The 42,446-nt window shown below is 60.2% G+C and carries 32 protein-coding genes; 24 read left to right on the top strand and 8 right to left on the bottom strand.

The features are described from left to right. Positions 1 to 31 precede the first annotated feature (31 nt). Genes IE091_RS16735 through IE091_RS16725 form a run of 3 tightly spaced genes read left to right on the top strand, consistent with a single transcriptional unit; the run spans position 32 to position 6,373 of the window. Entirely contained in the window at positions 32 to 4,315 is a 4,284-nt protein-coding gene (locus tag IE091_RS16735) for an EAL domain-containing protein (RefSeq protein ID WP_189464168.1), read from the top strand. Next, positions 4,312 to 5,796: a GAF domain-containing protein gene (locus IE091_RS16730; protein WP_039182571.1), complete on the top strand. Its 1,485-nt coding sequence runs from the start codon at positions 4,312 to 4,314 to the stop codon at positions 5,794 to 5,796. The genes IE091_RS16735 and IE091_RS16730 overlap by 4 nt, the downstream gene beginning before the upstream one ends. Continuing rightward, positions 5,786 to 6,373 (top strand): biliverdin-producing heme oxygenase, encoded by a 588-nt coding sequence (locus IE091_RS16725; RefSeq protein ID WP_189464167.1) that lies wholly within the window; start codon positions 5,786 to 5,788, stop codon positions 6,371 to 6,373. Before IE091_RS16730 ends, IE091_RS16725 begins: the two co-directional genes overlap by 11 nt. Here IE091_RS16725 and IE091_RS16720 read toward each other — a convergent pair. After that, positions 6,333 to 8,435: a S9 family peptidase gene (locus IE091_RS16720; RefSeq protein WP_189464166.1), complete on the bottom strand. Its 2,103-nt coding sequence runs from the start codon at positions 8,433 to 8,435 to the stop codon at positions 6,333 to 6,335. The genes IE091_RS16725 and IE091_RS16720 overlap by 41 nt on opposite strands. A 62-nt stretch (positions 8,436 to 8,497) precedes the next feature. On the opposite strand from IE091_RS16720, the gene IE091_RS16715 reads away from it, so the two are divergent. The 8 genes from IE091_RS16715 to IE091_RS16680 all read left to right on the top strand — a co-directional run bounded on the left by IE091_RS16715 (position 8,498) and on the right by IE091_RS16680 (position 19,487). Further along, on the top strand, positions 8,498 to 8,923 hold the full coding sequence (locus IE091_RS16715; protein ID WP_039182577.1) for a hypothetical protein: 426 nt from the start codon (positions 8,498 to 8,500) through the stop codon (positions 8,921 to 8,923). A gap of 28 nt (positions 8,924 to 8,951) precedes the next feature. After that, the gene (locus IE091_RS16710) at positions 8,952 to 9,737 is read left to right on the top strand and encodes a class II glutamine amidotransferase (protein ID WP_189464165.1); all 786 of its coding nucleotides are present in this window, start codon (positions 8,952 to 8,954) and stop codon (positions 9,735 to 9,737) included. A gap of 195 nt (positions 9,738 to 9,932) precedes the next feature. Then, complete coding sequence (locus IE091_RS16705) at positions 9,933 to 11,603, top strand: AMP-binding protein (RefSeq protein ID WP_039182583.1); 1,671 nt, start codon at positions 9,933 to 9,935, stop codon at positions 11,601 to 11,603. Positions 11,604 to 11,697: 94 nt separating this feature from the next. Beyond that, positions 11,698 to 15,729 carry an ATP-dependent RNA helicase HrpA gene (hrpA, locus tag IE091_RS16700; RefSeq protein WP_189464170.1) on the top strand — a complete coding sequence of 1,344 codons (4,032 nt, stop codon included), beginning with the start codon at positions 11,698 to 11,700 and terminating at the stop codon, positions 15,727 to 15,729. A gap of 11 nt (positions 15,730 to 15,740) precedes the next feature. Continuing rightward, a complete protein-coding gene (locus tag IE091_RS16695) occupies positions 15,741 to 16,865 on the top strand; it encodes a beta-ketoacyl-ACP synthase III (RefSeq protein WP_039182588.1) in 1,125 nt (374 codons plus the stop codon). A gap of 84 nt (positions 16,866 to 16,949) precedes the next feature. After that, positions 16,950 to 17,780 (top strand): MlaA family lipoprotein, encoded by an 831-nt coding sequence (locus tag IE091_RS16690; RefSeq protein ID WP_039182591.1) that lies wholly within the window; start codon positions 16,950 to 16,952, stop codon positions 17,778 to 17,780. 8 nt (positions 17,781 to 17,788) lie between these two features. Then, on the top strand, positions 17,789 to 18,982 hold the full coding sequence (locus IE091_RS16685) for a PP2C family protein-serine/threonine phosphatase (protein ID WP_189464164.1): 1,194 nt from the start codon (positions 17,789 to 17,791) through the stop codon (positions 18,980 to 18,982). Then, on the top strand, positions 18,972 to 19,487 hold the full coding sequence (locus IE091_RS16680; protein WP_039182597.1) for an STAS domain-containing protein: 516 nt from the start codon (positions 18,972 to 18,974) through the stop codon (positions 19,485 to 19,487). Before IE091_RS16685 ends, IE091_RS16680 begins: the two co-directional genes overlap by 11 nt. A 72-nt stretch (positions 19,488 to 19,559) precedes the next feature. Here the strand turns inward: IE091_RS16680 and tal are convergent, their stop codons facing one another. Together tal and IE091_RS16670 are read right to left on the bottom strand one after the other, a co-directional pair. Further along, positions 19,560 to 20,498: a transaldolase gene (gene tal, locus IE091_RS16675; RefSeq protein ID WP_039182601.1), complete on the bottom strand. Its 939-nt coding sequence runs from the start codon at positions 20,496 to 20,498 to the stop codon at positions 19,560 to 19,562. A gap of 25 nt (positions 20,499 to 20,523) precedes the next feature. Then, positions 20,524 to 22,179, bottom strand: a complete 1,656-nt coding sequence (locus tag IE091_RS16670; protein WP_189464163.1) for a methyl-accepting chemotaxis protein — start codon at positions 22,177 to 22,179, stop codon at positions 20,524 to 20,526. A gap of 162 nt (positions 22,180 to 22,341) precedes the next feature. Here IE091_RS16670 and IE091_RS16665 point away from each other — a divergent pair, with 162 nt between their 5' ends. From IE091_RS16665 to IE091_RS16625, 9 genes are all read left to right on the top strand, one after another. After that, positions 22,342 to 23,517 (top strand): multidrug effflux MFS transporter, encoded by a 1,176-nt coding sequence (locus IE091_RS16665; RefSeq protein WP_189464162.1) that lies wholly within the window; start codon positions 22,342 to 22,344, stop codon positions 23,515 to 23,517. A 32-nt stretch (positions 23,518 to 23,549) separates the two neighbouring features. After that, positions 23,550 to 24,272 carry a sulfite exporter TauE/SafE family protein gene (locus tag IE091_RS16660; protein WP_189464169.1) on the top strand — a complete coding sequence of 241 codons (723 nt, stop codon included), beginning with the start codon at positions 23,550 to 23,552 and terminating at the stop codon, positions 24,270 to 24,272. Between the two features lie 168 nt (positions 24,273 to 24,440). Then, entirely contained in the window at positions 24,441 to 25,460 is a 1,020-nt protein-coding gene (locus IE091_RS16655) for a substrate-binding domain-containing protein (RefSeq protein WP_039182610.1), read from the top strand. Between the two features lie 87 nt (positions 25,461 to 25,547). Next, on the top strand, positions 25,548 to 26,942 hold the full coding sequence (pstC, locus tag IE091_RS16650; protein WP_308428151.1) for a phosphate ABC transporter permease subunit PstC: 1,395 nt from the start codon (positions 25,548 to 25,550) through the stop codon (positions 26,940 to 26,942). 6 nt (positions 26,943 to 26,948) lie between these two features. Beyond that, positions 26,949 to 28,307, top strand: coding sequence for a phosphate ABC transporter permease PstA (gene pstA, locus IE091_RS16645; protein WP_039182616.1), 1,359 nt, complete (start codon positions 26,949 to 26,951; stop codon positions 28,305 to 28,307). 90 nt (positions 28,308 to 28,397) lie between these two features. Beyond that, positions 28,398 to 29,144, top strand: a complete 747-nt coding sequence (gene pstB / locus IE091_RS16640; protein ID WP_050980293.1) for a phosphate ABC transporter ATP-binding protein PstB — start codon at positions 28,398 to 28,400, stop codon at positions 29,142 to 29,144. A 129-nt stretch (positions 29,145 to 29,273) separates the two neighbouring features. Beyond that, positions 29,274 to 30,305, top strand: a complete 1,032-nt coding sequence (locus IE091_RS16635) for an ArsJ-associated glyceraldehyde-3-phosphate dehydrogenase (protein ID WP_189464161.1) — start codon at positions 29,274 to 29,276, stop codon at positions 30,303 to 30,305. Continuing rightward, positions 30,298 to 31,521, top strand: coding sequence for an organoarsenical effux MFS transporter ArsJ (gene arsJ / locus IE091_RS16630; protein WP_016914322.1), 1,224 nt, complete (start codon positions 30,298 to 30,300; stop codon positions 31,519 to 31,521). The genes IE091_RS16635 and arsJ overlap by 8 nt, the downstream gene beginning before the upstream one ends. Beyond that, on the top strand, positions 31,518 to 32,669 hold the full coding sequence (locus IE091_RS16625; protein WP_189464160.1) for an MFS transporter: 1,152 nt from the start codon (positions 31,518 to 31,520) through the stop codon (positions 32,667 to 32,669). Before arsJ ends, IE091_RS16625 begins: the two co-directional genes overlap by 4 nt. Here the strand turns inward: IE091_RS16625 and IE091_RS16620 are convergent. The 5 genes from IE091_RS16620 to IE091_RS16600 form a co-directional block, all read right to left on the bottom strand. Beyond that, positions 32,634 to 32,948, bottom strand: a complete 315-nt coding sequence (locus tag IE091_RS16620; RefSeq protein WP_026001749.1) for a CC/Se motif family (seleno)protein — start codon at positions 32,946 to 32,948, stop codon at positions 32,634 to 32,636. The two genes, IE091_RS16625 and IE091_RS16620, sit on opposite strands and share 36 nt — an antisense overlap. A 28-nt stretch (positions 32,949 to 32,976) precedes the next feature. Further along, entirely contained in the window at positions 32,977 to 33,381 is a 405-nt protein-coding gene (gene arsC / locus IE091_RS16615) for an arsenate reductase (glutaredoxin) (protein WP_189464159.1), read from the bottom strand. A gap of 13 nt (positions 33,382 to 33,394) precedes the next feature. After that, positions 33,395 to 34,468, bottom strand: a complete 1,074-nt coding sequence (gene arsB, locus IE091_RS16610; RefSeq protein ID WP_144983864.1) for an ACR3 family arsenite efflux transporter — start codon at positions 34,466 to 34,468, stop codon at positions 33,395 to 33,397. Positions 34,469 to 34,481: 13 nt separating this feature from the next. Further along, the gene (arsH, locus tag IE091_RS16605; protein WP_096922703.1) at positions 34,482 to 35,201 is read right to left on the bottom strand and encodes an arsenical resistance protein ArsH; all 720 of its coding nucleotides are present in this window, start codon (positions 35,199 to 35,201) and stop codon (positions 34,482 to 34,484) included. A 146-nt stretch (positions 35,202 to 35,347) separates the two neighbouring features. After that, positions 35,348 to 36,535, bottom strand: coding sequence for an acetyl-CoA C-acyltransferase (locus tag IE091_RS16600; RefSeq protein WP_096922704.1), 1,188 nt, complete (start codon positions 36,533 to 36,535; stop codon positions 35,348 to 35,350). A gap of 127 nt (positions 36,536 to 36,662) precedes the next feature. On the opposite strand from IE091_RS16600, the gene IE091_RS16595 reads away from it, so the two are divergent. From IE091_RS16595 to IE091_RS16580, 4 genes are all read left to right on the top strand, one after another. Then, positions 36,663 to 37,226 (top strand): TetR/AcrR family transcriptional regulator, encoded by a 564-nt coding sequence (locus IE091_RS16595; protein ID WP_016914316.1) that lies wholly within the window; start codon positions 36,663 to 36,665, stop codon positions 37,224 to 37,226. A 249-nt stretch (positions 37,227 to 37,475) separates the two neighbouring features. Beyond that, the gene (locus IE091_RS16590; protein WP_189464158.1) at positions 37,476 to 39,152 is read left to right on the top strand and encodes an AMP-binding protein; all 1,677 of its coding nucleotides are present in this window, start codon (positions 37,476 to 37,478) and stop codon (positions 39,150 to 39,152) included. A 31-nt stretch (positions 39,153 to 39,183) separates the two neighbouring features. Continuing rightward, positions 39,184 to 39,951: an SDR family NAD(P)-dependent oxidoreductase gene (locus IE091_RS16585; RefSeq protein ID WP_189464157.1), complete on the top strand. Its 768-nt coding sequence runs from the start codon at positions 39,184 to 39,186 to the stop codon at positions 39,949 to 39,951. Between the two features lie 229 nt (positions 39,952 to 40,180). Beyond that, entirely contained in the window at positions 40,181 to 41,986 is a 1,806-nt protein-coding gene (locus IE091_RS16580; RefSeq protein WP_189464156.1) for an acyl-CoA dehydrogenase C-terminal domain-containing protein, read from the top strand. Positions 41,987 to 42,446 lie beyond the last annotated feature (460 nt).

The following is a 42,446-nucleotide window of genomic DNA, read 5'->3' as shown; positions in this document are numbered from 1 at the left end:
TGATGGTCATATCGCCGCATAGGTGTGCCGAATGATGCTGTGCACTATGCCAGAAAAATCAGGTGGTTGTCGACAGGCTATCCGCAACCACCTGAATAGTTACGATTTCTTTACCTCTTTAGCCAGCGATGCCCACGAATCTGCCGTGGGCATCGTGCTTTCTGGCACCGGCTCCGATGGGACGGCTGGGCTGCGTGCCATTCTGGCCGCAGGGGGCGTCACCATGGTGCAGACGCCGCACACAGCAAAATACGACGGCATGCCGCAGTCGGCCATCGATGCGGGTGTCATCGACTACATTCTGGATGTGGAGGAGATGGGAGGGCGTTTGGCAGAGCTTGCCCGCCTGGAGTGTGCCAGCCTGGAAGGAAATCAGGTCTCGGTGCCCCAGCGTCTGTTGACGCTGCTCAAGGAGCGTCGACAGCTTGATTTTTCGGGCTACAAGCAAGGAACCTTGAGTCGGCGCATTCGTCGTCGACTGGTGGCGAGCAACGTGTCCGACATGCAGCAGTACATCGAGCTGGTAGAGAGCAACCCGGCCGAGCTCGAACAGCTGGGTCGTGACATCCTGATCTCGGTGACGGCATTTTTTCGGGATACCAGCGCTTTCGAGGCCGTGGAAAAAGCCGTCAGAGGCATCGTCGAGTCAGCCAATAGCGGCCCCCTGCGTATCTGGGTGGCGGGGTGTGCCACAGGCGAGGAAGCCTACTCCATTGCTTTGCTGGTCGCAGAGGCCAAACGGCAGCTGGAAAGTCAGGCGGTCGTGCAGCTGTTTGCCACGGATATCGATGACGATGCGCTGGAAATTGCGCGCCGAGGTCGCTACATCGGTGCGGCGCTGGCCGCACTGCCCGACGAGTGGTGGTCACGCTACTTTACCGCCCACGACCATGTCTATGAGGTCAGCAAGACCTTGCGTGACATGATCGTGTTTGCCAAGCACAACTTGGTCGATGATCCTCCCTTCCTGCGTCTTGATCTGATTACTTGTCGTAATGTTCTGATCTATTTCGATAATGATTTGCAGACAAGAGTGCTGCAACGGTTTCATTTCGGTTTGCGAGAGCGAGGTGTGCTGTTTTTGGGGCGCTCGGAGAGCATTGCCCATTCCGAAGCGCTGTTCAAACCTCTCGATCGGCGGGAGCGCCTGTTCGTCAAGCAGGGCAACAGCGCGGAAGTGGTAGAGCACTCCTCGGCGATGCTGCGACATGTATCGCCTTTGAAGCGACGTGATCGAGACATGCAGCAACTGCTGGATGCCTTGGTGGCGCATGTCGGCGTCACGGTGGTGCTGTGCGATGCACAGGGCAACGTCCAGCATACGGCTGGTGACGTCAAACGCTTTTTGCGCTTCCCTTCTGGTCGTACTCAGGTCGGTATTCAGGATGTGGTCAGTGATCTGTTTCGCGGCGAGCTGATGTCGCTGTTGCATCAGTTTCACAAGACCCACGCGACGCAAATGGGTAGGCGTCGGCGTTTCGAAGGCGAGTGGTGGCAGTTGAGTGTTCGCGGTCTGACCGAACAGGCTGACGATCATCGTCTTCTCGTGGTACTGGCACCCTCGTTGGAGAGCGAGCGCACACCGGACGCGTCGCTGGACAAACTCATGCTGCCAGAGCTGCAGGGTATCGATAGCCTGGAAGACGAGCTTGAAGCCACGCGAGAGCACTTGCAGTCGTTGATCGAAGAGCTGGCCACGGCAAATGAGGAAATGCAGTCGCTGAACGAAGAGGCGCAAGCCTCCAATGAAGAACTGCAGGCCACCAACGAGGAACTGGAAGCTGCCAATGAGGAGTTGCAGGCCACCAACGAAGAGCTGATCAGCCTCAACGAAGAACTCAACGTGAAAACGGGCGAGCTGAGCAAGCTCAACGATGAGTATGCCTACCTCTATGACGCGCTCGATTTTCCGCTGTTGGTGTTCGATGGCGAGCTGTGTCTCAAACGCTACAATGCCCCGGCCTCGCGTTATTTCAGCCTGCGCCCCACGGCCTTGCAGCGCCATGTGGCCGGGCTGCGGCTGCCTGCCGTGCTTAACGATCTGGAGGATGTTCTTCTGGAGGTCGGTGAGCAGGCATCGCCGGTCGAAAGTATCCTGGAGCTCGAGGGCAGGCTGTTGCAGCGCCTGGTGACCCCTGGCATCAACCAGGAGGGGAGCGTCGAGCTGTTGGTGGTGACGCTGATGGACGTGACAGACCTTAGCCATGTCCAGGCCAAGCTGCGTCAGTCCCAGGCCCAGCTCCATGCGTTGATGGAAAACAGTACGGTCATGATTGCTCTCAAGGATTTGAATGGGCGCTATACCTTTGCCAACCCTCGCTTTCTGGAATCGTTCGGGCTGACCCAGGAGCAGCTGATCGGGCGTAATGTTTTCGAACTTTTTCCGGATACCTATGCGGGCTCGGTATGGGCGAAAGATCTCGAAGCACTGCGTTATCAGAACAAGGTGAGCGCCGAGCATGTGTTGCCCACGGAAGAGGGCCACCCTCGTGTGCTCACGTGCGTTCACCAGTTGCTCCGCGACGAGCATGGCCACCCCTATTTGATCCTCACCGAGTCGGAAGACATCACGGCTCGCAAGTACGCCGAGCGGGACATGCAGGTGGCGGCCAAGGTTTACGAACAGGCAGGGGAGGCCATTGTCGTCATCACTGCGCAGGGTGAGGTGCAGTCTGTCAATGCAGCCTTCAGCCGCATTACCGGTTACCGTTCAGACGAGGTCGTCGGTCACCCCGCACTGCCACTGCTCTATTGTGAGGACAACACACCGTCTGACCATTCCTGCTCGGGTGGCTGTCAGGTGGTGTGGGAAATCGTGCAGCAGACGGGCTATTGGCAGGGTGAGGTCTATAACAAACGCCATGACGGCGTGGTGTTTTCCCAATGGTTGACGCTTAACCGGATCGTGGCCGAGACGCCCGAAGAAACCCTTTATGTGGCGGTGTTTTCCGATATCAGCCACATCAAGGATACCCAGCGGCAGGCGGAGTACTTGGCCACCCATGATGCGCTCACCGGCTTGCCCAACCGGACGCTGTTTCAGGATCGGTTACAGATCGCCATTGCTGCAGCCAAGCGTAGTGACCAGCTCAGTGCCTTGATGTTCCTTGATCTGGACAATTTCAAGAGTATCAATGACACCCTGGGGCACGACGTGGGCGACGAGCTGCTGATCCAGGTAGCCAGTCGTCTGAAAGAGCTGGTACGCGATATGGACACCGTGGCGCGCCTGGGAGGGGACGAGTTCACCATCATCCTCATGGAAACCTCCATCGAAGGGGCGGAACAAGTGGCCAAACGCATCGTGGAGGCCATCGCCAAGCCCTTCGATGTGCGACGCCACACGCTGTTCGTGACGTCCAGCATCGGGTTGGCCTTCTGCCCTGACGATGGCGATGACGTGGCAGGGTTGACCAAAGCTGCCGACACCGCCATGTACCGTGCCAAGGAGAATGGCCGTGACCGCTTCGAACTGTTCAAGCCCGAGCTGCAGGCTCGCTTGATGCGCGATGTGGCGATTGGGCAGGCCCTGCGTGAAGGTATGGAGCACGGGCGCCTTCATCTGGTCTATCAGCCCAAATATACCTGCAAAGATGGCCACCAATTAGCGGGGGCCGAGGCGCTGCTGCGCTGGCAGGACCCTGTACTGGGCGCTGTCAGCCCCGTGGACTTCATTCCCGTGGCGGAAGCCACCGGGCTGATTCTGGACCTGGATCGCCATGTTGCTCTGATGCTGATCAGGCAGATCGCCCAATGGCGCGAGCAAGGGCTGCAGCCGCTGCCCGTGGCCATGAACGTCTCGGCACGCAGCTTTCAAGAAGAGCGCTTCATTACCCACCTGTTTGGTTGTCTGAAACAGTACCGCGTCCCTCACGCGCTCATTCAGGTAGAGATCACCGAAAGCACGCTGGTCGATCGCTCCAGCTCGGCGCTGGGCAATATCGAAAAGCTGCGCGAGGCAGGCATCAAGCTGGCGGTGGATGATTTTGGAACGGGCTATTCATCGCTGGCTTACCTGAAGCGTCTGCCACTGGCAGAGCTGAAAATCGACAAGAGCTTCGTCGATGGCCTGGGCGGCAGAGACGAGAGCGATCAAGCCATTGCGCTAGCCATCCTGGGCATGGCCAGCGCGCTGGGGATCCGTACCGTGGGAGAAGGCGTCGAGACGGCCGCGCAGTTGGCCTGGCTGGTAGAAAATGGCTGCGACTTCGTTCAGGGGTATTACCTTTCACGGCCTCTTGCCCTGGACGCCTATGCTGAGCTGATACGTTTGAATGGCAAGGCCGAACTTCTTTCATCGGATTTACCTCAATGACTGACGAGCGTGGTTTCATCCACCAGTGTGAACAAGAGGCGTTGCACCTGACGGGGGCGATACAGCCCCATGGAGTGCTGGTCATCGTCGATGTCGAAGGCCGCATCACACATCTGTCCGCCAACAGCGAGCGACTGGACGATGCCCAGGGCACGTGCCGCCTGGGACAGCGCTTGCCTGCCCATTTTCGGGACTACTTGCTGAGCTTGCCTGCCTTGGCGGAGGGTGAGCGGCACTACGGCCAGTGTCATAGCGAACGTCAGGAGTTCGATCTCGTGGCCACTGCGCACGGCGAGGGGGTGGCGCTTGAGTTCTATCCAGTGGATGCCCACGGAGACACCATGACGATGACCGGTGCCTCTGTCGCCGTGCCTGATAGCAGCGATGAGCTCAATGCCCAGTGTCAGCAACTGATGGACGAACTGTTGACCATGAGCGGCTTTGACCGTGTTCTTTACTACCGTTTCATCCCCGCAGGCGATGGCGAAGTGCTTTGCGAAGCGCGGCGCCCAGGCATCAAGGGCAGCTATCAAGGGCTTCGCTTCCCGGCCAGCGATATCCCTTATATCGCGCGGCAGCTCTATCTCAAGAACCCCTGGCGTACCATACCGGATGCCACTGCCTCCCCTGTGCCCGTGCATGCCCTGGCGGCCGGGGCGGTGCCTGATCTTGGCTACGTCGATCTTCGCAGCGCTTCGCCCGTGCATCTTGAATACATGGCCAACATGGGAGTGGAAGGCGCCATTTCGCTACCCATCATTCAGTCAGGCGAGCTGGAGGCGTTGATTTCCTGCCACTGTGCCACGCCGCGCCAACTCACCGTCAGTCAGCTTCGGCAGATGGCCGCCGTGAGCGAAGCGTTCAACTTGCGTTTGCGAGACTTCAAGGCGCGTCGGCGCCTGCAGATACTCGATGGCATGGAGCGGCACTTCGACAAGGCCAAGGCAGTCCTGATGCGCCATGGTGGTCTGGAGAGCGCCTGGGATGAACTCAGCGCCTGGCTGATGACGACGTTTGCCGTGGATGGTGTGCTGTTGCAGATGGATGACGAATACTACCTGAGCGGCGTTGGACTGACCCCCGCCGCCATTCAGGCGATTAGCCAACAGGTCGTCAGCGAGCCTTCGAATGTCTGGTTAAGCGACAGCCTGCAGCGGGACTGTGCATCCATGCCGCTTAGTGAGGTCGCGGGGGTGGCAGTGATCGGAGATCTGCCGCTGGACTCCCATCATCGCGTCAATCTGTATCTGTGCCGTGTCGAGCATTTGTACGAAGTTACCTGGGGTGGGAATCCGGACAAGCCCGTCGACTACCGTGATGGTCAAAGCACGGTGTCGCCCCGCCGCTCCTTCGAAGCGTGGGTGGAGCAGCGGGTAGGCCACAGCCGCCCCTGGTCTTCCAGCACCCGGCTCTACCTGTTGAAACTGCGTGCCTTGCTTCAGCAGGCCAAGAGCTTGCCGTGGGGTAAAGATGACGCGTGAGCCCTTCGCTGCCACGACGTTGGCCCAGTGGCTCAAGAACACGACGCGTACGGCTCACCAGCGCGTTGATCATCACCCTGTGCTCAGCCCTCTCCTTCGACCAGGGCTGAGCCTGGAGGTCTATGGGCAGGCACTGACCCGCCTTTACCCGGCGATATCAGGACTGGAGCAAACGCTGGCGGCGGCGCTTGGCGAATGGTCTTGGCGCTATCCTTTGGTGACGCGTGCGGCCCTGCTAGAGCAGGACCTGCAAGCACTTGGTCAGCCACTGACTGCCCGCTGGCGATTCCCTGAACCGCATAACGAGGCGGAAATGGTGGGTATGCTGTACGTGCTGGAAGGGTCTCGGTTGGGAGGGGAGGTGATCGCGCGTTGCGTGATCCAACAGTTGGGCTCCTCGGTGCCGTGTCGCTTTTTTGGTGCCACGCCGCTGGCGGCTGACACCTGGGCCGCGTTATGGCGCCAGGCAGAAGCGGCCTGCCCGGAACCCGATTGGCCTTGTGTGCGCCAAGGGGCCGAGCAGGCCTTCGAGGGCTTTATTCAGGCCTTGTCACGAGACCCAACGCCCATAGAATGAAGGCATCCTGGCGTGCCGCATCGCGCCAGGCCTTGAATCTGCCGGAGGCGCCGCCGTGACCGCTGGTCATGTCGGTGTGCAGCAGAATCGGGGCGCTTCCCTGCTGAGCCTGGGTCACGCGAGCATAGAACTTGGCGGGCTCCCAATAGCTGACCCGGGTATCGAACCAGCTGCCCTCGATCCATAGCGCCGGGTAGCGCTGAGGGCGAATATTATCCACGGGAGAGTAGCCAGCGATCCGCTCGCGGACGTCGTTGCTCTCAGGGTTGCCCCATTCGGTGTACTCGGCGGTGGTCAACGGCAGCTCGGGATTCTGCATGGTGCGCAGTACATCCAGAAAGGGTACGTCGAGCACGGCAGCACAGAACGCCTCTGGTGCCCGGTTCAGGCAGGTACCCACCAGCAGCCCGCCCGCGCTGGCACCGCAGGCGACGATCCGTTCAGGCTGGCTGACCTGCTCGGACACCAGTGCCTCGCGGGCAGCCAGGAAGTCATGAAAGCTGTTTTCCTTGTTGGCCATCTTGCCTGCCAGGTACCACGGTTCGCCGCGCTCGCCGCCGCCGCGTACGTGGGCCACGGCAAAGGCCACGCCACGCTCCAGGAGCTCCAGCCTGGCAATCGAAAACCAGGGGTCGAGCGCTTCGCCATAGGCGCCGTAGCCATATAGCAGCGTCGGCAGAGGCTGCCCGACCAGATCGGCACGCATGACCACGGAAACGGGCACCTGTTCACCGTCGTGGCTGGTGGCCCAGATCCGTCGGCTGACCAGTTGCTCAGGGGAGAGGCTGCCGTGTACCGGTACTTGCTTGAGTAGCGTGCGCTCACCGCTGTCCAGGTTCAGCGCAAACCAGCGGGGCGGGTGGGTAAAAGATTCTTCCCGCAGGTGGAGCGTGCGTGCATCGAAGTGGGGCATGTCCTCCAGAAGCTGCGAGACAGGCGTGTCGGGTAGCGCCAGGTAGTGATCTTCGATGAACGTATGGCCATCTTCGGCCAGGCTCAGTTGCCTCAACCGCACCTGAGCTTCCTGATGACTGCGTTCGGCCACGACCAGCCCCCAGGCGAATGCATCTACCCCTTCCAGCGTGGCGTCCTCCCGCGGGGGCAGCAGGCTTTTCCAGCCCGTATCTTCCAGCGTGTCGGCACGCGTATCCAGGGCAAAGTGTGGCCCTGCCTGATTGTGTAGCCGGTAGAAAGCCCCCGGCCGATGGTCGATGCTGACCTCCACGCCATTCGTGCGCCCATGCAGGCATACTGGGCTCGCGGCGGGTTGGTGGGCGGGCAGGGCGTGGACCTCCGTGGTATCTTTCGAGCCGCTCTCGATGATCAGCCATTGACGCGAACGGGTCTTGCCAACGCCCAGCCAGAACTCCGGGTCGTCTTCACGCAGGATCAGTGTCGGTGCGCTAGCCTGAGCGTCGGTGTCTACCTGGGCGTCGCTATTGAGCCCTACCCACAGTCGCCACAAGCTATCGGGGCGCTGGGTGTCGTCGAAGCGGGTAAACAGCAGCGTCGCGCCATGGGTTGTCTGGTCCTCTGCCCAGCACACCGACGGCCCGATGTCTTCGAGCAACTGGCGGGGAGTGCCGCTGGGCAACGCTTTCAGCCAGAGGGTGTAGCGTTCGTCCCCTTGGGTGTCTTCGGTCCAGGCCAGCCACTGCTCGTCGGGGGAGAGGGCCATGTCCCCCATATCGTAGAACGGCTGCTCTGCGGCACGCTCGCGCACATCCAGAAAGCACTCGGCACGCTGGGGCTGGCCGTTGGGATGTCGCCACCAGCAGGGGTAGTCGTCGTCGGCTCCCGTTTCGCTCCAGCAGGTGAAGTGATCCAATACCGTGGCCAGGCTTTTGACCGCCAGCTCGCGCCGTGCCAAGTGTGAATGGTAGAGGGCGTCGGCCAGCGGCGCCAAGGGGCGAAACCAGTCGGCATGCTGCTGGTTGGCGTCGGCTAAAAAAGGTTGAACGTCTGGTGCGTCACGAGATTCCAACCAGTGCCATTCAGGGTCATCGGCGCGATAATAGCGTGCTACGGGCGAGCCTTCGTGCATACCAGGCTGTGCTTTCATAAATTGACAGGTACCATAACGGGAAATCAACGTCGGGTGCTTCCACCCACATGAGGGGTATTATGCTGTTTGCTGACTCAATGTCACTGCTGTGGCTAAGTTATTACGGACTTTCGCTGCTGGTCGTGCTGGCCATCTATTTTGCGTTGGCCTGGTTGCCGCGCCTGCCTCGTCTTGTCATTACCTGGGGCGTGGCGGGCGTCATGTGGATGCCGGCCAATTACCGCTTGCCGCTGGTGGAAGAGGGTGAGTTCTATACCGGCTGGGCGCCATCGGCCATGGTCGCGGCGGTGGCGTTTTTCGAACATAGCGCCAGTGGTCTGCGCAATGGCCTGCTGTGGGCGATTCTGGGCATTGCGCTGGGCGCCTGCGTGGGGATTGCGCTATGGTGGTGGCGGCGTCCGATGCCGGTCGAAGAAGCCCCTGCACGCCGTCAGAGTGTCGAAGAGCCTCAGCCTGTCCGCCGTCGTGAGCCGGTGATCCGTTGATCTCCAAACTGGCCGGGGAGGCGTCTTCATGTGTGAGTTGATGGGTATGAGCGCCAATGTACCCACGGATATCTGCTTCAGCTTTTCGGGTTTTCTGCATCGGGGCGGCGGTACGGGGCCCCACCGCGATGGCTGGGGCATTGCGTTTTATGAAGAGGGCGGTTATCGCGAGTTTCGCGACCCTCACCCTTCGGTGGATTCGCCTATCGCGCGGTTGATATGCGACTACCCGATCAAGTCGCACGTGGTCATCAGCCATATCCGTCAGGCCAACGTGGGGGGCGTTCGGCTGGCCAATACGCACCCTTTTACCCGTGAAATGTGGGGGCGGCCCTGGTGCTACGCCCATAACGGTCAACTGAGTGACTGGCAAAAACTGCCGCTGGGGCTCTACACCCCCGTGGGCAGTACCGACAGTGAGCACGCCTTCTGTTGGCTGATGGGCGAGCTGCGGCGCCATTTTCCTTCGCCTCCTGAATCGCCAGAGCCACTTTGGGAGCGGCTGCATGCGCTCTGCGAACAGCTGCGCGGGCTGGGGGTGTTCAACCTGCTGCTCTCGGACGGTGTCTATCTCTATTGCTACTGTTCTACCAAACTGGCGCACATCACTCGACGGGCACCGTTTGGGCAGGCGGAGCTCTCGGATGCCGAGATGACGGTCAATTTCGTCGAGCACACCACGCCCAACGATATCGTTTCGGTGGTGGCCACCGAGCCTCTGACCCACAATGAAGCCTGGCAGCGTATGGCGCCAGGTGAACTGTTGGTATGGCGTGGGGGAGAAATCCGTGCCCGTTATGGTCCAAAATCCTGACTATGCTAAAGAAATGGCATGACCAGAACGGTGGTGAGGGTCGACGGGCTTTAAGCTAAAGTTGAAACGCAAGTTTCAATCGTTCGTTTTACAGTCTGCTGGACGTCGTATATCGTTGGCGTTCATGAACCACTTGATAGCCTCGCCACAATAACAAGGTCGGTACAGCATCGACACGGATAGCGGAGATTCCCCATGAGCGAACACGCCAGCACCCCCATTTTACGCGGCCCAGCGCTTGAAGGGTTGGAGCAGTACGACTCGGTCACCGATGTATTCCATTCGGCAGTGAAGCGCTTCGCCCAGAAGCCAGCCTTTACCTGCATGGGCAAGACGCTCAGCTTTGCCGACCTGGACCGCTTGTCAGCGGATTTCGCCGCCTGGCTGCAGCATGAAACCGATCTGGAGCCGGGGGATCGGATCGCCATCCAGCTCCCCAACGTACTGCAGTTCCCGGTGGCCGTCTTCGGCGCACTGCGTGCTGGTCTGGTGGTGGTGAATACCAACCCGCTCTACACCGAGCGTGAAATGGCTCATCAGTTCAAGGACTCAAACGCCAAGGCCATCCTGATTCTGGCCAACATGGCCGACAAGCTCGAGAAGGTGCTGGACAAGACCGACATCAAGCACGTGCTGGTCACTCAATTGGGGGACTTGCATGACGTGCCCAAGCGCTGGCTGATCAATGCCGTGGTCAAGCACGTCAAGAAAATGGTGCCCGCCTACTCGCTGCCCAGCGCAGTTGGTTTTCGCGATGCGCTGAAGAAGGGCGCTTCGCTCACCCATCGCCCGGTAGATCGCACCCAGGAAGATCTGGCCGCGCTGCAGTACACCGGTGGCACCACCGGCATGCCCAAAGGGGCAATGCTGACGCACCGCAACCTGGTGGCCAACATGTTGCAAGCTCGCTCGGCCATTGGCGAGCATCTGACCGACGGTGAAGAGCTGGTCATTGCGCCGCTGCCGGTGTACCACATCTACACGTTTACCGTTAACTGCCTGTTCCTGATGGAAACCGGCAACCACTCGCTGCTGATTACCAATCCTCGTGACTTGCCAGCCTTCGTCAAGGAGTTGAAAGGGCTGCCGTTCACCGGTTTCATTGGTTTGAACACGCTGTTCAATGCCCTGTGCAACCGTGATGATTTCCGCCAGCTCGACTTCTCGAAACTCAAGCTGACCATTTCCGGCGGCATGGCCTTGACCAAGGCAGCCGCTCAGCGCTGGGAAGAGACCACCGGCTGCCCGATTGCCGAGGGCTACGGGCTGACAGAGACCTCTCCCATCGTCAGCTTCAACCCCAACGACGCCATTCAACTGGGCACCATCGGCAAACCCGTGGCAGGTACGGCGGTGAAGGTGGTGGACAGCGAGGGCAACGACGTGCCGTTTGGTGAGCCAGGGGAGCTGTGCGTGCAAGGGCCTCAGGTCATGAAAGGCTACTGGCAGCGTGAAGACGAAACGCGTAATTCCATCGATGAGCAGGGCTGGTTCCACACCGGTGACATCGCCATCCTTCAAGACGATGGCTATATCAAGATCGTCGATCGCAAGAAGGACATGATTCTGGTGTCCGGTTTCAACGTCTATCCCAACGAAGTGGAAGACGTCGTGGCCGCGCATCCCGACGTGCTGGAAGTGGCTGCCGTCGGGGTGGCCGATGAAAATGCCGGCGAAGCCATCAAGCTCTTCGTCGTGTCGAAAAACAGTCAGCTGGATGCCGAGACGCTGCGCGCCTGGTGCAAAAAGGAGCTGACCGCTTACAAAGTACCCAAGTACGTTGAATTCCGCGATGAGCTGCCCAAGACCAATGTAGGTAAAGTGTTGCGTCGCCAGCTGCGCGACCAGGAAGCCAGCAAGGCCTGATACATTGCCATATTGGCTGGCGTTAGGCGTCACGTGATTGAAAGCGGTACAATGGTCGGCCCACTCCATGAGTGGGCCGACGTTTTATTCTGAGATGGAAACCGAGCCTAACGTGACCACCGACACGCACTCTTCTCGCACTGAATCCCCGCAAGATCCTGCTGCTTTGCTGGCGGTACTCGACGCATCGCTGGGTGATGTCATGCTTCGCGACCGTGAGCGCCTGGCCCGGCGTGTGTCGGGCTTGAAGCGACGGCAGCGTGACAACAAGCCGGTCGACCGTGGTGTCAACGAGCTGCGCCGCGACATGGCAAAGGCCACGCAGCTGCTGGCCCAGCGGGAAGCCTTGCGTGTTGCCTTGAACTACCCCGATGAGCTGCCCGTCGTCGAGCGTCGCGAGGACATTCTGGCGGCCATTCGGGAGCACCAGGTGGTGGTCGTGGCCGGTGAAACCGGCTCGGGTAAAACCACCCAGTTGCCCAAGATGTGTCTGGAGCTGGGGCGCGGACGCCAGGGCCTGATTGGCCACACTCAGCCGCGCAGGCTGGCAGCACGCAGCGTGGCATCCAGGCTTGCCGATGAGCTGGAGGTGGCACTGGGTGAGCAGGTGGGCTATCAGGTACGGTTCAATGACCAGAGCACGCCCACGACGCTGGTCAAACTGATGACCGACGGGATTCTGCTGGCCGAAACCCAGCACGACCCGCTGCTGTTGCGCTACGACACCCTGATCATCGATGAAGCCCACGAGCGCAGCCTCAATATCGATTTTCTGCTGGGCTACCTGAAGCGTTTGCTGCCTAAACGCCCGGACCTGAAGGTGATCATCACCTCCGCCACCATCGACGTCGAGCGCTTTGCGGCCCACTTCGGCACGCCTGACGCGCCGGCTCCGGTGGTCGAAGTCTCGGGCCGTACCTACCCGGTGGATGTCCTTTATCGCCCGCTGGTGCGCAGCGAAGAGGACGAGGAAGACCGCACGCTGCAAGAGGGTATTCTTCATGCCGTGCAGGAAATCGAGACCATCGAGCGCCAGAAAGGCTGGCTCCACGGCCCCCGGGACGTGCTGGTGTTTCTGCCCGGTGAGCGTGACATTCGGGAAACCGCCGATACGCTGCGCCGTGCCGACCTGAAAGGCACCGACATTTTGCCGCTCTATGCGCGGCTGTCCAACGAAGAGCAAAATCGCGTGTTCGCCCCCCATCGCGGGCGACGTATCGTGCTGGCCACCAACGTGGCGGAAACCTCGCTGACCGTACCGGGAATTCGCTATGTCATCGACCCGGGCCTGGTGCGTATCAGTCGCTACAGCTACCGTGCCAAGATCCAGCGGCTGCCCATCGAGCCCATCAGCCAGGCCAGCGCCAACCAGCGCAAGGGGCGCTGTGGCCGTGTGGCCGAAGGGGTATGCATTCGGCTATATGATGAAGACGACTTTCTGGCTCGCCCGGCGTTTACCGACCCCGAAATTCAGCGCACCAACCTGGCGTCGGTGATTCTGTCCATGCTGGCGCTGAAGCTGGGGCACATCGAAGACTTTCCGTTTGTCGACCCGCCTGACGGCCGCTTCATCAAGGATGGTTTCCGGCTGCTGTTCGAGCTGGGTGCGGTGGACGACAAGCATCAGTTGAGCCCGCTGGGCCGTAAGCTGGCCAAACTGCCCATCGACCCAAGGCTGGCGCGCATGGTGCTGGCAGGGGCCGAACGGGGCAGCCTGCGCGACGTGCTGGTGGTGGTCTCGGCGCTGGCCATTCAGGACCCGCGAGAGCGGCCTGCCGACAAGCGTCAGGCGGCCGACCAGGCGCATCAGCGCTGGCACGACCCGGATTCCGACTTCGTCGCTTTGCTCAACCTATGGCACGGCATCGAGAATGCTCGCGAGGCGCTCTCGGGCAATCAGCTGCGCCGCTGGTGTCGCGAGCACTACATCAACTATCTGCGCATGCGCGAGTGGCACGATACGTTCCGCCAACTGCGTCAGCTACTGCGTGACATGGATATCGAGGTGCCGCCACCGCTGCCTCGCGATGAAGACGAAAGCGAAGAGCAGGCCAAGCAGGCGCGGCGTAAAACTTCTGGCAAGCTGCACCAGGCGCTGCTGTCGGGTCTGTTGTCCAATTTGGGAACGCTGCTGGAGAACCGCGAATACCTGGGCGCTCGCAACCGCAAATTCATGATCCATCCCGGCTCCGGGTTGGCCAAGAAGAGCCCCAAATGGGTCATGGCGTTCGAGCTGATCGAAACCACCAAGCTGTTTGCACGCACCGTGGCCAAAATCGACCCCCAGTGGATCGAGCCGCAGGCGCAGCATCTGGTCAAAAGCAGCTACAGCGAGCCCCACTGGGAAATGAAGCGCGCCCAGGTGGTGGCGTTCGAGCAGGTGACCCTGTTTGGCCTGCCTATCGTTGCGCGGCGCCGGGTGCACTATGGCCCCATTGCGCCCCAGGAGTCGCGGGAGCTGTTTATTCGTCGTGCGCTGGTCGAAGGCGAATTCCAGACGCGAGGCGCGTTCTTTGCCCATAATCGGGCGTTGATCGAAGAGGTCGAAGCGCTGGAAGATCGTGCCCGACGGCGCGATATACTGGTGGACGAAGAGAGCCTGTTCGCCTTCTACGACGAGCGCATCCCGGCGGACATCGTCAATGGCAAGGGCTTCGAACACTGGCGCAAGCAGGCCGAGCAGCAACAGCCCGAGCTATTGAAGTTCGATCTCGAGGCGCTCAAGGCTCGTGATGCCCATGACGTGACCCAGGCGCAGTACCCGGATCACCTCACCCTGGCGGGCGTGGCCTATCCGGTGAGCTATCACTTCGACCCGGATGCCGAGGACGATGGCGTCACCCTTACCGTGCCCGCGGCGATGCTGCCGCAGCTGCCTGCCACTGCTCTCGACTGGCTGGTGCCCGGCCTGTTGCGCGAGAAGTGTATTGCGCTACTCAAGTCGCTGCCCAAAAGCCTGCGCCGCCAGGTGGTGCCCATCCCCGATTGGGTCGATGCCGCCCTGGAAACGCTGGTGCTGGACGAGCGCCCCCTGACCGAGGCGCTTGGTGAGTTCATCCGGCGGCGTACCGGCACGCGGGTTCACCCCGACGACTGGCGCCTCGACCTGCTGCCGCCCCACCTGCGCATGAATGTGCGGGTGGTCGATCATGGTGGCAAGACCCTGGGGCAAGGGCGTGATGTACGTGCCCTGGAGCGGCGCTTCGAGGAAGCCGCCAGTGCCGGCGCCCAGGCGCTGGCCGAGCAGGCCAGCCAGGCACCCACGCTGGAAGAGCTGCCCGCATCGCCGCTGCCTGAATCTCGTGTCACCACCCAGGCCGGCATTCGCGTGGAAGCCTACCCGGCCTTGGTCGCTGAGGGCGGGCACTTCAAGGTCAGCCTGTTCGATCATCCCGCCAAGGCGCAGTTTGCGCATCAGGAAGGGGTGGCGCGGCTGGCCATTGCCAAGCTGCCCGAGCAGGTCAAAGCCATCAAACGGCTACCTGGGGTCGAAAAGTGCGCGCTGCTGTTCGCCAAGGTAGGCAGCAAGCAGGCCCTGGTCGAGGATTTGCTGCTGGCGGTATTTACACAGGTCGTGGCACAGCATCCGCTACCGCGTTCTGCCGGTGAGCTGGCCGAGCGACTGGCAACGACCCAACCTCAACTGGTGGCCCATGCCGAGACCGTGCTGGGGCGTGTCGAAGAGGCACTGAAAGGCCATCTTGCCGTCAGCAAGATTCTGAAAGGGAAACTTAATTTTGCACTGGCCCTGGTCTACAGCGATGTCAGTGCGCAGATGCAGCGGCTGGTTTACCCAGGCTTCATTCGTGATGCGGACGAGTGGCTCACGGAGTATCCACGCTACATGGAAGCCGCCTTGATTCGATTGGAAAAGGCCGCCCGAGAGCGGGGCAGGGACCAAATGCTGATGCAGGATGTCCAAGCCCTCGAAGCGCGCTTTGACGCACGGCGCAAGAGCGAGCGCCGTGGCGCGGCCGAAGACCCGACGCTGGTAGCGTTCGGTTGGTGGATACAGGAATTGAGAGTGTCGCTGTTTGCGCAGCAGTTGGGCACGCACATGCCGGTATCGGCAAAACGCCTGGAGAAGCGTTGGGAAGAGATCACCCGCGGGCAAGGCATTCAATGAAGGAGGTTGGCATGACACAGGCAGTGATTACCGGAACAGGACTCTATACGCCGGAACACGCGGTCGATAATGCAGCGCTGGTCGCTGCCTTCAATGCATGGGTAGATCGCGAGAACGCGCGCCATGCCGAGGCCATTGCCCAGGGTGAGCGGGCAGCGCTGGCCTATTCGAGTACCGAGTTCATCGAGAAGGCCTCGGGTATCAAGAGCCGTTACGTACTCGATGCCGCCGGGATTCTTGACCCTGAGCGAATGCGGCCTAAACTGCCACAACGTGCCAACGACGAGCCGTCGATTCAGTGTGAGATGGCGACCGAAGCTGCGCGTCAGGCATTGGCGTCAGCCAAGGTATCGGCGGCGGATATCGAGCTGGTCATCGTGGCCTGCTCGAACCTGGAGCGCGCCTACCCGGCCGTGGCCGTGGAAGTGCAGCAAGCGCTGGGCACGTCGGGCTACGGCTTTGACATGAACGTGGCGTGCAGCTCCGCCACGTTTGCGCTGGAGACCGCGGCCAATGCGATTGCAGCGGGGCGGGTGAAGCGTGCGTTGATCGTCAATCCGGAGATCTGCTCGGCACATCTGAATTTTACAGACCGTGACAGCCACTTTATTTTCGGCGATGCTTGTACTGCTATGGTACTGGAAAGCAGTGAGGTGGCGGTGGCCAAGGAGCGTTATGCGATTCTGGGGACACGCCTGGTCACTCAATTTTCCAACGCGATTCGTAACAATGCCGGTTTTCTCAATCGAGTCACCGACAGCGACCCGCTGGCCCTGGACAAGCTGTTCGTGCAAGAGGGAAGGCGAGTGTTCAAGGAAGTCTGCCCGCTGGTCGCCAAGCTGATCACCGAGCACCTGGCCTCCCTGGAGTTGAGCGGTGAGGACCTTTCGCGTATGTGGTTGCATCAGGCCAATCGCCACATGAACGATCTGATTGCCCGCAAGGTGCTGGGCCAGGAGCCCGATGTGTCGCAGGCACCGATCATCCTGGACCGCTATGCCAATACCAGCTCGGCGGGGTCCATCATCGCCTTCCATCTGCATCGCGAAGACTTGTCGGATGGCGATATCGGGGTGATCTGTTCGTTTGGCGCAGGGTACAGCGCGGGAAGTGTGATCCTTCGCCGGGAAGGCTAAGTACTTGAGATAAGTACGTCAGCGGCGAATCGTTGGCGTTGTACACCCTGAAGTTGCGTTGATGAAGTGAAAAGAGGAAACCCCATGCTGAGGTTGTTTGCCAAGCAAGACACGGCGCCTGGGACGTGGCGCCCCTGGCTCCCCGCTCTGTTGTTGGCCACGTTGACCATGGGTGGATGTGCCAGCACGTCTACCCAGGAGCGCGGCGACGCGAGCGGAGAGGGTGTCGTTGAGCAGTCAGCGCATCCGGAAGACCCTTGGGAAGGCTTCAATCGGCGCGTATTTGCTTTCAATGACGTGCTCGACCGCTATGCGCTGAAGCCTGTGGCCACGGGATACAAGACCATCACCCCTCAACCGGTGCAGACTGGCGTGGGTAATTTTTTCTCGAACCTGGGGGAAATTCGCACGGCCATCAACAGCTTGCTGCAAGGCAAGCCCGCCAATGCGGGGCTGGCCACGTCACGCTTCCTGATCAACTCCACGGTAGGGGTCGGTGGGCTGCTGGATTACGCGACGCATATGGAGATCACCGCCGAGCGTGAAGATTTCGGCCAGACCCTGGCCGTATGGGGTTGGGAAGATTCACGTTATCTGGTGTTGCCGCTGCTGGGGCCGCGTACCCTGCGCGATGCGTCGGGTTTCCCGCTGGATATCGCGGCGCACCCCATCACCTACATGGACGATCACCAGCTGCGTGCTGGCCTGACTGCACTCGATATCGTGCACTTGCGGGCGGGCCTGCTGGATCAGGAGTCACTGATTCGTGGGGATCGCTACCGATTCATTCGCGATGCTTACTTGCAGCGTCGACAGTTCGAGATCAATGATGGTGAGCTGGGCGACGATCCCTTTGCCATGGACGATTTCGAGTTCGACGATAGCGACTTTGGTGACGACGACTTCGCCGACTGAGGCTAGACATGGATCACGCAAAGCAGTTGATCGCGGTAATCGATGAGCCCGGTAGCGAGCGTGATGCGCTGGCCGAGGCGATTACCTGTGATGGTATGTGGGTGTTTGCCGCAGACAATATCGATCATCTGCCGGTGGGCACCGCGCTGATCGTTGCCCATGCCAGAGCAGTGCCCAGGCAGCAGTGGTCGCAGCTGGCCCATCGCCTGCCCGCACTGGTCGTGAGTGATACCCGTCAGGATGCGGATTTGATCAAGGCGATCGACGCCGGGTTGGTGGATTACATCGTCCACCCGCTCAGGCATACCGAATTGCTGCGCAGGATGATCCGCAAGGCCATCGAGCTGCATCAACTGGCCCAGGAGCGTGATCGTGACCGGCAACGGCTGGCGGAGCTGAACGAAAGCCTGGAAACGCATCTGGCCCTGCTGAGAATGGATCAGCAGAGTGGTGGACATATCCAGCGCCGTCTGCTGCCGCCAAGGCCCAAGGTGATCAGCGGCGTCTATTACGATTACTGGTTTGCGCCGTCGCTCTATCTGTCGGGCGATTTTCTTGACTACCAGCGCTACGACGACCGCTTCAGCGTGTTCTATTTTGCCGATGTATCCGGCCACGGGGCCTCCTCGGCCTTCGTGACCGTGCTGCTGAAATATCTCTGCAACCGCTGGTTGAACGAGTGGGACGGTCAGGACCCTCAGGCGCTGCCGCCCCGCTGGTTATCGGCCCTGAACCGTGAACTTCAGGATACCGACATCGGCAAACACGCCACTTTATTTGTCGGTGTTATTGACCATGAGGAAAAGACTCTGCACTATTCGCTCGGCGCCCAGCTTCCCATGCCGCTATTGATGGCGGATGGCAACCTGACGCGTTTGGCGGGGGAAGGAATGCCTGTAGGCCTTTTCCCTGATGTGGAGTATCCTTCGCTTAGCTGTCCGCTGCCAGCCGACTTCAGGTTGTGGCTGTGTTCAGATGGTGTATTGGAATGCTTGCCGGGTAAGACGCTCGACACGCGGCTCACGGAACTTGAGCAACTAGTAAGCGAAAGTGTCACGCTTGAGCAGCTGCGAGACCGGCTAGCCAACACCAACTCGCTCCTGAGTGGGGGCGACGAGGAAGATGAGGCGAACCAGGACCGCGATGCTTTACCCGATGACCTGACAATCATGATGGTGAGCGGATTTGGTCATGCTGATTGAAGAGGGCCGCATCAAGGCGGCGTTCGACTCCGGTGTTTTTGTTTTAAAGCTGTGTGGTGATGTAAGACTCACGCTCTGCGCCACACTCGATACCCAAGCACAGCGTCTAGCGGAAACGCCAGGCCTGCGTGCCGTGATGATCGACCTGCGTGAGGCCACGAACGTCGACTCGACGGCGCTGGGTTTTCTCGCCAAGGTGGCCATGGCCGTCAAAGGTCGTCTGGAACAGCCCCCAACCATCATCGCGGATAATCCGGATGTCCGGCAGATGCTGGATGTGATGGGTTTTGCGCGTTTCTTTACGCTGATGTCGGCACCGATTCAGCCGTCGGCACCGCTGGAGACGGTACTGGAAGATCTGCCCGAGGAGCCCGCTGACGAAGAGGGGCTGCGCGGCCGTATTCTGGAAGCGCACCGTATCCTGATGCACATGAACGAGCATAACCGCGAGCAGTTTCAGCCGCTGGTGGAGATGCTGGAAGCCCAGGGGGCTCCTGCAAAATAAAGCCCTCTGGCCAGTGATGCGCCAGAGGGCTGTTCAAAGACGCCTGGTGAGCAGGCGTGCAAAAGTCGCAGCCTAGCCCTTTCTCAGCGTGCTCAGCAGTTCTTCCAGCTTGCGCTGGTCAGCCATGAACTTACGAATCCCTTCGGCCAGCTTGTCGGTGGCCATCTCGTCTTCGTTCATTGCCCAGCGAAAATCGGCTTGTGCCAAGGCTTCTTCCGGTGAGCTGCTGGCGCCAAGGGGGCTGAGTTGGCGGGGCAGGTCGGCTTCGATCTCGTCCAGCTCCTTGAGCAGGGCAGGGGAGATGGTCAGGCGGTCGCAGCCTGCCAGCGCCTGGATCTCACCGATGTTACGAAAGCTGGCACCCATCACGATGGTGGGGTAGCCGTGGCCTTTGTAGTACTCGTAAATTCCTTTGACCGACTGTACGCCCGGGTCCTGTGCGCCGCTGAAGTCGGCATCAGGTTGGCGCGCCTTGTGCCAATCAAGAATCCGCCCCACGAAAGGCGAGATCAGCGTGACGCCAGCATCGGCGCAGGCTTGGGCCTGGGCAAAGCCGAACAGCAGGGTCAGGTTGGTACGAATCCCGTCGCGCTCCAGCTGGTGAGCGGCCTGAATACCTTCCCAGGTCGAGGCCATCTTGATCAGAATACGCTCGGGGCCCACGCCGTACTCGGCATAACGCTCGATCAGCGAGTGGGCCTTGGCGATGGTCGCTTCCTTGTCGAAAGAGAGACGCGCGCTGACCTCGGTGGATACATAACCGGGAACCAGCTTGCTGATTTCGCTACCGATATCCACTGCCACCCGATCGACCGCGTCATCCAGGTCGGTGCTCTCCTTGGCGATACTGGCCAGGCGAGCGCGGCGCTCCTCCTGCTGGGCCGCCTGAAGAATCAGCGAAGGGTTGGTGGTGGCGTCCTCGGGCTGGAAGCGACGAATGGCTTCCAGATCCCCGGTATCGGCCACCACGGTGGTCATCTCTTTCAATTGGCTTAATAGGCTAGTAGCCATGCAGTGCTCCTTGTATGAGTCATGGTTACTCTAACAAGGCTGGCTCGCGTTGAGTATGTTTGATCGGTGACGATGATGAAGAATCCGCTGCTCGCCACTGATAGCCGACGGCCTGCGGCCGTTGGCTGATCTTGAACCGGGCCGCCTGCTCCCGCATGCCTTCGGCGGCCGACTCCAGCGACATGGCGTCCTGTGCGGTGGCATCCACCTGACGCGCATTGGCCTGGGTTACCTGGGTCTGCTCCTGCAGGGTCTCGTTGATCTCTTCGATGTTCTGGTGCTGCAGGTGGGCGGCTTCGGCAATATCGGTAATCAATCGGTGAGTCGTGGAGATCGAGCCGACCATCTCCTCGAACTGCTGGTTGGCATCTCGGGAAAGCTGGTTGCCGCGCTCGATACTGGTATTGGAAGAGGCCAGCAGGCTGCGAATCTGAGTGGCAGCTTCTGCGCTGCGGGTGGCCAGTGAACGCACTTCAGCGGCCACCACGGCAAAGCCACGACCCTGTTCGCCCGCACGGGCCGCTTCCACCGACGCGTTGAGGGCCAGCAGGTTCGTCTGGAACGAAATGCCATTGATGACGTTGACGATGTCGTTGACCTGCTTGGCGTGGGCATCGATCTCTTCCATGGTCGACAGAAAGGCTTCCATGGTGTGGTGGCTCTGCTGAGCTTGTGTCGTGGCGTGTTCGGTCAGTTCCTTGGCCTTCAGGGCATGCTCGGCGGTGTGGGCCACGCTATCGGTCAGGGTATGTACGTTGGTGGCCGTGTTGTCCAGTGAGGTGGTTTGCTGATGGGTGCGCGTGGCCAGGTCCTCGTTACCCAGAGCCAGCCGCTGAGCACTCTGGAACACGTGCTGGCTGTTGTCATGCAGTTGCTTGACGGTCTCGATCAGGGAGTTTTGCATGACCCCCAGGGCCGCATAGAGCTGGCCGATTTCGTTGTTGCCACGGGCTGGAACCTCGGCACTCAGGTCTCCTTCGGCCATATGACGAAAGTGGCCGATCAAGTGGCGGATGGGCTGTAGCAACTGGAAGTGGCCCAGCCAGATCAAGGCGCCCATCAGGGCCAGGGAGACCGCCATGCCCAACGCCAGCCCAGCGGCCACCATACCTGCGCGCTGCTCGGCGTCCTGCATCAGGCTGACACCCTGCTGATCGGCTACCTGGTAAAACGCCCGAGCATGGCCTGCCAGGGCCTCGCTATGATCCATGGCTTCCAGGGTGATTTGCCGATAGCCGCTGCGGTCACCGGTGGTAATGGCGTTGCGCTGGGCATCCATACTGGCCAGCAATTGGTTGGCGCGCTCACCAATGGCGTCGCGCAACGCTGAATAGGGGCTGTCCTGAGTGGCCTGCAGGAAGCTTTCAAGCGCCTGGGACATCTCGTTCAATTCATACTCGACGGCTTCCAGCGCTGCGATGGGGTCCCCGAGCGACGGACGCAATTGGCGCTCCAGGGCACGGTCCATGCGATTGAGACCTTCCAGGCTGGCAATGTGCAACCGATTCAGCGAGGAGGCTTGCTGAACATTGACCTGCTCAAGCGAAGCCAGGTCACGCTGGCTCTGCTGCATGATATGCCAGGCCAGTGCGGCGAACATCAGCAGGCAGCCTGCCATCAATAGCAGCGCGGCAAGGCTCAGATTGCGTAGCGAAATGTTTTCCAGCTTTTTGAGTATCATCGTGGCCCCCAGGACAGCGTCATTTGAATCATGACGGGCAGCTTAGTGGGCAAATGTTTCAGTTCTGAGTGGGCGATGCGCGATTCTGGGGTTGTGTGTATGATTAGCGTCCTATCTAAGTGGCCAGCGAGCGGCCAACCAGCGTAGCTTTCAAGGAGATGTATGGAACTCAATCCGCGTCGCGTAGCGCTATTGGTGGCGGCCAATACGGCGTTGGCCCCTTTTGCAATAGATGCCTACCTGCCTGCCATGGGAGTGCTGGCGGAAAGTATCGGTGCCAGCATTCACCATACTGAGCTTTCCATCAGCATGTTTCTGTTCGGCTTTGCGCTGGGGCAGCTCTGTTTTGGCCCGCTGTCGGACCGCATGGGGCGCAAACCTGTGCTGCTCAGCGGGCTGGTGGTCTTCATGCTGGCCAGCTTGATGATCACCACCGCCGATAGCTTGACATCCTTGCTGGCATGGCGGTTCGTGCAGGCGCTGGGCGGGGGAGCCTGCGTGGTCAATTCGGCGGCCATCGTACGGGATTGTTTCAGCGGGCGTGAGGCTGCCAGGGTGATGTCCACCATGGCCATGATCATGATGCTGGCACCGCTGGTGGCGCCGGCGGTCGGGAGCCTGCTGCTGCATATTGCAGGCTGGTGGCTGATCTTTGTGTTTCTGGCTGTCTATGCAGGCTTTTTGCTCTGGCTGTTGGGGACGCGCCTGCCTGAAACCCGCGACCCCGGCCTGCCCGCCGCAACCCCTCGTAAGGTGCTGGGTAACTACGCCAGCGTGCTGCGTCACCGAGAGGGCATGGGTTACATTTGCGCCGTGGCAGCCTCGTTTGCGGGTCTGTTTGCTTTCGTGACGGCGTCGCCCTTTCTTTATCTCGATTACTTCTCCCTCTCTCCAGGCGTTTACCCGCTGGTATTTGGGGTCAACGTGGTCATGATTGCGCTCTCCAACCGGCTGAATATCCACCTGCTGCGCAAGCGCACACCCCAGCAGAACCTGCGCTTTGGCTTGACGGTGCAGCTATGCGCCGCGCTGGCACTGGTGGCCGCAACGGCCTTCGATCTGGCCACGCTGCCGGTCGTGGTGGCGCTGGTGATGCTGTTTACCGGCATGATCGGGCTGATCACACCCAACGCCATCTCGTCGCTGCTGGATCATTTCGGCCATATCAGCGCCACGGCCACGGCGCTGCTGGGAGGCATTCAGTTCAGCTGTGGCGCGCTGGCGGGTGTGTTGGTGGGGCTCTTCCAGGTAGAGCATCTCTGGCCGATGGTGCTGACCATGCTAGGTGCGGCGCTGCTGGGTAACATCGGGGTGAGAAAGCTCACCCAGGCGGTCTAGGCGTGGCGGTGCTCGAATGGCTGGGACTCACCATGGAGCTCTCCTTGGGAATTTCTCTGGCGACATGGCTGGCCTGTGCCGGGGTGCTGCTGCTGGGGGCCTTCGTACAGCGTGCCACGGGGTTTGGCCTGGCGGTCGTCGGGGCACCGCTGTTGCTGATGCTGGAGCCACGGCTGGTGCCGGTAGTGCTGGTGCTGTTCGGTTTTACGGTTTCGCTGATGATGGTGCGGCGCTATTGGCACGAAGTGCATCTGCGCGAGATCAGCGTGGCACTGGTGGGGCGGCTGCCGGGGAACGGGCTGGGAATCTGGCTGCTGCTGGCGGCGCCCATGGCCGTGCTGGAAACGTTGATTGCCGCTATCGTGCTGTTTGCGGTAGGCGTGACGCTGTGCCGTTTTCATGTGCCGGTGAATCGCGTCACGCTGTTCGTGGCCGGTGTACTGTCGGGCATCTTCGGCACCGTGGCTGCCATTGGTGGGCCGCCCATCGTGCTGTTGATGCACGGCTTTTCGCCGGATCGCATGCGCGGCAATCTGGCGGCCTTCTTCGTCATCACCTCGCTGCTGACCCTGGCGACGCTAGCCCTGGCGGGGCAGCTCAGCATCTGGCATTTCAAGCTGGCGCTGACGTTTCTGCCTGCCGTATTGATCGGCAATGCGCTGGCCGATGCGGTGGCCCATCGGTTGGATAAAGTGCTGCTACAACGCTGTTCATTGGCCCTGTGTACGCTGGCGGCGCTGGGCTTGCTGCTGTGATAGGGCCCCAGGCCAACGCTTCGTTAACATTCCTCGCTAAAAAAATTACCGCTGTCATATTTCTGCAATCGTCGCTGTGCAAACTCCTCGGTGTGAAAGGCCAATCGCCAACATTGCCGAACGGCTCAAATCGAATAGCCCAGGCATGAAACCAAAGGGGACACGACGATGAAAGTAACGAAAAAGACACTTGGTGTTGTAGTTGCTGCCGCACTGGCTACCGGCGTATCGACGGCTGCCGTTGCTCGTGACACCGTGCAGATTGCAGGTTCTTCAACTGTACTGCCGTTTGCCAGCATCGTGGCGGAAGAGTTTGGTAACACCTACTCTCAATTCAACACCCCAGTGGTAGGCTCTGGTGGCTCCGGTGGCGGTCTGCGCCAGTTCTGTCAGGGCGTTGGTGAAAACACCATCGACATCGCCAACTCTTCTCGTGCCATCCGCAGTGGCGAAGTGGCCAACTGTAACGAAAATGGCGTCAACGACATCCTCGAAGTGATGTTCGGCTACGACGGTATCGTGTTTGCATCGCGTATCGACCGTGAAGAGTTCGCTCTGACGCCTGAGCACGTATTCAAAGCCGCTGCCGCTCAAGTCACACAAGATGGTCAGCTGGTCGACAACCCCTACACCCGCTGGAACGAAATCGACAGCAGCCTGCCCGACCAGGAAATCGTGCTGGTGATTCCGGCTTCCAACCACGGCACCCGTGAAGTATTCGAAGAGAAAGTCATCCACGCTGGCTGTGAAAGCGATGCCAACGTAGAAGGCGATGCCTGTAACTCACTGCGTGGCGATGGTCGTATCGTCGAGATCGCGGGTGACTACACCGAAACGCTGGCTCGTCTGGATGCCCAGGCCGATGCCGTTGGCGTCTTCGGTCTGAGCTTCTATGACCAGAACCGTGACCGCCTGCAAGTGGCTACTGTGGATGGCGTAACGCCCAGCCTGGAAACCATCGGTTCTGGCGAATACCCCGTTTCTCGTCCGCTGTTCTTCTACGTGAAGGGCGAGCACCTGGACGTGATTCCTGGTCTGGCCGAGTACACCGAGTTCTTCCTGAACGACATGATCTCTGGTTACGGCAGCCCGCTGGAAGACGCTGGTCTGATCCCGATGAGCGAAGAAGAGCGTGCTGAAGCACTGGCTCAGTTCCAGGCCCGTACCGTGGTAAGCGTTGAAGAGTAAGACTGCCGCCATCGCTTAACCGCGGTGATCAGGTAGGTATTGCGCCGGCATCATGGAAATGGTGCTGGCGCTTGAACGTAGGAAATCATGGGCGGAGAGAGAATGAGTAACATTGCCTTGATAGCCACGCTACTCGTGATAATGGCCTTGGCTTACCACTTGGGTTTGACACGCAGTCGCGCGGTTGCGGCAGAGCACGATGTCAGAATGCATTCGCGCCCCGGTTATTATGGAGCGTTGGTGGCCCTGTGGTGTGGGCTGCCAGCGCTTGCCCTGTTTGTATTGTGGTCGCTGTTGGCACCACAGTTGATTGACATGCTGGTCGTTCAGCAACTGCCCCCTGAGCTGGTGGCAGGCATGAGCGAACGTGAAATGAATACCTTGTTACGGCGTATCACCGCGCTGGCCAATGAACGTAACGTGGCTGGGGGGGGAAGCGCCGAGGAGTTGGCCGCGGCCGCACACATGGCGCGCCTGCAGACCTTCCAGAACACCACGCTGATCGCGCTGATGGCCGTGGTGGCCGTGGTCGGGCTGGTGTTTGCCCGGCGGCGTATTTCCCCTCAGTGGCGGGCGCGTAATCATGTCGAGCGCGTCATCTCCATTGCGCTGGCCTCCTGCTCCGCCATCGCGATTTTCACCACGGTGGGCATCGTGTTGTCGATGCTGGGTGAAGCGCTGAAGTTCTTCAGCTTCATCAGCCCGGCAGAGTTCTTCCTGGGCACGACCTGGAATCCGCGTTTCAGCACGTCGGGAACCGATGCACAGGGTGAGTTTGGCCTGCTGCCGCTGCTGTGGGGCACCATGATGGTGAGTATCATTGCCTTGCTGGTGGCGATCCCCGTGGGGCTGATGACGGCGATTTACATGGCCGAATATGCGCCCCCCTGGCTGCGTAACGTGGCCAAGCCGATCATCGAAATTCTGGCCGGTATCCCGACCATCGTGTACGGCTTCTTTGCCCTGATCGTCATCGGGCCTTTCCTTTCCAGCCTGGGCGATATGGTCGGCATCAATATTCGTACCACCAGCGCGCTCACCGCGGGCCTGGTGATGGGCATCATGATCATTCCGTTCGTATCGTCACTCTCTGACGACATCATTACCCAGGTGCCCAAGTCACTGCGCGATGGTGCGCTGGGGCTGGGGGCAACCAAGTCCGAGACCATTCGCCAGGTGGTATTGCCTGCGGCGCTGCCGGGTATCGTCGGTGCCTTTCTGCTGGCGGCCAGCCGCGCCATCGGCGAAACCATGATCGTGGTGTTGGCGGCCGGTAATAACCCGGTACTTCACGGTAACCCGTTCGAGGCGGTATCGACCATCACCGTGACCATTGTCAACCAGTTGACCGGGGACATGGATTTTGCCAGCCCGCAGTCGCTGGTGGCCTTTGCTCTGGGCTTGACGCTGTTCGTCATTACCCTGGGCCTGAACGTCATCGCACTGGTTGTGGTGCGTAAATACCGCCAGCAATACGAGTAAGCGACCATGTCTATTACGATTGAGCAGCGCCGTCAGCATCGCCTGACAACGATCGAAAACTCGCTGGCAAGACGTCATCGTCAGGAAAAGCGTTTTCGCTTTGCCGGGTTGGCCGCCGTCGTGACCGGCCTGACCCTGGTCGCCATTCTGTTCATCAGTATTCTGATGCGCGGTGTGCCGGCGTTTTGGCAAGCGACGCTCTACCCGGAGGTGTACTTCGACCCCGAAGTGATCCAGCTGGAAGAGAAGCCGGTGCGCGCCAGCGGTGAAAGCCAGTCGGCGTTCAATGAACGCTATTCCGCGTGGCTGACCCAGGCAGGACTGGTCAACTGGCAGTCATTGATCGACCGCGCCATGGAAGAGGCGCTGGGGGTCGAGGTCGAGCCTCGACAGCTGCGTGATCTGCGTGCCCTGGTGGCATCGGGTGAGCGTTTCTCGCTGCGTGAGCAGTTCATCAAGGACCCTTCCCTGTTGGGCCAGACCGTGGAAGTGAAAATGCTGGCGGCGGCCAACGTCGACGTCTGGATCAAGGGCAATATCGACCGCTCGCTGCCGGATGCACGTCAGCAGTTGAGCGCTCAGACCCGTGAATGGGCCGACCGTCTTTACGACGAGAACGTCATCCGCAACTCCTTCAGCACGTCGCTGTTCCTCAACACCGACTCGCGTAGTTCACCTGCGTCGGCGGGTCTGGCAGGGGCCTTCATGGGGTCGCTGTTCATGATGCTGATCGTGATCACGCTTTCGGTCCCCATCGGTGTAGCCAGCGCCATCTACCTGGAAGAGTTCGCGCCCAAGAACCGTTTGACCGATCTCATCGAGATCAATATCAACAATCTGGCAGCCGTGCCCTCCATCGTGTTCGGCTTGCTGGGGGCTTCCATCTTCATCGGCTATCTGGGCATGCCGCTGTCGGCCCCGCTGGTGGGCGGGCTGGTGCTGACGCTGATGACCTTGCCGACCATCATCATCGCTACCAGGGCATCGCTGCGCTCGATTCCGCCCTCCATTCGCCAGGCGGCATTGGGGATCGGCGCATCGAAAGTGCAGACGGTCTTCCACCATGTGCTGCCCTTGGCACTGCCGGGCATCCTGACGGGCTCCATTCTGGGCGTTGCCCAGGCGCTGGGCGAAACGGCGCCGCTGCTGCTGATCGGCATGAATGCGTTCGTGTCCAACGTGCCCAGCACGCCATTGGAGCAGTCGGCTGCGCTACCGGTACAGATCTATCTATGGCAGGGTAACGAGCTGCGTAATTTCTTCGAGGCGCGTACGTCAGCGGCCATTATTGTACTGCTGGGGTTGATGCTGAGCCTGAACGCACTGGCAATCTGGCTGCGTAAAAAATTCGAGACGAGGTGGTAAGTGAATACTTCAACAGAGCCCAAGACATCCCCATTGGTGAGCGTAGGCGCTGGCGAGAGCCGCACCAGTAAAGCCACCGACAAGGTCAAGATGAGCGCCCAGGACGTCAAGGTCTTTTACGGTGCCAGCCAGGCGATCAACGGTATCAGTCTGGACGTGTACGAAAACGAAGTGCTGGCATTCATCGGGCCTTCTGGCTGCGGTAAGTCCACCTTTCTGCGCTGCTTGAACCGCATGAACGACACCATCGACATCTGTCGGGTCGAGGGCAAGATCACCCTGGATGACAAGGATATCTATGCCCCGGATCGCGATGTGGTACTGCTGCGTGCCCAGGTAGGCATCGTGTTTCAGAAACCCAATCCGTTTCCCAAGTCGATTTATGAAAACATCGCCTATGGCCCGCGCCTGCACGGTCTGGCAAAGCGCAAGGCCGAGCTGGACGACATCGTCGAGAGCAGCCTGCGCCGTGCCGGGCTCTGGGAAGAGGTCAAGGATCGACTGGATCAGCCGGGCACCGGGCTGTCGGGTGGCCAGCAGCAGCGCCTGTGCATTGCCCGCACCGTGGCCGTCAGCCCGGACATCATCCTGATGGATGAGCCGTGCTCGGCCCTCGACCCCATCGCGACGGCCAAGGTGGAGCAGCTGATCGATGAGCTCAGCGAGAGCTATACCATCGTCATGGTGACCCACAACATGCAGCAGGCCGCACGGGTGGCCGACCGTACGGCGTTCTTCCACATGGGCGACCTGGTGGAGGTGGACAGCACCGACCAGATCTTCACCAACCCGCAAGACCAGCGTACCCACGATTACATCACGGGACGCTTCGGGTGATCACGCAGTACTGATCACGGGTTACCCGCAGGGGGCATGGCCGCCTGCGGGTTCGATGGCTGGTTTTTTTTGATTTTTAATATATGATTTTTCATATATTGACGGTTCACTTGGCTCTGGAGGTTCAGCATGTCACTACGCATTGGTATCAACGGGTTTGGCCGTATTGGTCGTCTGGCACTGCGCAGCCTGTGGGCGCGAGTCGCTGCCGACGAGGTAACCCTGGTGCGCATCAACGACCCGGGCGGCGATGCGGCGACGTTTGCCCATTTGCTGGAGTTCGACTCGGTTCATGGCCAGTGGGCGCCGGAGCAGGGCATTGGCGCTACCCCGGAGGCGATCACCATCGATGGCCGTACCATCGCCTTCAGCGCCCACAAGACGATTGCCGAAGGTGACTGGTCCGGTTGTGATGTGGTGATCGAATGCTCCGGCAAGATGAAAACCACGGAGAAGCTGCAGGCCTATCTGGATCAGGGGGTCGAGCGTGTAGTGGTCAGTGCGCCGGTCAAGGAGGAGGGCGTGCTCAACGTGGTGGTGGGCGTCAACGACCATCTGTTCGACCCCGCTACGCACCGCATCGTCACTGCGGCCAGCTGCACCACCAACTGTCTGGCCCCCGTGGTCAAGGTCATTCTGGAAACGTTTGGCATCCGTCATGGTTCCATGACCACGGTGCACGACATTACCAATACCCAGACGATTCTGGACGCACCGCACAAGGACCTGCGCCGGGCGCGCGCCTGCGGCATGAGCCTGATTCCCACCACCACCGGTTCGGCCAAGGCGATCACCGCCATCTTTCCCGAACTGACCGGCAAGCTGAACGGCCATGCGATTCGCGTGCCGCTGGCCAATGCCTCGCTGACCGATATGGTGTTCGAGCTCGAGCGCGAAGTGACCGTCGAGGAGGTCAATCAGGCGCTCAAGATGGCCGCAGAGGGGCCCTTGAAGGGGATTCTGGGTTACGAGGAGCGGCCGCTGGTGTCCATCGACTACCGCACCGACCCGCGCAGCTCGGTCATCGATGCGCTCTCGACCATGGTCGTGAATGGTACGCAGCTGAAGCTCTACGCCTGGTACGACAACGAGTGGGGGTATGCCAACCGTACCGCAGAGCTGGCCTGGAAGGTGGGCAAGGAGCAGGCGCGCCGTGGCTGAGTCGCTCAGGGCACGCATCGGCGCACTGCCTTTCGAAGTGCGCCAGTACATGCTGATCACGGGCAACTACTGGGCGTTTACCATCACCGATGGGGCCCTGCGGATGCTGGTGGTGATGTACTTCCACCAGTTGGGTTACTCGCCTCTGCAAATCGCCATGCTGTTTCTGTTCTACGAAGCGTTTGGCGTGGTGACCAATCTGGTGGGAGGGTGGTTGGGCGCGCGGTTGGGGCTCAACCGCACCATGAACGTGGGGCTGGGGCTGCAGATCGTGGCGCTTGCCATGCTCATGGTGCCTGCCGGGATGCTCACCGTCGTTTGGGTCATGGCGGCCCAGGCGCTGTCGGGTATTGCCAAAGACCTGAACAAGATGAGCGCCAAAAGCGCAGTGAAAGTGCTGGTGCCGGCTGATAGCGCCAATGCCAACAGTGCCTTGTACCGTTGGGTAGCGATGTTGACCGGCTCCAAAAATGCCCTGAAAGGGCTGGGCTTTTTTGTAGGCGGCGTGCTGTTGACGCTGATCGGCTTTCGCGGCGCGGTGGTGGCCATGGCGCTGATGCTGGGTGCCGTGCTGGGGCTGTCGCTGTGGCGGTTGAAGGCAGACCTCGGCAAACAGAAGGTCAAGCCAAAGTTTTCCGAGATTTTCTCCAAGTCCCGCGCCATCAATGTGCTTTCGGCGGCGCGCTTCTGCCTGTTCGCATCCCGGGACGTGTGGTTTGTCGTGGCCTTGCCGGTATTCCTCTATGATCAACATGGCTGGAGCCACTGGACCGTGGGAGGGCTGTTGGCCGCCTGGATCATTGGCTACGGCGGGGTGCAGACCCAGGCGCCCAGGCTCACCGCACTGTTCCGTGGAGACGCTCGGATGCTCACGGCTGGCTGGGCCGCCGCGCTTGCCGTGCTCGCCATTCTGCTGGCTCTGCTGCCCCTGGCACAGGTGGGGTGGCTGGTAGTGGGGCTGCTGGCCTTCGGCGTGCTGTTTGCCGTCAACTCCAGCTGGCACAGTTATCTGATCGTCCACTATGCCCGTGCCGATGGCGTGTCCATGGACGTAGGCTTCTACTACATGGCCAACGCCATGGGCCGCCTGGTCGGCACACTGCTCTCGGGGTGGCTCTACATGGCCTATGGTTTGAGCGCGTGCCTGTGGGTGGCGGCGGCGCTGGTGGCTGCCAGCGCGCTCATGGCACTGGCGTTGCCCAGGCAGGTGGCGTGATTCGCTCGCCTGGCGCTGGCCTGACGCTCACCCTGGGGAGTTCCCAGACCCTTGCCTGGGCATCCAGCTACTATCTGCCCGCCATTCTGGCGGTGCCCATGGCGCTGGAATTGGAGCTGTCCACTCGCTGGGTATTTGGCGCCTTCTCGGCTGCGTTGCTGCTGGTCGCCATGTTGGGACCCAGCGTCGGGCGTCTGATCGATCGCCAGGGTGGGCGCGGTGTGCTGATGGCTTCGAACGCCATCATGGCGGTGGGCTTGCTGGCACTGGCGCTGGCACAAGGGGCGGTGACATTGGTGCTGGCATGGTTGCTGATGGGCGTGGGCATGGCGCTGGGTCTTTACGATGCGGCCTTTGCCACGCTGGGGCGGCTGCTGGGGAGTCACGCCAGGGCCTCGATTACCGGCGTGACCCTGGTGGCAGGATTTGCCAGTACTCTTGGCTGGCCCATCACTGCCTTCATCGAGAGCGAGTGGGGCTGGCGTGCTGCCTGCGCCAGCTGGGCGCTGGCCCATGTCGTGTTGGGAATGCCCTTGAACGCTCGCTTGCCCAAGGCCGAGCGAGCGCTCTCCAGCGTGTCGAGCCCTGCGTCTGAGGCGCCTGAACGCCCGCGTTTTACCCTGCTGCTGCTGGCGTACGTGTTCGCGGCGGGGTGGTTCGTTTCCACGGCCATGGCCGCCCACCTTCCCAGGCTGCTGCAGGAGAGTGGCGTTTCTCTGTCGGTGGCGATTGCAGCGGCTGCTCTGGTGGGGCCTGCGCAAGTAGCGGCGCGCATGGGGGAGTTCGTTTTGCTGCGCCGTTTTCACCCCTTGTTCGCAGGCAGGATCGCTACCACGCTGCATCCCGTGGGCGCCGGGTTGCTGACGTTTTTCGGCATGCCGGCCGCCGGGTTTGCGTTGCTGCATGGCGCGGGTAACGGCATGATGACGATTGCCTCGGGGACGCTGCCCCTGGCACTGTTTGGCCCGCAGGGGTTTGGCCGCAGGCAGGGGCTCATCATGATGCCCGCTCGGGCCTTGCAGGCCCTGGCGCCGCTGCTGTTTGGGCTGCTGATCGACCAGTGGGGCGCATCCGCGCTATGGCTGACGTCGCTGCTCATGCTGGCAGCCACGCTAGCGCTGCTGAGTATCCCGGCTCCCCGGCGTTAACGGGGCGCCATCCAGGAACAGCCGCCTGAATTTCCACCATCCTTCCACTCGTAATCGCAGGCCTTGCCAGGCAAGGGACGGCTCTATCCAGAGGCCGGCCTCTGGCAACTGATGATATTCGAAGGCCGATGTGTCGCTTGGCGCGCCCAGCTCTGCCACGGCGATATGTGCCGTCCCGCCACAGCAGCCATGACGTGGTGAACGGCGTACCGTCACCACGCCTCCGTGCTGCTGGATGAATGCCACGGCAGGGTGCTCCATCTCGATGACCTGACGCATGACGCTCCTGGCTGCCCATGCCGGGCCGTTAGGTGGGGGGATAGTAGACGGTCTCTCCGTCTTCCTTGGTAAATTGTGCAACAGGGTGGTCCAGGAGTGCCAATACCTGCTCAGATGGGCGGCATAATCGCGTGCCCTTGGGCGTACTGACGATGGGCCGGTTGATGAGCAGCGGGTGAGCAATCATGGCGTCGATGAGCTGGTCATCGCTCAACGTCGGGTCGTCGAGCTGCAGTTCATCATAAGGCGTCCCTTTCTGGCGCAAGAGCGCCCTGGGGGGCAGCTGCATCATGGCCAGCAGTGCCAACAGCCGCTCTCGGCTGGGCGGCGTTTCCAGGTAGTGGATCACCTGGGGCGTTTCTCCCGATGCTTCGATCATGGCCAGCGTATTACGCGACGTGCCACACGCAGGGTTGTGATAGATCACGATCATGGCGGGGTCCTCATCAGGAGGGTTGGGCTGCAGGAAAATGCGCGCTGGTCTTATTGGCGATACGCACCAGGGCCAGCATGAGTGGCACTTCTACCAGCACACCGACCACCGTGACCAGGGCTGCTCCAGACTGCAGGCCAAACAGCGCGATGGCGGCGGCCACGGCGAGTTCAAAAAAATTGCTGGCACCAATCATCGCCCCCGGTGCGGCGATATTATGTGGTACGCGCCACGCCTTGGCCCAACCATAGGCGATGAAGAATATAAGAAAGGTCTGAATGATCAACGGAATGGCAATCAGCACGATATGCAGCGGATTGCTCAGGATGACATCGCCTTGAAAAGCAAACAGTAAGACCAGCGTGACGATCAGGCCCATGGGGGTGACCGGGGCCAGGCGTTTCATGAACACCTTGTCGTACCATTCGGCGCCTTTTCTGGCCATCAGCGCTTTGCGAGTGACATAGCCAGCGGCCAGGGGAATGACGATGTAGAGCACGACCGAGAGCAGCACCGTGTTCCACGGGACCTGGATGTTCGAGATGCCCAACAGCAGAACCACGATGGGGGCAAAGGCAAACAGCATGATCAGATCATTCAGCGCTACCTGTACCAGAGTGTAAGCCGCGTCGCCCCGTGTCAGGTAGCTCCATACGAACACCATGGCCGTGCAGGGGGCGGCCCCCAGCAGAATCGCTCCGGCCAGATACTGGTTGGCCAACGCTTCAGGGATGAACGGGCGGAAAATCACCATGAAGAAGAGCCAGGCCAGCGCGAACATGGTGAATGGCTTGATCAGCCAGTTGACCGTGGTGGTGATGGTCAGCCCCTTGGGCTGACGGCGCACACCGGCGACCGCGCTGAAATCGATTTGGGCCATCATCGGGAAAATCATCGCCCAGATCAGCACGGCGATGGGCAGCGACACCTGAGCATATTCAAAGCGCGCCAGGGTTTCCGGTATCTGGGGCGCCCATTGACCCACGGCGATACCGACCATGATGGCAATGGCCACCCAGAGCGACAAATAGCGCTCGAAAAGTCCCATGTCGGCGCTGCTGGGGGTGGCTGGCTGTGGCTGTGTCATGTTCACTCCTCGTTCAAATGGCGCGCTGGTTGACCCGTCGGGAGAGCTCTTCGGCACTCTCCTTGCGCTCGGAATAGCGGTCGGTCAGCAGGTCGCTGCGCTCTCGGGTCAACAGCGTGAATTTCATCAGCTCTTCCATGACGTCCACGATGCGGTCATAGAAAGGGGAGGGTTTCATGCGGTCGTCGTCATCGAACTCCATGAAGGCCTTGGGCACCGAGGATTGGTTGGGAATGGTCAGCATCCGCATCCAGCGACCCAGAATACGCAGCTGATTCACCGTATTGAACGACTGGGAACCGCCACACACCTGCATGACCGCCAGTGTCTTGCCTTGGGTGGGCCTGACACCCCCCAGTGCCAGAGGAATCCAGTCGATCTGTGCCTTCATGATGCCGGTCATGGCGCCATGTCGTTCGGGGGAGCACCAGACCATGCCTTCCGCCCACTGGGCCAGCGTGCGCAGCTCTTCCACTTTGGGATGGCTGGCATCCTCGGCATCGGGGAGAGGCAGTCCGCTGGGGTCATAGATACGTGTTTGAGCCCCCATGGCTTCGAGCAGGCGCGCAGCTTCTTCGACGACCAAACGGCTGAAGGAGCGTTTGCGTAGCGAGCCATACAGCAGCAGGATTTTGGGGGAGGGGAGGTCGTTGCTGGTCAACCCCAGGGATTCCGGGCTGGGAATCTTGAACAGGGCAGGGTCGAGGTTGGGTAAGGTGTCTAAGGATGCCATGTGAAGGTCCGTTAAAACGATGTCCTTCATTTTGGCATTGATATATGAATTTTCATATATCTTTTGTGGCAACACACATCATTTTGCCAGCCATGGACCACAGGCTGGACGCGCTTCATCGCTGCCGCCATGAAGCGCGCTGTGAATCAGTCGATCAGCTCGACCGCCACGGCGGTTGCTTCACCGCCACCAATGCACAAGCTGGCGATGCCGCGTTTGCCGCCTTTCTGGCGCAAAGCATGAATCAGCGTGGCGATGATGCGTGAGCCGGTAGAGCCGATAGGATGCCCCTGTGCACAGGCGCCGCCAAACACGTTGACCTTTTCATGAGGCAGGCCCAGATCATCCATGGCCATCAGCGTGACGACCGCAAAGGCTTCGTTGATTTCGAACAGGTCCACATCTTTGACGCCCCAGCCAAGCTTTTTCATCAGTTTCTCGATGGCTCCTACCGGTGCGATGGTAAATTCGCTGGGATGACGCGAGTGGGTTGCATGCCCCAGCATTCTGGCCAACGGTTTGACACCGTGACGCTGTGCTGCTTCATGGCTCGATAAAATCAGCGCCGAGGCGCCGTCGGAGATCGAACTCGCATTTGCGGCGGTAATGGTGCCATCTTTTGCAAACGCTGGGCGCAGCTGGCGAATCTTGTCCAGTTTGGCCTGAAAGGGCTGCTCATCGTGGGACACCACGGTTTCACCCTGGCGGGTCGTCACGGTGACGGGCGCCATCTCGGCATCCAGGTTGCCATGGTTGGTGGCGGCCATGGCCCGTTCCAGCGAGGCAATCGCGAAATCGTCTAGCCGTTCACGGGTGTAGCCACGCTCGGTGGCCACCTCTTGCGCAAAGACCCCCATCAGCTTGCCGGTTTCGGCATCTTCCAGGCCATCGAGAAACATGTGGTCTTTCAGCTCACCGTGGCCCAGACGATAGCCGCCGCGTGCCTTGGTCAGCACATGGGGGGCATTCGACATGGACTCCATGCCGCCCGCCAGCACTATTTCTCCACTGCCTGCCTTGATCAGGTCATGGGCCAACATGGCCGCTTTCATGCCAGAGCCGCAGAGTTTGTTGATGGTCGTGGCACCATTGGCATCGGGAATGCCTGCCTGTCGCATGGCCTGGCGTGCCGGACCTTGCTTGACTCCGCCAGGCAGAACGCAGCCCATGATGCCCTCTTCGACGAGCGCAGCGTCGATGCCTGCTCGCTCGATGGCGGCGCGTATGGCCACAGCGGCCAGTTCCGGTGCGCTCAAGGTGGAAAGGCTGCCCATCATGCCCCCCATGGGAGTGCGGGTAGCGGATAAAAAGACGATGTCGGTAGCGTTACTCATGGCCTATCTCCTGATAGATTTTTTGTGATTATCGTGCTGAGCGGTTAGCGATGCGTTGACCCGCTGGCGGGGCTGTGGTCTTCTCCTAGGTAACCAAGCAAGCGCTAGTGTAAATGACATGAATGTAATGAATGCCTCTCCTCGCCGCAAGGAATTGACACGCTTAGCCGCTCAGCTATTCGTTCAAGAGGGCTTTGACCGCACCACGGTGCGCATGCTGGCCCAGGAAATGGGCATCAAGTCTGGCAGTCTGTTTCACCACTTCAAGGACAAGCAGGAAATCCTGGCAGCGGTGATCGAGGAGGGCACGCAGAACGCACTGACCATCGCCAGAGCAGCGCTACAGGCGTGCCCCGATCAGCCAGAGGCGCGATTGCATGCCATGGCGCGCGCGCACCTCGACACGCTGTTTGCCGACCGTAATGCCCATGTGGTAGCGCTGTTCGAATGGCGTCGCCTGGACCCTGCGGCCAGCGCTCACCTGAGCCATTTGCGCGATGCCTACGAGGCCATGTGGGTCGAGGTGATCGACGATGCTCTGGCAGCAGGGCTCATTCATGGCGACCGCTTTCTGGTTTCACGTTTTATTCTTGGCGCCTTGAACTGGACCGTTCGCTGGTATGATCCCAATGGCCCGCGCACCCCGGACGACCTGGCCGATGAGCTGGTCGCGATGATCCTGTCTCGGTAATTCTGTCTTGATGCTCCTTTCTCGCTGATCTTTTCTCGACAGTTCTAGGCCCCTCTGGCTTCTCCAACCGCTGTCTGATCGACCAACGTCTAACCCTGTCGAGCAGCTTGCGGCTTGCGCTCTTGAGTAAATGCTTTTAGCGTTGGTTTATTCGGTAGGCTTCCGTTAACGTAAACGGACAATAACACCAATACTACGTGGAATCCTGCCTGTCCGAGTGCTCACGACCAACAACACAAGAGAGCCGTCATGACAGCGACATCAGCAGCAACCTCACTTCCCGCGTATTCGACATTTCTCGAGGATTTTTCAATAGATAGCGTCGTCGCCAGGCTGGATGACCACCACGATGGGTGCCTGAATGCCTACGAGGCTTGCTGTGGAAGGCACTTACGCCAGGGCCGTGGTGATGTGCTGGCGCTGGTGCATGAGGATACCCAAGGCCAAACCCACACGCTGACCTATGCCGAACTGGAGCAGCTGAGTGGGCATCTGGCAGGGTGGCTGAAAAGCCAGGGGCTGGGGGAGGGTGACCGCATTGCCTGCATGCTGCCGCGCTCGGCAGCGCTGCTGGTGGCCGTGCTCGCCACCTGGCGGATTGGGGCGGTCTACCAGCCGCTCTTTACCGCGTTTGGGCCCGATGCGGTTGATTATCGGTTGGGGCGGGCAGATACCAGGCTGGTGATAACCGATCACGCCAACCGCTATAAATTCGATGGCCTGAGCCAGTGCCCGCCGGTGCTGGCCGTGGGTGGCGCTACCCGCGAGCATGCCCAGGATCATGATTGGCAGGCGGCATTGACCTATACGTCAATCAGCGATACCCCGCCCCGGCTGTCGCCGGATCAGCCGTTCCTGCAGATGTTTACCTCGGGGACGGTCGGCAAGCCCAAAGGCGTTGCCGTGCCCCTGTCGGGTATGACGGCCTTTGCGCTCTACATGGAGCTGGCGGTCGACCTGCGCGAGGAGGATCGTTTCTGGAACATGGCCGACCCCGGCTGGGCCTATGGCCTGTATTACGCCATTGCCGGGCCGCTGCTGTTGGGGGTAACGACACACTTTTGCGAAGCGGGCTTCAGTGCCGAAGGCGCGCTGGCGTTCATGAAGCGTCATCAGATTACCAATTTCGCTGCCGCGCCGACGGCCTACCGCCTCATGAAGGCGTCTGGCCTGTTCGATGACGCTCACCAGACCCTGACGCTACGGGCGGCCAGCTCCGCCGGAGAGCCGCTCAATACCGAGGTGGTCACCTGGGTGGAAAAATCATTGGGCTGTCCGGTGATGGATCACTATGGCCAGACAGAAACGGGCATGACCTGTAACAACCACCACTCCCTGGACCACCCCAAGCACGTGGGGGCCATGGGCGTCCCGATGCCGGGCTATCGTCTGGCCATTCTCGACGCCGAATACAACGAGCTGCCGCCTGGCGAGCCTGGCGTACTGGCAGTGGATATCAAGCGCTCGCCAGCCCACTTTTTCCAAGGCTATACCTGGCAGGAGAAAGACCCCTTCGTCAACGGCTACTACCTGACCGGCGATGTGGTCATTCGTAATGAAGATGGTTCGTTCCAGTTTGCTGGCCGTGATGATGACATCATTACCACGGCGGGCTACCGAGTGGGGCCAACGGATGTCGAGAATAGCGTCATGACGCACCCGGCGGTGGCCGAGTCCGCCGCCGTGGGGCAGCCGGATGAGATTCGTGGCGAAGTCATCAAGTCGTACATCGTGCTGCGCGATGGCTTCGAGCCCAGCGATGCGCTGGCGGAGGAGATTCGCCAGCAGGTACGCGAGCGGCTCTCTACTCACGCTTTCCCTCGGGTCATCGAGTTCGTCGATGAGCTGCCCAAAACGCCCAGCGGCAAGATTCAGCGCTTCAAACTGCGTGCTCAAGCCGCCGAGCAAGTGCGCCACAGCTCATGATTCACAGGACATCATTCAGAGGAAGAGTGCCATGCAGGTAAAGGATCGTACGTTTTTGATTACCGGGGCGGCCTCGGGGCTAGGGGCGGCGACGGCAGCTCGACTGGTAAAGGCGGGTGGGAAGGTGGTGCTGTGCGACATGAGTGATCGTGTTGCGGACCTTGCCGAGCAGCTGGGGTCTCAGGCGCACGCCTGCATCGCCGACATTACCTCCGCCGACGACATGCAGGTGGCGGTGAACAAGGCCGTTGCGCTGGGGGGCGAAAGCGGCCTTTCGGGAGTGGTTCATTGTGCGGGCGTGGTCAGCGTGGCCAAGCTGGTGGATCGGCAAGGCAACCCGGCAGACCTTGAGAGTTATGCGCGCACCATTCAGATCAATCTGGTAGGTACCTTCAATGTCATGCGTCTGGCGGCCGCCGCCATGGCCAGCAATCCGCCAGACGAAGGGGGTGAGCGGGGCATCATCATCAATACCGCATCGATTGCCGCGTTCGATGGGCAAGTCGGGCAGTGCGCCTACAGTGCCTCCAAGGCGGGGGTTGTGGGCATGAGTTTGCCTGCCGCCAGAGAGCTGTCGCGTCACGCCATTCGTGTCATGGCCATTGCGCCAGGGGTATTCGAAACCCCCATGATGAGCGAGATACCGGACGAAGCTGCCCAGGCATTGGCCGCTGCGGTGCCTTTTCCCAAGCGTTTGGGCAAGCCTGACGAGTTCGCGCTGCTGGCCGAGCAGATCATTACCAATCCGATGCTCAATGGTGAAGTGATTCGCCTGGACGGTGGTATCAGAATGCAGTGATCCGCGCTCAGTAAGCTCTGATGGACAGCCTGCCCGTAGTTTTTGGGCAGGGTTTTTTATTTTAAAAAACATGGTGTTAATAAGGTAAAGACCAAAGTTGTAGCCGGTTTTGCGGTTTAATTCAAACGACTGCTTGACGGCGTCGGGCGTGCGCGCTAATTTTCAAACATGTGTTTGAAAGCGCCTGTTGAGTACCCGCTCTTTCAGCCCCCCGTTTAGGAGAAGTGACATGCCCAGCTATCAAGCCCCTCTGCGTGACCTGCGTTTCGTGATGAACGAAATGTTTGATTACCCTAGCCACTACGCGGCACTTCCCAACGGTGAAGTAGCGTCTCCCGATGTCGTCGGAGCGATTCTGGAAGAGGGCGCCCGTTTTGCTCGTGACGTGCTATTGCCACTGAACCAGAGCGGTGATGAAGAGGGCTGCCTGCTGGAAGGTGGCGAGGTCAAGGCTCCTCATGGTTTCAAGGAAGCCTATCAACAGTATGTCGAAGGGGGTTGGCCAAGCCTGGCGGCGGACCCTGAGCAGGGCGGGCAAGGCTTGCCGCATTCGCTGGCCATGATGCTTTCCGAAATGATTTGCGCCACCAACCTGGCGTGGGGCATGTATCCGGGGCTTTCCCACGGCGCCGCAGACGCGCTGCGTCATCATGGAACCGAGGCGCAAAAGGCCACTTACCTCACCAAGCTGGTCGAAGGTGTATGGACCGGCACCATGTGTTTGACCGAACCCCATTGCGGTACCGATCTCGGGCTGATCAAGACCCGTGCGGTTCCTGCAGAGGGTGACGCGTATCAGATCACCGGCACCAAGATCTTCATTTCTGCCGGTGAGCACAATCTGGCCGAGAACATCGTTCATCTGGTGCTGGCCAAGCTGCCGGATGCGCCCGAAGGCTCCAAAGGCATTTCACTGTTCGTCGTGCCCAAGTTCCTGCCCGATGCCGAGGGTAATCCTGGGCAGCGCAATGGTGTCAGCTGTGGCTCTCTTGAGCACAAGATGGGTATTCACGGCAACGCAACGTGCGTCATGAACTTTGATGGTGCCACGGGCTACCTGGTAGGCGCGCCGAACAAGGGTTTGGCTTGCATGTTCACCATGATGAATGCGGCCCGTCTGGGCGTGGGGATTCAAGGGCTTGGTCTGATGGAGGCCAGCTTCCAGAACTCGCTCAGCTATGCCCGTGATCGTTTGCAGATGCGTGGCCTTTCAGGTGTTCAGGCCCCTGATAAAGCCGCCGACCCGATCATTGTCCATCCCGACGTGCGTCGTATGCTGCTGACCCAAAAAGCCTTTGCAGAAGGCGGGCGCATGCTGGTGCTGTACACCGCCCAGATGCTGGATGTGGTCGAGCATGGCGCAGCAGGCGAAGAGAAGGAGCGTGCCGAGACCTTGCTTGGCCTGCTGACGCCGATCGTGAAGGCCTTCCTGACGGAAGTGGGCTTCGAGTGTACCAATGAAGGCGTGCAGATTTTTGGCGGTCACGGTTTCATCAAAGAGTGGGGCATGGAGCAGTTGGTACGTGATGCGCGTATCACGCGTCTCTATGAAGGCACGACCGGTATCCAGGCACTGGACCTGCTGGGCCGCAAGGTGCTGATGAGCCAGGGTGAATCTCTCAAGGTCTTCACCAAGGAGATTCACAAGTTCTGCCAGGCTGAAGCCGACAACCCTGCGCTCAAGGAATTCATCGAACCGCTGGCCAGGCTCAATGCCCAGTGGGGTGAACTCACCATGGGTATCGGTATGAAGGCCATGCAGGATCGTGAAGAAGTAGGGGCTGCCAGCGTCGATTACCTGATGTACTCCGGCTATGTCGCCGTCGCCTATCTGTTTGCTCGCGCTGCCAAACAGGCCGCTAGCGCACAGGGGGGTGAAGATGCCGCTTTCTACACGGCCAAACTGAATACCGCGCGTTTCTACTACCAGCGTCTGCTGCCACGTACCAGGGCGCACGCCGCCATGATCCAGGCAGGTGCCGGTAGCTTGATGGCGATTTCCAGCGAAGATTTTGGCCTGGGCTTCGAGATCTGAGCCCATGCCTTTGCCAGGCACTCTCTGGTCAGGGTACTGATCGGTGGTTTGCGGCAGGTCTGCCCTCGGGCATTGCCTGCCGCTTTTTTATCTCGGCTATACGAAAACTTTTTCAAAATAGCCCTTGCCAACCCGGCAGCGAATCCGTAAAGTACGCATCCGCTGCCGGGGACGCCAAGCGTTGCCAGCGGTGAAAAAGGTTGAAAAACCTTCGGTTTGTCAGGAGGTTAGCGTCATCTGTTGGTTGGATTGATCGCTCGCTTCACTCGCTGAAAACAGCCCTTGACAAACACCACGGAATGCGTAGAATACGCCTTCCTCGCTGAGGCAACACGGTTCAGGTCACCGAGCCAGTCACAGCGAAATGATGACAGTAGTATCGCTCTTTAACAATTTGATCAGGTAATTCATGTGGGCGCTTGCCGATGAGGGTGAATCATCACCTAATATCAAGGCAAGC

Source organism: Vreelandella hamiltonii, assembly GCF_014651775.1.
Classification (GTDB): Bacteria; Pseudomonadota; Gammaproteobacteria; order Pseudomonadales; family Halomonadaceae; genus Vreelandella; species Vreelandella hamiltonii.
The sequence above is the reverse complement of the archived record's forward strand: the minus strand, read 5'-3'. Positions and strand labels throughout refer to the sequence as shown.

Coding starts and splice junctions, on each gene's coding strand:
- IE091_RS16735 (WP_189464168.1), top strand. CDS start 32: ATGATGCTGTGCACTATGCCAGAAAAATCAGGTGGTTGTCGACAGGCT.
- IE091_RS16730 (WP_039182571.1), top strand. CDS start 4,312: ATGACTGACGAGCGTGGTTTCATCCACCAGTGTGAACAAGAGGCGTTG.
- IE091_RS16680 (WP_039182597.1), top strand. CDS start 18,972: ATGCTGATTGAAGAGGGCCGCATCAAGGCGGCGTTCGACTCCGGTGTT.
- arsC (WP_189464159.1), bottom strand. CDS start 33,381: ATGATCGTGATCTATCACAACCCTGCGTGTGGCACGTCGCGTAATACG.
- IE091_RS16595 (WP_016914316.1), top strand. CDS start 36,663: ATGAATGCCTCTCCTCGCCGCAAGGAATTGACACGCTTAGCCGCTCAG.
- IE091_RS16715 (WP_039182577.1), top strand. CDS start 8,498: ATGCTGTTTGCTGACTCAATGTCACTGCTGTGGCTAAGTTATTACGGA.
- IE091_RS16720 (WP_189464166.1), bottom strand. CDS start 8,435: ATGAAAGCACAGCCTGGTATGCACGAAGGCTCGCCCGTAGCACGCTAT.
- arsH (WP_096922703.1), bottom strand. CDS start 35,201: ATGGCATCCTTAGACACCTTACCCAACCTCGACCCTGCCCTGTTCAAG.
- IE091_RS16635 (WP_189464161.1), top strand. CDS start 29,274: ATGTCACTACGCATTGGTATCAACGGGTTTGGCCGTATTGGTCGTCTG.
- IE091_RS16590 (WP_189464158.1), top strand. CDS start 37,476: ATGACAGCGACATCAGCAGCAACCTCACTTCCCGCGTATTCGACATTT.
- pstB (WP_050980293.1), top strand. CDS start 28,398: ATGAGCGCCCAGGACGTCAAGGTCTTTTACGGTGCCAGCCAGGCGATC.
- IE091_RS16600 (WP_096922704.1), bottom strand. CDS start 36,535: ATGAGTAACGCTACCGACATCGTCTTTTTATCCGCTACCCGCACTCCC.
- IE091_RS16690 (WP_039182591.1), top strand. CDS start 16,950: ATGCTGAGGTTGTTTGCCAAGCAAGACACGGCGCCTGGGACGTGGCGC.
- IE091_RS16705 (WP_039182583.1), top strand. CDS start 9,933: ATGAGCGAACACGCCAGCACCCCCATTTTACGCGGCCCAGCGCTTGAA.
- IE091_RS16665 (WP_189464162.1), top strand. CDS start 22,342: ATGGAACTCAATCCGCGTCGCGTAGCGCTATTGGTGGCGGCCAATACG.
- IE091_RS16580 (WP_189464156.1), top strand. CDS start 40,181: ATGCCCAGCTATCAAGCCCCTCTGCGTGACCTGCGTTTCGTGATGAAC.
- IE091_RS16620 (WP_026001749.1), bottom strand. CDS start 32,948: ATGCGTCAGGTCATCGAGATGGAGCACCCTGCCGTGGCATTCATCCAG.
- IE091_RS16695 (WP_039182588.1), top strand. CDS start 15,741: ATGACACAGGCAGTGATTACCGGAACAGGACTCTATACGCCGGAACAC.
- IE091_RS16725 (WP_189464167.1), top strand. CDS start 5,786: ATGACGCGTGAGCCCTTCGCTGCCACGACGTTGGCCCAGTGGCTCAAG.
- IE091_RS16685 (WP_189464164.1), top strand. CDS start 17,789: ATGGATCACGCAAAGCAGTTGATCGCGGTAATCGATGAGCCCGGTAGC.
- tal (WP_039182601.1), bottom strand. CDS start 20,498: ATGGCTACTAGCCTATTAAGCCAATTGAAAGAGATGACCACCGTGGTG.
- IE091_RS16660 (WP_189464169.1), top strand. CDS start 23,550: ATGGAGCTCTCCTTGGGAATTTCTCTGGCGACATGGCTGGCCTGTGCC.
- IE091_RS16710 (WP_189464165.1), top strand. CDS start 8,952: ATGTGTGAGTTGATGGGTATGAGCGCCAATGTACCCACGGATATCTGC.
- pstC (WP_308428151.1), top strand. CDS start 25,548: ATGGGCGGAGAGAGAATGAGTAACATTGCCTTGATAGCCACGCTACTC.
- hrpA (WP_189464170.1), top strand. CDS start 11,698: ATGGAAACCGAGCCTAACGTGACCACCGACACGCACTCTTCTCGCACT.
- IE091_RS16655 (WP_039182610.1), top strand. CDS start 24,441: ATGAAAGTAACGAAAAAGACACTTGGTGTTGTAGTTGCTGCCGCACTG.
- arsB (WP_144983864.1), bottom strand. CDS start 34,468: ATGACACAGCCACAGCCAGCCACCCCCAGCAGCGCCGACATGGGACTT.
- IE091_RS16585 (WP_189464157.1), top strand. CDS start 39,184: ATGCAGGTAAAGGATCGTACGTTTTTGATTACCGGGGCGGCCTCGGGG.
- pstA (WP_039182616.1), top strand. CDS start 26,949: ATGTCTATTACGATTGAGCAGCGCCGTCAGCATCGCCTGACAACGATC.
- IE091_RS16670 (WP_189464163.1), bottom strand. CDS start 22,179: ATGATACTCAAAAAGCTGGAAAACATTTCGCTACGCAATCTGAGCCTT.